Raw genomic sequence first — 56,099 nt, 5'->3', positions numbered from 1 at the left:
TCTGCGTATCAGGTTCTGGGCGTACGGATTAGGCCGGTAGTTCATCTTTTCGGCCATTTCGAGCACCAGCCGTTTGGTCTCCGGCTTGACGTCGGAGTGATCGGCCAAAGCGCGTGAAACAGTGGATTTGGATATGCCCAGAGCTTGGGCGAGATCCTTTATCGTGGCATGTTTTATCATTTCCAGCTTTTTCACGCAAAATAGTATTTTTTTTACAGTTTACAAAAAATAAAAGATTCCCGCTTCCCGGAAGATTATTCGAGCACGACGATAAATCCCCCGTTCTCCGGCAACTGCATGACGAGGGGTTCCGGCGCCGGCAGTGCGACTTCGGCCGTCTGCAGCGAACCGTCCGCCGCGTCGCGGACGATCTGCGCCTTTCGGGCCGTCGCGGGGATCAATCCGGCGGGAATCGTCACCGCGGCGGGAGCGGTGTTCACACCGGCTATGTACCACGTGCCGCCCTTGCGGCGGGCGATGACGGCCAGCCGCCCGATTTCGCTTTGCGGCAGTACGACCGTTTCGTCCCATACCGTCGGCAGGCGGCGGATGATGTCGAGCGCCGGGCGGTAACGCTCGTCGCCGGAGAGGACGAACGGATTTTCGGCGATCGTCAGCAGCGGTGAGTCGAGCAGCAGCGCGAACGCCAGCTGGTGGGCGGCCGTCGTGCCGCCGGGCATGGTGAACGCGACCGGAGTGTAGTCCGCGGCGCCCAGTACGCCGCGCGTGAAGGGCAGGGCCGCATTGTGGCTGGCCGGAATGTTCTGGTTTTCGTCGCCGGGGACGTAGCGGTCCGGATCGGGGGTGCGGCCTTCGTCCCGCATCCGCTTTTCGTAGTTGGCCGTGATGCGGTTGAGTTCGATGCCCCGCACGCCCTCGCGGGTGATTTCGTTGGGGTAGGTGCGGATTTCGCCCGTCGGCTTCTGGCAGCCGTGGAGATTGACCATCAGCCTGCGCCGCGCCGCGTTTTTGAGCAGGTGGGTGTTGAAGTCGATCTGGCGTATGCCTTCGCCGTTCATGAAGTCCACCTTGACGCCCTTTATGCCTATCGCCGCGACCGAGTCCAGAAAGCCGCGCATCTGGCGGTAGTCGTCCGCCGGATCGTTGAGTTTCTCCCAATGGCGCCATACGAACAGCCCCACGCCGCGGGATTGGGCGTATCCGGCCAGCTCGTGCAGGAATTTCCATTTGTCGGGACGCTCTTCCCACCCGTCGTCGACGGTGCTGTACTCGATGCCCAGCGATGCTGCGGTGTCGATCACCCGCTTTTCGCCTTCGAGGGTCATGAAGCCGCCGTCGATGCCGCTCCACCAGCTCCACAGCGAGCGTCCGGGGACGATCCACGACGTGTCGGCGAACAGTTCCGGGTCGGGAGCCGGGTTGAGACTGGTGATGATGTCGGTATTTACCAGTGCGTCGAGGTCGCGGGCGATGATCGTGACGCGCCACGGGGTGACGATGTCGCCTGACAGCTCGAATCCCTCCTGTTCGGTGAAGTCGGCCCGCAGGCTGGCTCCGGGTTCCGCGCGCAAACGCATGCCGCTGTAGTCGTACAGCGCGGCTTCGGCGATCATCACGTATTCGTCGGGGGTTCGGTAGAGCAGCGGCATGGTCTGCACCGGTCCCTGCCGGGAGACGATGTGCAGGCTGTCGGCCGTCGTGGATATCCACTCTCCGGCATAGGTGAGCAGTTTCCACCCGGAATTCCGCTCGGCGAACCAGACCCTGCTCTGGTGGGGCGGCCGCCATTGGGCCGCTTCCCCGTTGACGGTCCGCGTGCCGTCTCCCGGCAGGACGAACCGGTAGGCGAAGCCGTCGTCGTAGAGACGCGTCTGGAGCCGGTATTTATAGCCCGAAGGACGGTGCGTCACGTCGAAGAGGTATTCGTTGCACCGCCCCTCCGATACGGCTTTGCGTCCCGTGACGGAGTAGGTCTCGTCGATTTTCCGTGTGCCTGCCGGGCGCAGGGCCGCATCGCGGAACAGCTCTGTGCCGTCGATGGTTATGCCCAAGGCCGAGGTGTCGATGACCGTGCGGCCGTCGTGGGTTACGGTGTAGTACAACCCCTCCTTGCCGGCGAATACCTCTGCCCGGATGTTGCCCGAAGGGCTTTTTTGTGCGGTGCCGCCGCAGCCTGCGGACAGAAGGGCCATGAAGGCGAAAAATGCTGTTGTTCTCACGTTGCGTTATTTTTTAAGTTCCAGAGTTTCCCATTCGATGATTCGGCCCTGCCGGGTGAGGGCTTTTACCGTTATTTCCGTCCGCTCCCCGTCGATGGGTGCCGTATGTTCGAACGGATAGTCGGTGTCTTCGGTCGTTCGTCCGTCTACGGTGAACCAGACTTTCCGCAACTGCGTGTCGTCTTGGGTGAGATAGACGAATACGTTGTTTGCGGCCCGGCCGAAACCGACCCGCATGCAGCGTACGGCGTCGTCCTGCGTTGCGGCGTAAGGGGTTTGCCAGCGCGTCTCTGCGGTGAAGAGTGCGGCGAGCTGCGGCCGGACCGGGGTCGGGGTTTCGATCCTGACCGCGGCGATTCCGTTTCCGGCGACGCGGACCGTGAAACGTCCGTCGGCGAGCTGGCCCGATGCGCCGCTGCCGCCTATGACCTGCGTCCTGTAGTGCCCTCCGTCGGAATGTCCGCTCAGGGCGTAGTCCAGCGCGACGTCCGTTTCGACGGTTTCAGCAGACTGGTTCATGAAAACGATATACAGCGCGTCGTCGTCGACGGCCGAAATGTAGTTGAGCTGCCGGTCGGCCGGCGTCGCCAGCCCCGTCGGCATCCACAACCGGGCTTCGCGGCCGTAGATTGTGCCGGGGAGGTGACCGTAGAACTTGCTTTGCAGGTAGGCGTATCCTTCGATGAATTCACCCGGAAAATCCACCTTCCCGCCGCTCCGGAAGAGGGCCTGCGTGACGAGAAAATCGTAAAGCAGCGATATGTGCGGCATGATGTGGTTGTAGTGGAAGGAGTTGGCGCCCAGTTCCATGTGGCCCCGGAGCGGATAGTCCGCCTTTTCGTATACGGTCGTGCGGGCCGTGTTGATGTGGTAGCCCGGAAAATTGCGGTAGCGGCCTATGACGGCGTGGTCCGCCGTGCGTGCCAGAAACCCGTCGCCCGTGTAATGCGCCAGCCGCAGCATCCACGCAGCGTAGTTGGCCATGAAGATACCCCGGTGTCCGGTGCTCGTGCCGGAAGATTCCGGGGTGAGTCCGATTTCCGAAAGCCGCCATGCCGGGACCCGTTCGGCGGGAGCGTCCATCTGCGCATGTCCTTTCGACTTGAGGTATTGGTAGTGCGGGGCTTTCCCGTCGGGATTGACCAAAATATCCCGGTCCGGGACGGCGGGGGAGTACCAGACGTACTGCGTGTAGAGTTTCGCCCCGCGGCAGCCGGCGTGTCGATGCGCCGACGGATGTAAAGGTCGGCCCCCGCGACGGCTTTTTTCAGGTATCCGGGCTCTCCGGTGGCCCGGTAAAGGTGCATGGCGTTTCTCCATGTGCCGCCCTGCTCGACGACGTCCAGATTGCGGACGCGCGTGGAGTGGTACTCTTTTCCGGCGAAGGAGAGCAGGTAAGGCGCATTGTCCTTGAGGATGCTGTTGAGCGCCGTCAGTTCCGAGACCGGGCAGCAGGGGCCGTTCATGCGCCGCGAAGGGTACTGGATGTCCTGCGTCGAATCGGCGCAGAAGAGCAGCTTCTCGCGCGAAAGCACGTATTCGTATACCGGAAGCGCCCTTTCGAGAAGCATCGTCCGGTTGTCGTTCAGGACGGCGATTTCCAGCGGATTGAGACTCGAAACGTTTTTCACCGCGCCCGGAACGTCCGTCGCATAGGTGCAGCCCTTTTCCTTGTCCAGAAAACGGCTGTAGGGGCCGAGTATGTAGGAGATCATGTTTTCGATCGTCCCGTTGAGCGAACCGAGCGCATTGTTCCGGTTGCCTGTGAAGCCGAACAGACTCTCTGCGACATTTTGGAGCGCATCCGTGGTGTCGCCCCGCTCTCCGCAGAGCAGGGCGGAAAAGACGAGTTCCCCGCCCGGAGCCGTTTCGGAACCGATGCCGCCCGGAACCGGGGCGAACAGCATCGGCGAGGCCAATCCCTGCCGGTCGCGCACGGCGACGCCGAAACGGCTGTTGGCGGCCGTCGGCAGCGGATCGAACGGGAATTCGGCGGGGTGGGCCAGAATGCCGTATGTCGCGTTGCGGTAGGTGACGAACGCCGAAGGGACGGGACACCGGAACGCGAGCGTGAGGTAACTTTTGTCGGGGAACCGTTTCTCCTGCCAGATCAGCGGCTGCCAGATTTCGTCGGTTCGTTTCGGGTCTCTCCCCGCAAAACCGGTGAATCCGACCGAATACCAGCCCCCGGTCTTCGCCGTGAGGCGGTAGGTGAGCAGGGGCCGGCCCGTCGCGGTGTCGGCCGTCAGCTCCGCCGCGATGCTGAAAAGGTCGTTTTCGGGGTAGCCGAAAGTGACCTTGTCCGTTTCTTCCGCACGGTGGGAGACGGGGCGGACGACGATGATGCGCCCTGCGTTGAAGAGGTCGGCTGTCCGCGATTCGACGGAACCTTCGAGAATTTCATCGTCGAAGCCGTCGCCCGACTGATCGGCCCTGCGGTCCGTACGGTTCAGTTCCGGGCGGTCGCTGAGCCATGTAGCCACGTTGTACTGAACGTCGGGGATGCCCGCCGGACGCATTCTCAGCTGCGGGTCCGCAGCCGAAAAGAGGACGGTGAATTCCGGCAGGTAGTCGGGCAGGAGGTGCTGCCCGCCGAACACGACCGTATGGTCGGGTTTCACCCTGAATTCCTGCGCCTGCGCCGGGCGGCACGCTCCCGCCGCGGCCAGTATGATCAGCAGTATGCGGCCGGCTCTTGTCATGGTTCGAGGTCGAGTTTCAGGGTTTGTATTCCGTAGCCCGGCAGGGTGATGCCGAACGCTCCGTCGTCGCCGGGCGTGATTTTGCGTCCGGTTGCGGGATCGGCGGCCGAAGCGGTGTCGATGCGCCTGCCGGGAATGGCCGCGGGATGCACCGTCAGCGTCGCATGCAGCTTCCGGGGCGTGCTGTTCATCAGGATCAGGCAGAGCCTGTTCCGGTCCGTCGTCAGGGCCGACAGAATTTCGATGTCGGTGTTGTCGGCGTCGAACAGCCCTTTGACCATGATTGGATTCGCCTGCTCGCCGTATACGGTTCCCGGTTCGAAGCCGAAGATGCGCTGCGGACCGACTTTCGGGGTCATGAAACCGCGGGGGAACGAGATTCGGCGACCGCTCCGCATTTCGGCTTCGGCGAAGACGTAATCGGCGATCCACCCCAGCTGCCACCACGCATGATGCGGGAAGGGACCGGGACCCCGGTCGAACTGGCTCCAGTAATAGGTCGCCATGTGCGTGTCCGGTGCGAGGTGCGCTTCGCGCGCCGTAGCCGCGGCCCGTGCGAGGTCGAGGAAGAGCCGGTCTGCGGTCTCTTCGTACAGCCTTACGAACATGCCGCAGTGGCTGGTGAGCAGGATCGGGCCGCTCTTGACCGCCGACCCGGCGCAGCCGCCGTGCTCGAAGCAGAGACCGACCTGACTGATCTGCCACTCCTGCATCTTCCGCCCTTTGTACTCGATTTCTCGGTCGCCCGGCGTCGGATGCGTGTAGATCGACGTGGCGTACATCCGGGCCGTGCGGAGCGCGGCGTCGCGGTATCGGGCCTCTCCGGTCAGGCCGTGCATGTCGAGCAGGGCCTGCACGGCCTGTCCCGTGGCGAAGTCGTTGATGAAGCGCGCGTCGCCGCAGACCCCGGTGAAGGCTCCTTTGTCCACGGCATTGCGGACGAACCAGTCGGCGCCCCGCACCGCGGCGTCGAGGTATTTGTGTTCGCCGAGCAGCTTATAGGCGACGACGAAGCCGTAAAACGTGGGCCGGAGGTCTTTCAGGTCGGTGAACAGCGGTTCCCCGTCGTGTTTGCCGTAGGCCACGGCAAAACCGCCGTCGGCCTGCTGCAACGACAGCAGCCGTTCGGCTCCGGCCCGGAAACTGCTGCGCAGCAGCGAGTCGTTCCGTTCGAAGAGCAGGATGTTGCCCAAGTCCATGAGCGTATAGTACGTGATGCCGATCGGTTCGATATGGTCGCCCCACTCTTCGACGAATTTTTGCTTTTTCCACAGGTAATACTGTCCCATGGCCGCGCCGTGGTTGGGATCGCCGGCCGGGGCCTGCTGCATCAGTTTGAAGTTGCGCATGTAGGGAAGCCGCTCCTCGGTAAGCCGCGGATCGCCGGTCATCGAGGCGAGCATCCACGATGCGCCGATGTCGGAATTCTTCATGGCGTCGCGGTCGGCTTCGACGACTCCGCCCAGATAGTCCTGCGCTCCGATGGTCAGCCCCTTGTAGCCGGCGGTCCGCCAGAAGGAGAGCGAGTCGTCGAGAATGTAGTCCCAGATCGCTTCCATGCGCTTGTAGAGCGGAAGGGTCGTATGTTTGAGCGCGAGGGAGTTGCCCAGACCGTAAATGTCGTAAACGGCGTGTTTGTGCGCTTCGTACCACCCCTTGTCCGTCATGCTGACGCGGAATCCGAACCGGACGGAGTCTCCCGCCTGCTTTTCGGACCCCTCCTGTCCGAGCACCGGATAGTAGAGCGTCGGGGAGAGTTCTCCCTGCCGGTTCATGTGCGAAAGGCCGCACCGCCACGAGATGCCGTGCGTGCGCTTGCCGCCGCTGTATTCGGAGCGGGAGTAGCCGCTGTCGGGGATCAGCGCCAGTGTATTGCCCGCTTTTTCGGTCATGGACGTGATCATCGTGGTGACCGTATTGTCGTTGCATATGACCGGCAGGTGGGGCAGTCCCTGTCCGTACATGTAGGCGAGGTGGAATACGGGCTGGATGTAGTCGCCTTGGAAAAAGCCCGGCACGACGCTCCAGCCGAGCCGCTCTTCGGGGAGTACGGCCAGCGTGGGCGTGCTTACCGAATAGTAGCCCTTGCGCGCCGGGTAGAACACGCTTTCGATGCGTATGTCCGCCGGATAATCCGGGTCGGGACTCCATGTCGTGCGCAGGCGGCCCAGTTCGTTTCGGGCTTCGAAGCAGACGGCGCGCCCCTCTTTCCAGCCTTTTTCGGGGTAGAAGCGCAGCGCTTCGCCCGCGCGGTTCATCGGCACGGAAGAGACCGCCCTGTTGAAATCCTTGGCGATGTAGTGGAACCGCGCGATGTCGAAGTTCATGGTGTCGCCGCCGCGGTTGGTGATCGTTTCCGGCTCCGCCGAGGGCTTTTCGCTGCTGAAGAGTATCGTATACGCCCCATCGGGCACTCCCCAGCAGCGGCCTTTGCGGTCGGCGATACGTGAGATTTTCCATCCTTCCGCGGTCTGCTCCCAGCGGATTTCCAGCCCTTTGTTTCTGACGGCCAGTTCGTCGGAGGGCGTGCAGGCGGCCGACAGCAGCAGGACGAATGCGGAGAATATTTTGAAGTGCGGTTTCATGGTTGCGGTTTCCGGTTCGAAGTTATGCAATTTATTCGACAATGATCCCCATCAGGGCCTTGTGCCTTCCGGGTTCGGAGTCTTCCGGCCAGAAGCGTATCGAGCGCAGCGTGTGCGGGGCGTCCAATGCAATCGTATTGCAGCTCTGGTGGTTGCCTTCCGTGCGGAACAGGAGGTTCCCGTCGCCGTCGGTAATGCGGTAGTTGCGGATGCACTGGGGCATCACCGAATCGAAATGCTCCATTTGCACGTTCTCCAGTGCGTGGTCGAAATCGGTGTCGAAGAACAGCCTGATTTGCCGGACGGTCCGCTCTTCGCCCAAGTCGATGCGGACCGACGGCGTTCGGTCGTCGGGGGCAGGGATCCAGCCGTTGGGCTGTATGTAGGGCCGGAAGTAGCCGTTGAGGAGGTTTTCGGCTCCGAAGCAGGTCAGCGGCGCGGAGAATTCGAGCGCGATGTTTTTCCCTTCGGGACGGCGCTTTGGGCACCAGAATTCGAACGCATCGACTCCGATGTCTTCCGGCGGAGTCTGCCTGCCGAAGTTGGAGACCGCGGGATTGACGGTGTTGAATACCGAAGTCAGGCCGGAAACGATCTCCGAACTCATCGGAATGCTTACGTCGGGATTGGCCATGAAGCAGATGAAGACGTACTGCGGCGCGTCGTAGCGCATTCCGAAATCGACGGTCAGTCTGTTTTCTCCCTTCCGGAGGTCGAAAACGAGCCGCTTGTCGGTCGTGTCAGGAGTGTAGTTGCCCCTGCGCGACGAACTGCGCAGTTCGACCGTCAGCCGGGTCGCCTTGTCCGCTTGCACGGTGAGACCGACGGCCGGAACCGGGCCGCCGACCGGGATAAGCTCGGCGGCGGAGCAGTCCAGCCGGAAGCGGGTGCCGTCGGGGTGCAGCCGTTCGAGCGCAAATTCGCTGGATGCGCTGATCCGGGCCTTCGGGGGCAGCATGCCGCGACCGAACCGTTCGCCCGGCAGGAAGTGTCCGGTGCGGAGCAGTGCGGACTGCAGCTGGCCGATACGCTCCCGGCCGATAAGGTCGGCCGGTTTGAGGTGGTCGCGCAGGGCGATTGCGGCCGCCGTGCCGATCGCCTGCCCGCCGTGTGCGGCGGTGCACATGACGCGCGTGGAGCCGTTGGCCACATGGCTGACGCTGATGATACGGCCTCCGATGAAGAGGTTGTCCGCATCGGGCGTCACCAGACAGCGGTAGGGAATCTGGTAGATGCCCTTGCTGTGCCACTGGTTGCAGGCGCGCCCTGCGCCGTAAACGCCGTCGGCGGGGTGCAGGTCGATCGACCAGCCGCCGAACGAAACGGCGTCGTAGTGCTCGTGCTGTTCGATGATGTCCTGTTGGGTCAGCATGTAGTAGCCCTTGAACCGCCGGCTTTCGCGTTTGCCGGGGAAAAGCCCGACCCATTCGAGCGTGTAGTTCTCCATTTCCGGGTACTTGCCCGAATTTTTGATGTGATTCCAGACGCCGTAGACGATTTTCCAGAGTTCGAATTTGATTTTTTCGGTATCCCGGATCGTGTCCAGCCGTCCGCCGTACTCCAGCCACCAGTATTTGCAGCCGTGCTGCGAGGTGCTGAAATACTCCGGATTCCGGAGCCGGGGGATCAGCTCCTCGACCTCCTTCAAGGCGAATTCGGGAGCTTCGAAGCGTACGGGACGCCCCGTGTCCTTGATGTAGAACAGGATGCTGTGCCCCAGCAGTTCGCCGTATCGGGTCTTGTCGGGCGCGAACTTCTCGCCGTATTCTTCGCGGTCCTCGGCGCCCATGCGGTATTCGGCTCCCGCCATGTAGGCGAGCGCGCCGTCGCCCGAACAGTCGGCGAAAAGATCGCCTTCGATCGTGTGGTGCGTTCCGGTCTGTGGATTGAACGCCGTGACCGATCTGACGGTGCGGCCGGACATTTCGGCGTCATATACGCACGTGTTGAGGTAAAGCGTGATGTTCGGTTCGGAGAGCACCTTGTCGATGAGCACCATGTCGAACAGCACGGGATTGCCTTCCCTGTTGCGGAAGGTGTTCTCGACCAGTATTTCGTCGATGACGCCCCCTTCGCGCGACCAGCGGTTGTTGTTGCCCATGTGCGAGGTCGCTCCCAGCGCCCACAGGCGGACTTCGCTCGAAGCGTTGCCGCCCAGCACGGGACGGTCCTGAATCAGCGCGACGTCGGCGCCCGCACGGGCCGCGGCAATGGCGCAGCATACGCCGGTAAGCCCGCCGCCGCCGATCACCAGACTGTGACGGCTGTGTACTTCTGCCGGTTTGCGGCTTTTTTCGAATTCACCGATAAACATATGTTATTTGTTTTTTGTCGTGAGGAAAATCAGGCCGCCCAATACCGTCAGGACGATACCCGTCGTGAGGAGAACGAGGGTCTCCCCGCCGGACAGGAGCGCGATCAGGGAGATGAAGCAGCCCGAAATCGCCGCTCCGGCGCCGATGATGCGGATGCTGTTGTTGTTATCCGTGCCGGCGTCCTCGGCGGCGGGCGCCGCTGCGTTCTCTGCCGCAGGCATCGGAACGCAGACGCGCGAGCCGGAGAGTTTGTGATAGATTTCATAGCCGGTCAGCAGCAGCGCGGGGAAGAGCACCCCGACCAGCATCTCTTCGGCCCGGCTGAGCGGGAAGCCGACGGCCGCAGGCGTGATGAATTTGAGAACGGCGTTGACGGTCAGACTGGTGACGGTCGTGCTGAGATCGCCCTGCCGTTCAGGTTCTTGGAGAAGAGGCTCCAGATCAGCGGCAGGTAGAGGGGCACTCCGGTGAGTGCCGCCACGCTGATGACGACGTTGACGATGCCGCCCATGTTGGGGATGAGCAGCGCCACGGCGATGGCCAGCACCCCGAAGCCGAGCGTGGAGATGCGGGCGACTTTCATCAGCGTCGTCTCTCCGGCGGCGGGGCGGAGGCGTTTGAAGATATCGTTGGTGAAGACGCCTGCCGAGATGTTCAGCGTAGCGTTCAGCGAACTTGCGGTCGCGAAGATCATGCCGCCGAGCATGAGTCCGAGCATGCCGGCGGGCCTCGTCTGCTTGCACATCAGCAGGTAGGCGTTTTCGTTTTCAAGCCCCGAAAGTCCGGGTTCGAAGACGCGGTAGATCATCGGCGGCAGCATCCACAGGATCGGACTGAAGGTATACAGCACGCCGAACAGCACGCCGACCTTTTTCGCGTCTCTGGGCGTGCGCACGCTCGTATATCGCTGGACGTAAGCCTAGTTTCCGCCCAGAAAGAAGAGGTTGTAGAGCATGAACGCGACGATGAACACCCAGTTGTATTCTCCCGCGAAGAGCGTGAAGAATCCCTCCGGAACCCGTGCGAGGAACTCCGGGACGCCGCCCACTTCGCCGAATGCGAGCGGAGTGACGATGATGACCGCGGCGAAGAGGATGATGAATTGCAGCACGTCGGTCACGACCACGGCGCGAAGGCCGCCGAGCGAGACGTATATCATGCAGAACACGCCGATTATCAGGATGCTGGACGAGAGCGGAATTCCGGCGGCCACTTCGATGATTTTGGCGATCGGATAGAGGAAGGAGCCGGTGGTGAAGATCGAGATGAAAAGGAAAATGTAGGTGTAAAGCTTCTGCGTCGAGGCTCCGTAGCGGCGTGTGATGTATTCCGCGGCGGTGAGACAGCCCGTTTTGTTCCAGCGCGGGGCGATAAGCAGGCCGACGGCGAATCCGGCTGCGGCCATCGTGAGCTGTATGGTGACGGCGACGAAGCCCATCGAGTAGGCGATCGCCCCCCCATACCACGAACGTTCCGGCCGAGAAGAAGCCCATGAACAGCGACAGTCCGCTGATCCACCAAGGGACGTTGCCGCCTCCGGCGAAAAAACTCTTCATGTTTTTGCCGGTCGAGGAGAACAGCGAACCGACGAACATGATGCCCGCCGCAAAGACGGCGATGGTTATGTAGTCCAGAATTTCCATAGCTCAGGTTGTAGTTTACGAACAAAAATAGAATTTGCCGGAAGATATTCCGCACGATCGGCGAATAAAATCTTCGGGAACGATTGCGATTGACGGGAGCGGTTGCGGAGTTGCCGGATGCGGGAGCCGGGCGGGGTTTCGGTTCGCAGGCGGAGCCATTGCGCCGAACCGAATTATTGCTATCTTTGCAGGGCGGCCGGACGTCTCAGGCGGACTGCGGCGGCGGATTGCATTATAAATATATATGGTAAGCATCATTGTAGCCGTCGCCGAAAACGGCGTGATCGGCGATAAGAACGCCCTGTTGTGGCATATTTCCGAAGACCTGAAATACTTCAAGTCCGTTACGTCGGGCCATCCCGTCGTCATGGGGCGCAAGACCTACGAGTCGCTCGGACGGCCGCTGCCCAACCGGACCAATGTGGTCGTCACGCGGCAGGAGATGGAGATTCCGGGATGCAGGGTGGCCCATTCGCTCGAAGAGGCGGTGGCGCTGTTCCCGGCCGAAGAGGAGGTCTTCGTCATCGGCGGCGCGCAGATTTATGCGCAGGCCCTTCCGCTGGCCGGCCGCTTCTACCTGACGCGGGTTTTCCATGCCTACGAGGGCGATACGCATTTTCCCGCATGGAACGACGCCGAGTGGCGGCTCGTGTCGTCCGAGTCGTTCGCTTCGGGCGCGAATTATCCCTATCCCTTTGCGTTCGAGACCTACGAACGGCGGCGAAATTAGGTATTTATACCACTGCGCGGCTCGGCCGTAATCCCTACCTTTGCAGACGCAAAGGTTTTTTTATGCACATGCCGGACGCTTTTTTTCGCACTGCGCGGCGGATGCAGGCGACTGCCGGACCGGATGCGGGAAGCGGTGCAAATCCGTCGGGCAGTCCGGACCGCATGCGGCGATTCGGTGCCGGCGGAAGGGCGAACGAACAAAGAAAAGAGAAAAATGGCAAAATATTTCGACATGCTGATGGAAGACGTGCGGATGAAGGAGGGCCTTCAGTCGTGCATGAACTGCGGCGTCTGCACGGGCGTCTGTCCGGCTGCCGAGTTCTACAATTACGATCCCCGTCAGATCGTGAACATCGTGCAGACACGCGACGACGACGCCATCGAGGAGCTTCTGAAGAGCGATACGATCTGGTACTGCGGCGAGTGCATGTCGTGCCGTCCGCGCTGTCCGCGCGGCAACACGCCGGGTTATGTGATTCAGGCGCTGCGGACCCTTTCGCAGAAGCTGGGGTTCTTCGTCGAGAGCGAAAAGGGCCGTCAGCAGCTGGCGCTCAAGCGTATCATTGGCGAGAATATCCTCCGCACGGGTTACTGCATCGTCCCGCGGCTCGTCAAACCCGAACTGCACCCCGAACAAGGAACCGTTTGGCAGTGGATTTACGATAACGACAAGGAGATTTACGGTCAGTTCACGCCGGTCTACATGCGCCACGGCGCGGGCGCGCTGCGCCGTCTGGACGAGAAGTCGCTCGACGAGATTCACCGGATTTTCGAGGTCAGCGGCGGCAAGGAGATGTTCGACGCCATCGAGGAGCACTCCGACCGCAAGGCCCGCGAACTGGGTTACGAAGAGGGAGCCGATCAGAAGTACATGATGGACGTCTTCCTCAATAACAGCAACGAACACTATTAGCAGATGATAAAACGAAAGAGTTGGCAGGATTACCAGAAGGAGATTGCCGATGACCACTACTATTACGCCCGCAGCTGTATCCGCCAGAATTTCTTTCCCGGCAGCGAGAAGCTGTTCATCGACATGCTGCGCAACGATCTGGGCAAGGACCTGACGGACGATCCGCTGCACTCGTCCTGCACGGGCATCGGCTACCACTCGGACATCGTGCCGCTCGAAACGATCATGACGGTCGTGGCGCGGCAGTTCGCGCTGATGACCGAAGCCGGGTATGAAAACCTCGTTTCGTCGTGCATCACTTCGTTCGGCGTCTACACGGAGATTCTGGCCACATGGCACGAGTTCCCGGAGACCGAGGCGAAGACCCGCGAGAACCTTTACAAGGCCACGGGGCGCGAATTCAAAAAGCCTGCGAGTCTGGCCCACACGTCGGACGTCGTCTTCCACTTCCGCGAGCAGATCGCCGCACGGGCCAAACACCGGCTGGTCAATGCCCAGACGGGCGAACCGCTGAAGGTCGTGGAGCATATCGGCTGCCACTATGCCAAAATATTCCCCAAATCGGGTATCGGCGGATCGGAATTTCCCTACGTGCTGGCCGGCATGGTCGAGTCGTGGGGCGGCGAGTGCGTGGACTATCCCGAACGGCGGCATTGCTGCGGCTTCGGGTTCCGCAACTATCTGGTGCAGGCCAACCGCGGCTATTCGATCGCCAATTCGCACAAGAAACTGGAGAGCATGGCCCCTTACAAGCCCGATTTCATCGTGGCCAACTGTCCGGGGTGCGCGATGTTCCTCGACAAGTGGCAGTACACGATCGCCGAGATGGAGGGGACGACTTACGGCCAGAACGGCCACGGGATTCCCGTCCTGACCTACGAGGAGATGGCCGGGCTGGTGCTCGGTTACGATCCTTGGGTGCTGGGCATGCAGATGCATCAGGTCGACGTCGAACCCCTGCTGGACAAGATGGGCGTCGAGTACGACCCCGCGGCCAAATACCTCGGCCGCAACGGAAAATATATCGGTAAACCTGCGTCGGCGGTGGTGAACTGCTGCCCGACGGACACAATATACGACATCAGAGAGTAATGAAACGAGTGGCAGTCATAGGCGGCGGCGTTGCGGGCATGCAAACGGCCCTGCGTCTGGCAGAACAGGGCATCGAACCTGTAATCATCGAAAAGGAGGCCGAACTGGGCGGCAAACTCCGGGGCTGGCACGTGCTGTTCCCGTCGTTTACCCCGGCGTCGGAGATTCTCACCGAACTGCGCCGCCGCGTCGCGGAGCGCGGTATCGAGGTGCTGACGCAGACCGAAGCCGCCGGGTTTACCCGCGAGGGCGTGCGGCTGACCGACGGGCGTACGATCGCGTGCGACTCGGTCGTGATGTGTTCGGGATTCACGCTGTTCGACGCGTCGATCAAGGAGGAGTACGGCTACGGCATCTACGACAACGTCTTTACGACGGTGGACATCGAGCGGATGCTCAACGAAGGCCGTGTGGCCAAGGCCGACGGCTCGCGTCCCAAGCGCATCGCTTTCCTGCACTGCGTAGGTTCGCGCGACGAAAAGGTCTGCCAGCAGCACTGTTCCAAGGTGTGCTGCATTACGGGCGTGAAGCAGGCGATGGAGATGAAACAGCTGTTTCCCGACGCCGACGTCTTCAATTTCTACATGGACATCCGCATGTTCGGCCCCGGATACGAAGAGATGTACCGTGAGGCGCAGCAGAAATACAACATCCACTTTATCCGGGGACGTATTTCGGAAGCCAGCCCGACGATTGACGGCCGCGTGCAGATCAAGGCCGAGGATACGCTGACGGGACGTCCGCTGCGCATGAGCGTCGACATGCTGATTCTGATTGTCGGCATGCGGGCCAACGACGACAACGCCGTGCTGGCCGAAGGCGCGGGTCTGCACCGTGCGCCGAGCGGTTTCATGGCGCCGCGCGACATGTTCTTGGGCAACGTGAAGAGCAACGTGGAGGGCATTTTTTACGCCGGAACCGTCACGGCGCCGAAGAATATCGGCGAATCGTTGAACGAAGCAACGGCCGCTGCCGACGCCGCGGCCCGATATCTGGGGGCATAGCGTATGGCGGCGATCAATTTCGGATATACCATCTCCAAGCCGCGGGCGATCGACATCGACCGCAACAACCTGCGCAAGAGCGACGAGATCCTGCACGAAATGCCGGAGCTGCAGGCCTGCATCGGATGCGGGGCCTGCACGGCGGTCTGCACGGCCGGAAACCTCACGGAGTTCAATTTCCGCAAGGTCCACACGCTCGTCCGCCGGGGCGAATATCAGGGGGCTTACGAGGAGATGAACAAGTGCATGCTCTGCGGCAAATGCCGGCTGGTGTGTCCGCGCGGTATCAACACGCGCGGCGTGGTCATGCTTATCAAACGTAAACTGGGAGACTTCTGACGATGACTTTTTTCGCACCATTCTGCATACCGTTCATGGTCGGCGCGGCCGTGATGTTCGTCGTACTGCTCTGGAAGTGGGGTTCGTGGCTCTACCTGCTGCCCCGCGCCGACAAGAAACGGATTCTGTTCGGACTGCCGACGCGCCGTACGCTGGCGGCCGTGTGGGAGGTGATCAGCGAATCGCTGCTGCACCGCCGCATCTTCAAGGTCAATCCGCTGCTGGGCTACATGCACATGAGTCTGGCTTTCGGCTGGTTTCTGCTGATTGCCGTGGGGTGGATCGAGACCATCGCCTACCTCGGATTCCGTTATGTGCCGCTGCAGGGACACGTCTTTTTCAAATATTTCGCCACGGGGCTGGAACATAAGCCCGTGTTCGACTTCCTGATGGACCTGCTGCTGCTCTTCGTCCTTTCGGGCGTGGCGCTGGCTTGGGGCAAGCGCGTTTACTCGCGGGCGATGGGCATGCGGCGTACGACCAAGCACTTGCTGGGCGACCGCGTGGCCCTCTCGGCGTTGTGGTTCGTCTTCCCGGTGCGCCTGATCGCCGAGAGCACGACCTGCGCCCTTTACGGCGGCGGAGGATTCCTGACGGGGGCGGTCGGCGCGTGGATGGCGGAGCACGTCAGCACGCTCGCGCTGATGAATCTCGAAAGCGCGGCATGGTGGGCCTATTCCGCATGCCTCGGTATTTTCTTCGTGGCGTTGCCGTTCTCGCGGTATATGCATATCTTTACCGAGATTCCCCTGATCTTCCTGCGGCATTACGAACTCCGCTCGACCGAAAAGGAGGGGGCGTTCGATCATTTTCAGGTCGAAGCATGCTCGCGCTGCGGTATCTGCATCGATCCCTGTCAGTTGCAGAGCGTGCTGGGAATCAATGACGTGCAGTCGGTCTATTTCCTGCGCGACCGCCGTTACCGGATGCTGCGGCTGGCGACGGCCGACAACTGCCTGATGTGCGGCCGCTGCGCCGAGAAGTGCCCCGTGGACATAGACCTCAATACGCTGCGGCTCAACTCGCGCGATACGATGCGCAACGTGCCCGACGAGAAGCGCTACGACTATTTCAAAGGGTTGGACCGCTCTTCGGGAGAGGGCAAGGTGGGCTATTTCGCGGGGTGCATGACCCTGCTTACGCCCCGTACGATGTCGGCGATGGACAAGGTGTTCCGCGCCGCGGGCGAAGAGGTGTGGTGGGCCGACCGCGAAGGGGGCGTCTGCTGCGGCCGGCCGCTGAAGCTGGCCGGCGAGACCGATTCGGCGCGCAGGATGATGCGCTACAATACCGATCTGTTCCGCAAACACGGCATCACGACGCTCGTGACCTCGTGTCCGATCTGCCTGAAGGTTTTCCGCGAGGATTACGAACTGGCCGGAATCGAGGTGCTGCACCATTCGGAATATATCCTGCGTCTGATCCGGGCCGGACGGTTGGATGTCGTGCACGGCCCGACGCGCTTCACCTACCACGATCCCTGCGAACTGGGGCGCGGAAGCGGCATTTACGACGAGCCGCGCGCCGTGATCGAAGCGGTGGGCGAACTGCTCGAACCCGCGCAGACGCGCGAAAACGCACCCTGCTGCGGTTCCTCGGTCGCCAATACGGCCATTTCCGACAGCCAGCAGGTGCGCCTTGCGCAGGCGGTGGCCGAAGAGCTGGAAGCCACGGGCGCCGAGGTGATCGTGACGGCCTGCCCGCTCTGCAAGAAGGCCATCGGCCGCGGCACGAGGGGCGAGGTGCGCGACTTGGCGGAGATCGTCGCCGCCGGGCTGAAATAAGACTGAGTTAGGTTAGTGAGTATAAGATGAAAGCAAAGAAAACGATTTTGGATACCATCGGTTCTACGCCGATGGTTCGGATCAATGCGTTGTCGCCCAATCCGAAAGTGAAGATATTCGCCAAGCTCGAAGGGTTCAATCCGACGGGCAGCATCAAGGACCGCATTGCGGTCAAGATGATTGAAACCGCCGAGCGCGAAGGCCGTCTGACCAAAGGGAAGACGATCATCGAACCTACGTCGGGAAATACCGGCATCGGACTGGCTATCGTCGGCATCGTCAAAGGCTATCCCGTGGAGATCGTGATGAGCGAGGCCGTGTCGATCGAACGCCGCAAGATCATCCGCGCATACGGCGGCACGGTGCGTCTGACGCCTGCCGCCGAAGGGACGGACGGCGCGATCCGTCTGGCCCGCAAACTCGTCGCGGAGAATCCCGACAAATATTTTATGCCCGACCAGTTCGCCAATGCCGCCAATTACTTGGCGCATTACGAAAACACGGCGCTGGAGATCTGGCAGCAGACGGGCGGACAGATCGACTATCTTGTCTGCGCGATCGGAACGTCGGGGACCCTGATGGGGCTGTCGCGCTTTCTGAAAGTGATGAATCCCGCGATCAAGGTGGTTTGCGCCCAGCCGACCAAGGGGCACTATATTCAGGGTCTCAAGAATATGGAGGAGGCGATCGTGCCCGATATTTACGACCCTTCGAAGATCGACGTGCAGGAATTGGTCGAGAGCGAGGAGGCGATCGACATGGCCCGCAGGATCATCTCCGCCGAGGGTATCTTCGCCGGGATGAGCAGCGGCGCCGCCATGCTGGCCGCCGTACGTACCGCAGCGCGTATCGAGTCGGGGAATATCGTCGTCGTATTTCCCGACCGTGCCGAAAAGTACCTCAGCACGACGATGTTCCGGGAGTTTGAGGATTGAGGCCCGGCAAGCGCGGGCTTGGGGCCGGTAGATTCGGATTCCGGGAGCTGTTGGAGAACTTCCGGGTTGTGCTGGATGCCGAGAAGCGAAAAAATAATTGTTAGCGGCTGATAAATAGCATGATAGATCGTAATTGCCGCATTGTATGCGAAAAAATTTGTAGAATCCGAATTTTTGTCTTATCTTTGCACACGCAAAAGCGATAGTACATCACTAAAGACATATCGCGGGATGGAGCAGTTGGCAGCTCGTCGGGCTCATAACCCGAAGGTCGGAGGTTCGAGTCCTCCTCCCGCTACTTAAAGGCCGATAACAAACTGAAATATAGTTAGTTACGGCCTTTTTTCTAAAATAGCCGGGACAATTCCGGGACAAAATATTTGTCTGAATTGTTCTGAAAATCAACATTCTACATTTTTGCGTCGGGTCGCTGACAGCGAAAATGTAAAAAAAATGTTGTCTGTAAAAACTGCGCGAAATTCTGCGTTAAACGAGATTCTCTCGTACACTTATCCCCGTTTGCATACGGGCGCTTGCTGGTTTATCAGTTTTTACGCCTTCGACCCAGCAAAAGGCGAAATGCGTCGAAAGCGGATAAAAATCAATTCCGTCGGGACGGCCTCCCAGAAACGGCAATATGCCGCGCAGGTATGTCACCGGCTGTCTGCAAAGCTGGAAGCTGGCTGGAATCCTTGGATAGAGGCTGATGCCGACCGCTCCTACAAACTATTTTCCGACACGCTGATACATTATCGAAATTACATCACCAAACTCTTGAATGACGGAGTACACCGGGCATCAACGCACCACGATTATATCTGTTTTGCTCGCATAATGGAAGAATGGAATGATAATCAGCGGGTGTCTATACGGTATGTTTATCAATTCGACCGGGCTTTCTGTGTTCGTTTTCTGGACTATGTCTATATTGAACGGGAGAATTCTCCACGCACACGCAATAATTATTTGGCTTTCCTTCGGTCGTTCAGCGCCTTTTTGGTGCAACATCTGTATATCAAAGAAAAACCGACGGATGGGTTGGTCAGTATTGGCAAGGCTTTGCTCAAGAAAGAACGCAAGGTTATTGCTGTGGATGATATGCAACGCCTGCATGATTGGCTTCAGGAGAATAACCGCTACTTCCTTTTGGTTTGCTACTTTCTGCACTACATGCTTATCCGTCCGAAGGAGATTGCCAAACTCCGGCTGTGTGATATATCCGTCAGTAAACAGACGGTCTATATTGACGATACAATCTCGAAAAACAAGCGTTCGGCATGTGTTACTATACCCCAGAAAATTATTGAGTTGATGGCCGAACTTGGGTATTTTGACGCTCCGAGTACCTACTATATTTTTTCCAAGGATTTCAGACCGGGGCCGGAATGGGTAAACGAAAAGACTTACCGCGACTTTTGGAGCAGGAAAATCCGCCCTGCTCTCCACTTTCCCAAAGAGTACAAATTTTATAGTCTGAAGGATACCGGAATTACCGCGATGCTCCGTGCTGGGTATGATACCCTTTCGGTTAAAGAACAGGCGCGGCACTCGTCGTTATTGATGACCGATGTGTATACGCCGCAGGATATTCGGGATGCAAATCCGCTTTTATTGAATTATCAGGGCGTTTTATAATGTGAATTTCTGGAATGTATTTTTGTTATCTTTGCCTAACCAACAGTAATAAATAATTTGGCGTATGCATACGGATGATTTTGATGGCTTTGTTGTTACTATAAATGGTACAACACACTATGTCGACGGGACTGTACCTGATAAAACATTGAATACAGTTTCTGACTATAACAGTTTGTTAAGGGATATGATAAATATTCCGACCATTCACGAGCATTATTATTCGAATCTGTCTCGCGAACATTGGGCGCAATTATGTGCTGCGATGGATGTTATTAGGGACAGCCAAAGAGCCATAGATAAATATCAGGAAATAGACCAAATCGATTACATTCATGGGGATGCACTTTACATTTATGGGCTTCTTAATGCATTTTACTTACAACAAGATGCGGCAACAACTATTTTTAAAATAATTTTAAAAAAGAAAGAACTAAATTATTTCGATGACTACCCAGAGATCAATAAGATTAGGAGAATCCGGGATGATGTGTGTCATGCCACAGATAGGAATATTATAAAAGGGAAAATAATAGCCCAAATATTTATAAGTCCATCAACCGTGACAAAAAACGGTTTTTGCTATCTAAAATACACCACGTCAGATGGAAATCGGAAAGTTGTCACAATTCATGTCGATATAGATGATTGCATTGCCAAGCAAGCCAATGACATTAAAGATATACTTTGTACGATCTGTAAAAAAATATTGTCATCCATTTCGCCTGATGTTCAAAAGGAGTATTTGGAGTCGTGGTCGCAAGCAATGAAGGCATTGTGATTTCTCACTCAATAGAGTACCAGACAATAAATCCCCCGCCAATGGCGAGGGATTTTGTCATTTGAAATATTTGTCCTTGAGTTCGACCAGCTTGTCCCAATAGGTGACGATCAAGCCGTCCATGTGGTAGTGGTATTCCCCGGCATAGTTGGGCACGCCTCCGAGCCGATTTGCCGACCTCTCCGTGTAAAAGTGGTAGTAGTTCGCCGCGCGGCAGAAAAGGCTATGCAGGCCGCTCGGAATCGCGAATACGGGCAACCATAGCCAGCCCCAGCGCCGCGACTGTCGGACGTGGCCGAACTCATGGTCGTATACCGGTTCCCGGTCGATGTTCCCCGGCGCGATAAAGACGTACCGCCCAAGCGTCATGCCGCCCCGGACATGCTTCGTCGCATAGAACACGGCCCCGCGTTGCTCGGTGATTTTCACGCGGTCGAAACAGAATGCCAAGTACGTAAGGCCGAGCAGGTTCTGCGGGAGCTGCCACAAGTAGAGTAGTACCGCCCATGTTGTTTTCAGAAATTTCTTCATCGGTTCCGTTTTTTAAGTTCGATATAATCGGTGTATACGATTCGCGTGTGCGGGTTCGACGACATGACCTCCTGCCGTATCGCTTTGGTTCCCCAGCGGATGAAGAGGAAGCGCCGCGGCACCCGATGCACGACCTGCCGAAGGGTGTCGATGCTCTCCACGCGGCACGCGACCGAGTCGCGCTCGATCAACCCTTCGACAGTCACCCACGGATCTCGCCAGCGGAATGTCCGCATCGAGTCGATAATGACTGCCCCGGCCGAAGTTTCCCGGACGACGGCCGTGTCCCGGAGCTTCGCCCGCAGCTCTACGACGGTCGCTGTCGCCGTCTTGGCCGTTGATTCCACCCGCTTGAGTTTAATGCCGAGGTCGCGGATGCTCTCGGCATCCGCCGCCCGGAGCCGCTCCAGCTCCGAGACGCGGAGATTCAGCACCATGTTCGACGCGGCGGCCTTGCCTGCCTTTGTCCGGTAGATTTCGACATCTGACATCAGCGCGGTCTGGTTCGACTCCAACCGACGGCGTTCGCGTTTTTCCGAGCGGAGCCGCGCACTCTGCACCCACAACAGGCCGCCCGCTATAATCAGGGCTATGAGCAGGAAGCGTTTCATGCCTTTTCGAGCGTTTTGGAGATTTTGAGAATCAGACCCGCATAATCCGCCGGCTTGGCTGTACAGTAGCCGCAGGCTGCAACCCGGTAGGCGAACTGGTACACGTCGTCCTTGTACGGCATCGCGGGGGCATAGCGTTCGGTCAGCAGAATTCGGGAGTGGTCGGTCAGACACTCCCTGACAGACGTATAATCTCGGAAGGCGCGATCCACGACATATTTGTAGCGCCCGTCCGGCATCCGCGTAATGGAGTGTACTTTGGGGAATCGGTGGCCCTGCTTGTCGTCGTCGAAATACTCGAACGTCCGCACGTATTTCACCGCCCCGCGCCACTTCTTCGTGGCGGTTATGCCGAACAGGTTGTGCCCGATGGCGGACTTCCCCCAGCCGGTTTCGAGCGCGGCCTGCGCGGCCACGAAGAGCGGGTTCAGCCCGGTTTCCTCGCAGGAGGCTGCGATGTCCGGCCAGTAGGTTTTCTTAAATTCTTTCGGTGTCATGATCTTGGTCGCCTTTATAATTTTATATGCCGCGGTCTTCCTATTCGTCCTTTTACATTGATCACGAGCGCCTCGCGGCCACCAGCTGCCGAGATAATTTTCGCTCCTTTTACAATATCCGGGATATTGATTGCCGAGCCGACCTGATAGCCGTCGCACATCAGGAGATAAGTGGCGGCAAAACCGTCTTCTGTTTCCACTTTCTCAAGGGTGTAATTTGCTTTCATGGTAGTATGGTGTTTGAGTGGTTTTTACTCTTCGTCGTAAATATCCGGGTTCGGCATGAATTCGGGGCCGGGGGCTTGCTCGCTTCTGGCCGGGCCGCGGGGGCTGCCGGACTGCCGACCTGCCCTCTCCATGTACTCCAGCACCGCGGCCACGATGCCCTGCGTCTCCCGGTTCTTCAACGCCGAACCCAGCGCAGCCGCCGCATCCGCAATCTTGGCCTTTTCTTTATCCTCGGACTTCTCATATACGCTCTTCAGCTCGATGAAGCCGATGAACATGGCCCCCAATACCGTCAGAATCGGAATCAGCGGCAGGCGGCTCCCGGTCTGCTCGTTGATCTGCCATACGGTCAGCATCTGCACCGCGTCGATGGCCGTTACCACGAAAATCAGGTTGAAATACTTGGCGATCTTCTCGACGGTCTTGCGGTAGCCGAGCGATGAACGCAGCTCCCCGCGTTTGCGGGCTTTCCGGATGCCTGCCCATAGGTCGAGGAAAATCACGAACAGTACGAGCAGGTAAACGATCGTGAGAATGATGAGCTGCGGACGTATCGCCGCGAAAATATGGTCTATCATAGTTCAGAAATTTCAAAAAAATGACGAGTAAGGTTAAGTAAATCCCCAGTGAATGAGTCATAATACAACCATCTCCCGCAAAGGAATATTTGTTATCGGTCACACCCCGTCAAAAAAGTTATACATGTACTATCGTTGCCGTTTCATCGTAGTTTCGGGCTATTACTCTGAAATAGGCGCGTGCCCCCTCGGTTCGGTATTGAGGATTACCCGTAAACAATACTACTCCTCCGTAAAATGAAACCTGCATCCTGCGCTTCCCGGAATCCTCCATCTTTCCGCCGCGGTCGCCTATATTGGTGCCGCGATGCAGCTCGAATTTCCCCCCCCCCCACGAAACCGCGGTCGGCAATGCACACGACCCACCTTTCCAAGAGGTCTGCAACGGAAATTATCGGCATCCAGCCCGCGGCGTTTACCTTCGTTGCGTCGAACGGTACGGGATTGATCCGTACTGACGTCCAGTTTACCTCATCCCGCGAGAAGGAGTCCTGTACGAGCTTGAACCCCGCATTCAGAGGACGGTTTTGTGTCTGCCCGGTTTGAGGATTCCGGCGGTATCGCTTCTTCGCGTTTTTGTAGTGCAGGATGCCCACGAAACATTGCTTCAGAATCGGATTTTTCAAGTCCGTGGCAGGCTTTACGCAGAGCATTCCGCCCTGTACTTTCCACGTAACCGCCGGGACGGCTTCGGCATTCATGGGATAGGGTAATTCCGTCCACTTATTCACTCCGTCCCCGATCTTATGACGACCCGTGTCTGATTCGTAGACGACCTCGCCATCGAGTAGTAAGGGATTGGCCGCTTTGAGCGCCGCTGCCGTATATTTCGGGTGTTGTATTCTTCCAATCATAATTGCATCTGCTTTTTTGCCTGCGCTTTGCATTGCTCGGCGTATTCGTAATAGGCCGCGAACTCGTCCGGCTTGGTGTCCCGCTGGCGGAGTATCGCCAGTTCGTCGTCGACCGAATACCGCTCTCGGATGCTTTGCTGCACCCGCTGTTCGTAGGTCGGCACCGGGACGCTATTGACATATTCCGTTAAAACAGGGCTGCCCTGCTCATCCTCGGTAATCAGCATACCTGCTGCCTGCCCGTCGATCAGTTCCAACCACCTCTCGTCGGTGATCTCTACACCGCCCTCGACGGGTTCGTCATAAAATCCTTGCTTCCAGTATTTCATAGCTTCCTGTATTTTATTTCCAGCGTCCGATCACCAGCCAATGGACGGTTTCGGTAGAGGATGCGAGACCTCCGTTCTTGTCGGTGAGGTTCGCCCAGCGCGATTGGTAGCGTAAATATTGGGCGGTCAGTTCCACATACGACGCGGCTGTGATAACGTTGCCGTTGCCGTAATAAGCCGTCAGAAAGCATCCGAACGGCTTTGCGATGAATGCAGGACTGAAATAGTACTGATACGCCCCGCCGGGGGATATCCCCCATTGAAACATCAGCCCGTCCGGTGCTTTGTAGTAACCGTTGGATGAGAGCGCTTTTGTCAGCGTTACGTTCGACAGGTCTTTGGCGGCCTTATCGCCCCACGTCTTTTTCTCGCTGTCGGTCACGAAACGGTGCGTTGCGTCCGTAGTGATCTGTGAAGCGTGAATACTGCCTGCCATTTCACCATCCGACTCGTAGGGGAGAGACTTCCATGCGGTAACACCGTCGCCGATTTTCCGCCTGCGTGTGTCGGATTCGTACACGACTTCGCCTTTGAGAAGCACCGGATTTGCGGCGGCCAGTGCGGCCGCCGTAAACATCGGGAATTGAACCCGCCCGGTTATCTTTTCAGTAGCTGCCATAGCGTCAGTTCATTCCGGGGATGGTACACTGAATGACGAACGTACTCGCCTTGAACTCGTCGATGGCCGCTTTTGCCGCTGCCTCTCCGGCACCCTTCGGGTCGTAAAAGTTGTCGTATGACTTCTTCAAGTCGGCCGCCAGTTTCAACGACAGCACGGAGTAGTTGAGCTTGATTACGTTCGACTCCGTCACTTGGATATACTGGTCGTCGCCCGTGTAGACATCGACGAGATCCTGCACGGGCAGGTACTGCGGGGTGTTGTTGTTCTGGAAGAGGAACTCGATGTACTTGTCGCCGACCTTGGCCCCGGAGTAAGGCGAATTGGCCGTCACCACGGTCTTGATGGATGATCCGCGCAGCACCTGATCGAGCGGGATGTTGATCGGCACGCCGATACGGCTGCCGTTCCGCGTGAGGTAGTAGGTCGCGGCGAACCCGCTAACCGTCGGAGCTTTCTCCGTGCTGTATTCGGGCAGGGCATCTTCCATGACGATACGCCCGGTGTAAGGGACTGCCGCCGTCGTCACGGTGCCGTCGGACTTGAACGTGATGGAAGCAGTAGCGAGGAATACCGTGCGACCGCTGTCGTCCGAGGCCATGCGGATAGTATCGATCAATCCGGTAACGGCCGATGCGGAAACCTCGGTGATGGAAACGAAACCGCTTATAGAATCTTCGATCTCCTGCACGGTGACATTTTGTGCGACCACAACGCATTTTTTATTCGCATTGATCGCCGCGACGATGTTTTTTGCGACTTGTCCCTGCGGGTTGAGTCCTCCGGTCGGCGGGTTCAGGTAGCCTTCGTAGTTGAATGTAAACACGTCCGCTTTCTCATTCCACCCTGTTTTTTCGGCATCGGTCACGAGCCGATGCGTTGCGTCGGCCGTGAGCTGGGCAAGAGAGGTGACATTGCCCCAGCCGAGCGCCGACCATGTCTTCGTGCCGTCGCCGACCTTGTATTTCAGTGGCGAACTACCCCGGATAAGTCCGTACTCGCCGTCGAGCAGGACGGGATTCGCTGCCGTCCATTCGGCTTCGGTGCCCGTTACGAATTTGATGCGGGATTTGAGCAGGATTTCCTGCAATACCGCTAAAGTTTGATTTTCTGCCATGATATTGTGTATTTAACTGTTGCTCTTCAGGTCGGCCGGGCTGTATCCGCCGAGGATCAGGCGGTCGTTTTTTTTGATGTAGTCGCCCGCGGATGCCACTGCGGGGAATCTATCGTATCGTTTCCTTGTTACAACGCCGTCGGTTCTATTTACCAGATAGTAGATTTGGTAAATTTTGATTGTTCCGTCTTCCTCCGATGTTTCGAATATTCCTGTAAATAATTGATAGCCCCCGTCTGCTTTTTGAACTTGAATAATAGATTGTTGGGGGAGTTCCGCCCTTTCTTTTATGTAGATATTCGCCGTAATGCCTTTTTCGAGCTTTTCCATAATCTTGAGGCAGGTGGCAGGATATGCAGAACTCGTGAGGTCGATAATATCGTATGAGGCATTGATTATCGTGGCAATTATCGCCTCTCCGTAGGCTGTCTGCTTAAAATTGTCTGATGGGCCAAACCAAAGGAATAGCCCTGTTTTGGCGGGGAAGCATATGCTTTTTATCTGATTTAAAAAATTATCATCGGGGATTGTCAAGGTGAGTTCCCGGCGAAGCTCTCCTTTGCACATGCGCCTGCGCGATAACGGGATGAATACTTCGAGCGAGTATTCATCAACCTGACGGCAGTCTTTGTAAACTCCGTCAATGCGGGACGCTTTGAAGTGGGTTGCTCCATCTGTAAAATAGTCGATGGTGAAATCGATTCCCGCGTCCGGAATTGCCGCTTTTACAAGAGTACCGTCACTTTGCCGTTCATAGAATGTTTCTATGTAGGTAAGGTCGGTAAGTATGTTCCAGCGTCTATACGATGTCATGGTTCTTGTTTTATGCAAAAATATTTGATTGCTGTCGCTGCGGAAAGGACAACTTTATTCCCGCCGTATTGATGGAATTTGCCAGAAATCGGTCGGGAGTTCAGGTTCCGGAAGTTCTGCCCGGTCATAATAATTGGCTTCATCTTTTTCTGACAAATGGTATTTGAAGGTGTAGCTGTTTAGGGCGGCCTCTTTGTGTTTGACTTCGTACTCCGTGACGATTATTTGTTTCCACTCCCCGTCTGCGTATAGGTAGCGATTGCTGGAGTGCAGAAACTCCTGCCATTGCCGGGCTATGCTGCTCGAACTGATGTAACCTGTGTTTTGCTGCCAGATTGATGTGTAATCGTTGCTTAATTCCGCTTCGCGGCCTTGATTGATGAACGTGTCGACCTCGCCTTCTGGAAGTAATGTCGAAAGTCCGGATGCGATTATCGTGTCGAATCCGCCGAGCGAGTTTTGGAATAAGAAACAGCGGTCTCGAAAGTTGCCCGACCGCAAAATATATCGCTGGGCGAAAGGGTAGTTCTTTGCACCTGCCGTATCGGGTTCAGAGACGGAGTTCGCTCCCAATCCGTAGATGTCGTATGCAATCGGTGTCAGTTCTTCCGAAACGCAGATATTACGCCAGAGTAGCTCGAACGAAACGTTGATCCGGACGATGCCTTCTTCGGATGCTGTGAAAATGTCCTGTGTGCGCTCGATTCCTTCGGCTGTATATAGGCGCGACTTGATTCGCAGAAATTGTGGATCTCGATTGAGTTTTACCACCGATAACCATTGCGGTTGCCATGCCGGCATGGTGACGATTTGCCCTTGCCAAGTCAGAAAGTTTCTGGCCCACCAATCCAGCCCTACTTTGCGAGGAGCTGCAACCCCGCCGGCAATGACCTGAAAACGATATGTTTTGGTTGTCGCCGTGTCGGTCAGCGTTATATACAAATATGTAAAGTCGGTAACGCCGGTTTGTCGTGGAAATTCACATTCCAGCAGGGTATGGACGATGTCCCGCAGGTTGATCGTTATCAAACTCTCTGCATCGTAATAAAGCGTCAGTTTGTCACATATAGTTGCATCATCAAGTCTTACTGTCATGTAAACACAAGTCAGGCTTGAATTTTTGTTCCTGATGATCATTTTCCCCAAATTCTCAGAAAACTGACAAATTTCGGGCTTCTCGATTATTTCGAAGGTATCTACCATTGGCTCGGCTTCTATTCTCGGACAAAAATATCTACATGACGCGCGGACTGAAAGGACATTACACTTCGACCAACTCCGCATTCGAGTGAAGGATATCGTGAGTGGTATTACCGGTTATTTCAAGGGTTTTTATCAAATAACGCACGTTGAAGACCAACACTTTGACCCAGAGGCGTAGGTTTGCAATATCTGATGCGGTCAGGTTGAGATCGACTTTAAGCATTTCTTTGTCCCGTGCCAGCCACTCCGCGTAGGGTTTATGGAATCTGTTGTACAAACCATTTTCCCCTCCAATTGCAAGGGAGTACTCGCTTCGGTCTTCGCTGCCAGCAGAAAGATCGGGAATACCGCCCTCGAAATAATATCCTTTATCCGAAAAATTATTTTTGATCAGCAAGCCGATATACACTTCTGACGGGCGATTGCCGCCTGCGGTGGGAAAATCTACAATAGGAGTTATGGCGTTCAGTCCAATTGCTTCTTCGATCGATCCGTCAGCATGTATTTGCTTTGACGGGTATACGGCCAAAGGAACGCATTTCGGACATGTGAAGTCGATCGAACAGTCGTAGTTCTGATCTTCCGAGTCGGCAGCCGGTTCCATTTTCGTAAACCCGGCTTGATGTACGATATCCAGAGTGGCTATTGGTGTCGTATATTTGTTCCATGCGGCACCGCGTCCTGAATAATAGAGCAGAGCGTCGATTTTCTTACCTGAATAGATATCCCCGGTTTGGGCCAGTCTGATATTTTTATAGTCGGGAGACACCCTGTATTTGTTGATGATGTCCTGCAGAGAATAGCTTTCGATAATCTCATCAGTTGGCTCTTGGCCCAAATCCTCTTCGTAGGACTTGGTGTAGTTGTCATCCTCGTTACGGAATGCGAGGGTATAGCCTTTCTTTTCATAGGCGGGGAGCGAATAATTGTCGCTGACTTTGGCCGTCCAGTCTACAAATTTATTGCTTGCGAGAATCGACTTGTTACTCATCAGGAAATACTTTTTCCCGGAAAAAAACAACGTGCAGCAAGGTATTTTGAGTAGACTGATAAGAAAATCGCTCAAGTCCATGTCCGGCATCGAGTCGGCAAGATCGAGCGTACATTGGGTAGGATATAACCCCGGCCGGGCACCGGGCGATGTATCTTTTACCCCGTATCGGTTGTCGTATTCGGAACTTTTGTAAAGTCCGAGGATCGCTAACATATTGAGGAGTTTTTCGAGTTCCGGTTCCCCCAGCTCTAACTCCGGAAGGATTTTATCGAGGATATAACGTACTTTGATCGCTGGGACAACATAAGGCCGGGTGGTGTAAAGCCAGTTCGCATATTTATCGACCGTTGAGCATTCTGCTTTCGTCGGCCCCGACGTCACATACTCGATCGAGGCGCTCATTGCCTTGCGCATAATCTGGGGCAGGCCGAACTCGTCATATAGTCCTTTACGGGCGTTTTCTACCATCGTTGAGAATTTGATGTCCTCAAATCCGGAGAATGGGATGTCGGTCAGCTTTCCTGTGACGATGTGGTCGAATTCAGCCCCGACGAATGAGTATTGTAAGGACTTATCGGAGTAGTCGTCATATTTCAGTTCACCCTGAAATGCGACTATGCCATTGAATAACGCCTCGCAGGCGGCAGTCTTGCGTGACGGCCGCCGCCGGATGCCGGGTGTGAATCCGAAAAATTTGCAGTTTTTAGGCGACAGTTTGAATTCAACATTCGTGGAAACGGCCACTGGCACCCTGTCATCTTCAAAGATTGGATTGTCCAGTGTAAATGTCACATCCTGATCAGGCTGTACATCGAGGATTATGCCCTCGGATCGGAATTGTATCATCGTTTTTTGCCTCCAATTTGCCCACGTTCCCGCGTGCGGTTGTACTCTTTCATTTTCGCAACGATTCCGTTCTCGCCCAGCATTGTCACGTAGGCAAGAATCGGATTCTTCAGCACGTCGCATAGACGATCGACGGCCGCGATGAATTTGCCGGCCGTGCCTGCGTCCAAAGAGGAAAGCCCCGTGTCTGTTGTGTCGAATGACGGGATATCTCCTGTTGGGCCACCGGATACGAATCCGGGTACCGGTGTATTTTGCCGGTATACGGCATTGAAATCGAAGCTGCCGAGTGTCCCCTGTCGGCGGGCCGCTTCGATCGTGTTCAGTACGGGAATCAACGAGGGGTTATCCATTGCGGCCGCTGGAACGACATACTCCTTCCCGTTTTCCGATACCAGCACCGTCGGCGATGAGATGAAGCCTCGTTTATCCGGAGAATAACGGGCGTTGAATTTTTTGCCGTCCTGCATCCGCTCGATGACCTGACCACCCTCTTCGGCGCCAGTCGTTATTGGGGTTGATGCAATCATAGCGATTTGTGCGGCTCCCATAGCACCGACGATAGCGGCAAAGATCGCACCCAGAGGCCATCCCCATTCAGCCAGTGTTTTCGTGACACCAGTTGCCGTATTGATGATGGCGGAGGTGATGTTCATGGCCTTCTGGCGCTTCGCCTGTTTGATTTGCATCTCTTCTTGTTTGGCTTCGAGATCTGCGGCCATTCGCTCCTCCTCTGCTTGTGCTTGCTCTTCGGTCATCAGTCCTGCTTTGACACGCTTCTCGTTGGCTTTTTTCTTCTTATCCTGATTTTTCTGATATTTCTTTAATTCTGCGTTTTCCTTTTTGGTCATCATATTGTCGTAGGTAGTATATACCTGCAGCGCCGTTTCCGTAGCTGCGCCAATCGCTGTCATGGCGGCATGTACTGCTTGCAACGCTTCTTCGGTAGAAGCAGCCCCGTTCTTCAGCACGTCAAAAAATTGCATCCAGTCCGATTGTGGTAGGCCCATGAACGTTGGGTCGTTGCCGGCAAAAGAGAATGTTTTCTGCTGCCCGTCGCCGAGAACTTCCAATACGCCGATGATCGCTGTCCTGACATCTTCGAAACGATTGACGAGATTCTGCTTCTCTTGAGCCGAGAGAAGTTGTGTGTCGAGTTGGATGCCGTCGAACATTCCGGACTCGATAAGCGTTTTAAGTTGCGCAGAGAGTTGAGTCAGGTGTTCGAGTTCCAATCGGGACTCTTCTTCCGCTTGGGCTTTCCGTAGCTGTTTGCGTTCAGCGGCCGAGCCGTGGAAGTCGAGGAGTTCCTGCTTGTGACGGTTCTTGAGCTGTTTCTTTTGCAGCTCATAGGTCTCCTCTTCCCGCTTTAGTCGATCGTCGATCTCGTCGAGCCGAATTTTGGTGATGTTGCGCTGGTGGGCTTTCTCCAGAGCTTCCAATGCCGCGGCGTTGCCTGCGTACCTCTTTTTCTTCAGTTCGTAGTCGGCGTTCTCCCGCTTGATCCGATCGGTTTCCGATTGCTGGAGAAGTTTGTTTATCTCCTCTTCTTTGGCTGCGGCCGCCTTCTTCTGCTCAAGTCGTTTGTCTGCGAGTTGGTTCTGGATTTTGAGCCGCGTAGCCCCTTCATCGATATTTTTCGCAAGGCGTTTTTCCAATGCCGCAATTTCCAGTTTCAGCAGCTCTTCGTTGAATTGGGACGCGGATACGATTTCCCCGTTCTGATATTTCTCCTTGAGTTTCAGTTTCGCGGTCAGGAACTCTTTGTCTTTTTCGAGCGACCATTTGCCTGTATCGTCCGGGGCGGTGGGCGTTGTATTTGTGGTCGTGGTGGTGTTCAGATTGAGAGGGGTGGCGAACTTACCGTAGAGAGTGTCCAGCATCGAGAGAGCCTGCTGGCCTTCGGTCACGGTATTGCGTAATTCTGTGGTGATTTCTTGTAAGGCGATATTTCGGCCTGCAGGATTCCATGCCGATCCGGTGAGGTTCAGCCCCAGATTTCGTAATTCCATATTGAGGTCGGAAACTGCCTGACTTTGTTTTGCAGAATCGTTTCCGGCCGCTTTTATCTTACCCGTGAAATCGACAACTGCGGCGGCGATCAATCTCTGCTTATCGGCGGTGAGCGACGATTCGTCGCCCCATTCTTTATACTTGGTCGTGATTTCGGCGATCGCCTTTTTCATGGCTGTCATCTCATCTCCGGCGATGCGTTCCGCTTCCTGCTGCCGGAATTTGAGCTTGATGTTCTTTTCCAATTCGGTGTTTACCGACTGAAGCGCGATGGCGATATCCTCGTTGGTGCTTTTCTCGGTGAGCAGCTTCGGAAGGTACTTGCCGTACCTCTCGTTGATGATCATGATCGCTTCGGCCCGTTCGCGGCTCCCGGAGGCTGCGCGGGTCGCTGCGTCCTGCAATTCGTTGAGCTTCCGTTTCTCGTTGTCGATTTCGACCGCGGCTTCGGCGGCCATGTTCCTGACCTGCTCGTGGGTTTTGAAAATCTTGTCGCTGAACAGAGTTACCGCACCGATGGCGACTGAAATTGCTGTCGCAATCCAACCCCACGGCCCGGCCTTGACGACGCTGTTGAATACCTGTGTTACCAGCGTTGCCTGCTTCGTAATGGCGATATACGCAATATGAGCTGCTCGGTAAATCACCATCGCCTTGTGTGCAGCAAACATTATGGTTTTGTAGGCTGCGACGGCCGCAACGATTGGGATAATCGCTCCTTTTGTCTGGTATAAGAATTTCACAAGACCCGTCAGCGCCTTCAGAAAGGTTACGGTGATCGAGGTTGTCGAGGTGAATGCCGGATTCAGTGTTTCGCCGAGGAGTACGGCCTGTTCATGGAGCGCTTTCTTTTGCTTTTCGTATTGGGCCGTGGCACTTTCGTTTTTGGTGTTGAACTCTTCGATGACAGATGTGCCGGTTTCGAATGCATGATTGGCGATTTCCTGCTGCCGACGCAGCTCGTCGGTATTGGCCGCCAGAACGCCCAAGACCTGCACGCTACGTTGCCCGTCGAGTTTCATCGAGTTCAGGGCGTTTACGATCGACTGCATGCCTTGTCCAGACTTGCCCATACCCTCCAAAACGCGGATAAATGCCTCGTTCATATCTTCGCCCATGAGCTTCTGAAATTCGCCGAGGCTCATCTTGGCAATTTTGGCAAAGACCTCTGTCCGCTTGTACATGGCGGTAATCACCTGCCCGTAGGAGGTGCCTGCCGTTTCGGCCTGCTGCCCCAATTTGTCAAGGGTGCCGGCGAGACCGAGGACGGACTGAATCGAGATATTTACGTTCGGCGCCGTACCGGCCGCCCTTTTTGCGAAGTCAACGACAAAACCCTCGGCCGCCGTGGAGGCCATGCCGATTTCGTTGATTGCCGAGCCGACCTTGAGCATACTCTGCTCGATGCCGTATTGTTCTCGGAGGTGGAAAATATCGACGAGTTTTCCGATCTGCTGGATGGCGGCTTCGGCATTGCCGCCGAGGTCTCGGCCGAGGGCGACCCCGATTTTATCTCCGGCACGGGCGAATTCGATCAGATTTTGCTTTCCTTCGATACCGAGTTTACCCGCCACGCGTACTATGTCGAGCAGTGAGTTTAGGGGTGTGCGGGTGTCTATCTTCTTCAGTTCTTCCGATACTTCGCGGATCTCCGTTTTTGTTGTTGAAGTGGTCTTCTGGGCATCGGTCAGAGCTTCGTCATACTCCAGAAAGGCGGCACGGGCTTTCTTGGTGCCCATGACTGCAAACGACATTGAGGCGAATCCGGCCGTGATCGCGCCGAAGAACTTGCTGAACCCGCCGGCCATCCGTTGCACGACGTTCCCCGTGTCGCGTGCTGATCCTTTGAGCGTCTTGATGCGGGCATCGACCTGCTTTAATTCAGCCCGATATTTTTCCCATTCCGTTGTGCCCGGAATCGCATTGTTGAAAACAGCGCGTAGACGCCTTTGTTCTTGTGTCAGATCAGAGATGGTCAGAGTGTCCAGCTTCATCTCGGAGCGAAGCTGCTGCATTTGCTCTTTGTTGGACTTGATGATCGCAGCATTTTTCTTGATTTCAGCTGCATTTTGCCGATATAATTCGGTATTCTCTTTCCCTTCGGCTTTAAGTCGACGCTGTTCCTGCCGAAGCTCGAAATTTGCGTTCGCGAGATCTCTTGTTTGTCGGCTTAAATCTCCGATCCGTTTTTGGGATTCGTCACCATTTACAATGATGTTGAGTCTTAAATCTTCATCCCGAATTGCTTTTCCCATATTCCTAATCCGTCAGTTGTTGCTTGATTTCTGCAACAACATCGTCGGTCAGGCCGTACATCAACCGGGAAGCAATCGACTCGTAGTGTCCGTAAGCGAAACGGGTGTGAATCTTGCGGGCACGCCGGACGAGCTTGGAACCATAGCGCAGAACCCGCATGTCGAGGAACCGTTCTTCGATCGTGTGCTGGTAGGTCATTGTCGCCGACATCTCGCCCTGTTCGGAAACAGACATAGAACGCTCATTGACCAGTCGGCCGGTGCGGGAGTGGAGCTTCGTTGCCAGCACTGTATTCTGGTTCTTCAGCCAGCGGTTCGATTCATCGAGCAAAGTGCGCCGTATGTACTCTCCTTTGACAGTCATTTGTTGCAGTTTGCAACAAAAGTAGCCGCCCGAAGGCGGCTACAAAGGACAGGTTGAATAAGGGCTATCTGTCGGTCGGTAGGCGGAAAACTTCTTGCCGCCGTCGGTCGGCTTGCATCTTTCTTCTCTGTAGTTCGGCCCGTTCTGCGGTCAGTCGGGCAATCATTTCGCTTTGGGATTTGACCGTTTCGATCAGCTTTGAGAGAAATTCGCTCTCGATACGGGATACAGCAAGGCAGGTCTCGCCGATTTTCGTGTTTTTCATAGAGGTTTTAGCATTAAACCGTTAAACAAAATGTGGCTTCGTCTTTCCCGCTGCTAAACACCTCTACGGCTCGCCGGGGCATTAACCGCACGGCACGGGGGTACGAAACCACATAAAATTTTATACGCACAAAAAATGCCCGTATATTTCGACGGACATCATCTGCCGTAGAGATTGTTTAGCATTGCAAATATAAATAATATTTTGGAAAAAATGATTTTTAATGCAATAATTCATTGCTTGTATGTCTATACATCGCTACTGCATGCATGGGGCTGTTTCTGTTTCGTATTGCCCCCGTGTTTTAAAGCCATTCGTTCCTGATTCGTTTTCTCCGATATATTTGCTCAATAGCCAATGATAGACGTTTTGACCGCCACCCATTCCGGGCATAGTAACAACATAAGCCTGCTCGAATTCCCAGCCGAGCGATCCCATGTAATTCATTGCGTCAACCATCGAGTTAAAAGAAAGAGGCTTTCCGTCATCACCTACGAGCTTATTTCGTGAGGCCACACCACCCAGCGCATTGGTGCGCATGGCATCCTCTTGCCCAAAATCAATCCCCACGGTTACTTGAGATTTCGCAAATTTTTGCGTTCCCACGATTTCGCAGTAAACTTTCTGCTGTGCGATGACGTAGTTGCAGGCCAATACGGCCATAAACAAGAATAACAGTTTTTTCATAATTCAAGTAGGTTTAAGGTTTGCTTTACAAAGATACCCCCCCCCGCAATATTTGCAAGCGAATTATGAAAAATATGAATGCGCAACGATAAAATCTCCGATCTTCTGGACGTACTACTTTGCATGATCTACTTTTTCACCTTTGGCGAAGATGAAAGATAGCTGGCCAGCAGCCACGCGAAAAGTAAACCTATGCCTATTGCTCCGAACATATCAGATCGAGATTTGTGTTAATTTATGTCCGAGGTCGTGCAGCGCGGCCTCGATCTCCTTCGCACGTTTTTCCGAGGGCTTGGAGTACCCGCATATATACTTTGCAAGCAAGGTTTCATTGATACCCATGCGCCGAGCCATCTGGCGGACATTGATTTCCGGGAACTGGGCGAAAGCCATTGCGACCCGGTTGTCCGACGTTTCCGCCGGCTGGTCAAAAAAGCCCTCGAAACTTAAATCTTCGTCCAGTTCGGGCCAATGAATACCCGACCGGGATAATTCGTATTTCATGCGCTGCTCATCGCTTGCCCGTGCCAGACGGGGGAAAGCGCGGAGAAGCAGACTGCCCGTCCGGCCGTCGTCGGTCGTCAGGAAAATCCGACCATTTTCGAACCATATCTTTTGCGCTTTCATATTCGTATTATTTATCGAAAAACTCCTTCCACCGTTCAATAATCACCTCTTTGTTCTCTTCTATCCCCATGAGGGCGTGTTTTAACTCTCGTGGCTTCAGACCGAAATTTTCTATCAATTTTGTCTCTGGTTCGATCATGAATTTTGCGTCACATTCTCCGTTGCTGACATGTACGTGAACCGGTTCGTGATCGTTCGAGTAAAAAAAGAACTTCAGTCCTAAATAGTAAAAAAGTATGGGCATTGTGCAGTCATTTGGTTTCTGGTACAAATGTAGGAATAAAATTATTCCCTTGCAAATAAAAAAGGAATATTTTTATTCCTGCAATTATTTTGCCGGAGTTCAGAATTCGATCTCGATCATCCAGCCGACCCAGCTCCCGAATACTTTGTATACCGGAACCGTGTTTGCAACCTTGATTGTCATGCCGGCCAAACGGGGACAGGCGTTATATCCCAGAGTGTCCGCCCGTAACGTTTTCAAAATCATATCGACCGTAGCGAGCATCGACAGATATTGTTCGAGTTCATCTTTATCGGTACGCTGTCCGGCCATTGCTTTTTCGAGGACGAATATGGCGGCCGGGAGTTGATCCTGATAGGAGTTCGATGTTTCTCCTGTTTGCCGTAGTGATGGATAGGAAACCACGACCTGACGGCCGTCTGCGCTCTTGAGCCGCTCGGTTCCGTGCGTGTCATCGACAACGGGGATTACCTCGTTCTCCGTTACACGCATATTGACCAGATATCGTAGTAGGTTAATGAGTTTTTGCATTGCGTTTTGCTTGCTTTACGTTGTGGTGTAGAATCTGGAATATAGTATATAGGCCCTCTTCGTCGATGTCGTTCAGCGTGCCGAGTGCCCGATCCCGTGCCAGTTCGTAGGCTACATCTGTCAATGTGAACTTCGGGCCGGTATCGTGGGCAGTTTCCTCGCTGCTGAAGATCGTGCGCATGTCGATCTGTTCCCCAGCCACAACTATCGTCCCGGTCTGGAGAAATTTGACGCAGGCGGAGAACCACATGAGAATCGTCTGTTTCTGCCACGGAGCTATCCGGCGGGCATGGCATACGTCCCGCTCAAAGGTCTCGTGACGGATGGGGACGATACACCGGCCGGCCCGGTTGGCTTGCTTCGAAGGCTGTCGATACAGGAAAGCGATCATCCGGTCGAGGGCCGCGGGTTGCCGGGTGTTCAAGAATTCGTCGCGGGCGATCAGGGCATTCCGAAATTCCACGAGAATCAGGTCTTGCAGAGCGTCGGCCGGCCCACGCAAACGATGGCTGCCGATATGGATTTCGGGCAGCGGATTCTGTATGGTGTCGAATGTCGGGAGCAGACCGTCCTCGGTGTCGGTAAACAGCCAGCCGAGGAGATTTTCGCAAAGCAAAAAAATGTTGGCATTCTTCTGCTCGGCAGCGGCTCGATTGAGTTTTTCCCACATTACCGAACGCCATGTCCGTTTGATACCGAGGAGAAGATAGAGGACGCGCACATGAAACTCAAGCGGAGAGATGTGGCCGGATTCCATATCCCAAAGCAGGCGCATCGTAACGCGGGCCTGTTCCGGTGTCATCTCGCTCCATTTCGAGGGGATTTCCCTGCATACGCCGATAGCGGGTATTTCGATCGTATTCATTATTGAACAGAAAAGAATTTGTTTCGGGGATCGTTGTCCGGTAGAAGAGAGTATTTTTCCACAGTAGCCGATAAAGCCTCGTGAAACTCTTCGAGGGCGGTTGCCGCCTGATGATCGAGGGCTGAAAGGTAGAATTTCAACGCATCAGTGGAGGGGGTCTTTCCGGCTCCTTTACCCTGAAATGAATCTGTAAACCGCTGCGAGATCCCAATCGGGAATACGGACACCGAAAGTCTCTGGACGGCTATCACCATCGCCTTCAAAGCTACAAAACGCCGCGCTGCAAGAGCCGTGTCTGAATCTATGTCTGACAGGAGCGACATATAACGATCTCCGGCAATCGGCCTCACAAAGCGCTGCTGCACTTCGAGGATGAAGGGTATAAGCGTATAGAAGGTGTAGAACGAGCCATCGAGCGGGTAGATGCTTTCGAATTGGTCGAGGGTACGGAGAATCGACTGTTGTTGCTGGGTGCGCAGCGGCGAGTCCTTCCACTCTTTGATGTCCGTTTGCTCAAGGAAGAGATACAATTCGTCGAGCGTTCGGAAGAATGTATCGCGCAGAACCGCATCGTCCTTCTCGATCTGCCATGCCCACGGCAGTTTTTCGTTTTCGCTGATTTTTACCTTTCTGCCGCTGTCCTCATGGCTCACGAGGTTTCGCTGGTAGAAGTGATGCATGGCTTTATACGCCACCGGCAACTGAACCCGCCGTACGAGCATGTCTTCCGGATCATCGGATGACACTTCCGGATCATATTCGTCCGTCATATACCGGGAGTGTGCCCGGTCGAATGTAGCTTTCCCGATCAGTTTGATAACTTCGTTTTGGGCCAGCACGATATCCTCGCTGATCCCGGTGAAGTCATTCGCCTTGTACCATGTGCCGGTGAGATTGTATAGCTCTGCGGAGCCTTTTTTCGTTTTATTGAAAATCATGGCGTCAGTTTTTTATGCGGTCATTGGGGGATGTCTCGCTTTCGGTCAAAGGTTTGCTGTGATAGAAGTCGAGTTGTAAATCAGTGTCGGGGAAATTAAAGCGGATGGCTTGGTTGATGGGTTCCAAAATGTCGTATGTGGGTTTGGCGGTGTTCGACATCATGAAGAGTTTGTAGGCGTAAAGCATTTCGGAACCGGATGCGAGCTTCCCGGCAACCATGATGTTCGACAGAGATGCATGCAGACCGAGGCCGGATGTGATTGCCGAGCTGGCCGCCTCCATGACTTTGAGTTGCGATTCGATGAAGTCTTTAATTTTCTGGTCTATCGCCTCTACCTTCCAGATGTTGGTTTGTTGCGAGAGCGGGTCGAAAACATCCACTGTGTGGAAGAATTTTCCGGCATTCTTGGCCCCAGATAACACTTCGGTCAGCTTGGTAAGCATGGTTGCCGTGAGTTTGCCGATCTCCTCTTCTACCTGTTTATCACTCCATGCCGGATTGTTCTTGCGGATGTACGTGCGCTTCTTCTCCCAATATCCGTCTGGAGAATGAACATGATACGCAGCGTTGAACCCGTTGTCGGTAACGTATTTGAATATGGCCGGAACTTCGGAGCCTCGCATGATCCAGCGCAGAGTTCCCCAATATTCCGGAATCGAATAGAAATCCCGTGCGAACGAGTAAGACGAGTTGTAAGCTGCCGAAGCGGGGTATCTGGCCGGGTTGCTGCTGTCGAATACCGGGTAGGTTTGGATGCCGGTGTCGATGCAATCGTTCTCGAAGTTCCCGACGAAAATGTGCCTTACGTCCTCAAGACGACGGGTGGCGGCCCATTCGAGGCGGGCATTTTTCGCAGACACAAACTCCAGAGCTGCGATTCGCGGCCTTTGGCCGGAGATCCGTCCGCGGCGTTCGAGCAGCTTGATGTCAAAAAATCCTTTGAGATACAAGTAGTCGGTCATCGCCGCGTCGATGTACTTCAGGTAGTCCCAATCTTTCAACCATGCCATTATCTCCCTATCATCCTTGAACTCCTTCGTTATCTCGCCATTCTCGAAACGCAGGCTGCGTAGAAAGGGGCCTTCGCCGTACAGCAATCCCTTCTGACGAGCAAGAATACCGGGGGCGAGATTGTTTTCGTCCATAAGGTCACGGATTTGCACTGGCAGGCGGTTGTTGTTTCCGTAGGGTACGATCTTTTGTCCACCGACATACTGCGGCATATATTCCCAATTCTCCCGTTCTGCTTGCCATAGCAGAGTGTCGAGGTTGTTCGCTTGAGCCGTTGAGATCGTATAGACACAGTCATCGACCGGCAGGGCATATGAAAAATCCGAAATCTGGGTGGCTTTTCCTGTTTTATTCATTGCAAAACTACTTTTTGACCGTTAAAACTCATCAGCAATGGCTGATAAAAGCGCCGAGCTTGGCAGGTGTCGAGGTCAAGATATGCCTCGACGAATTCGGCATCTCGATGGTTCTCCTGTTTTTCACGTTTCAGCAGACGGGCATGCCGAACTTCGATCACTCCTTTGCTTACGCGAGCCGTAGCGTCGTAGGACATGAACGTAAAGCCGAACGGAACCCCCTCGGCGGATAAGCGGCGCATCTCTTTTATTGCATCCCATAAATCCATAGCACAAAAATAGATTGTAGACCTGCGAAGCAAAGGACAAAGGCCCGGAGTGCCGGGCTGGAATGATATTGATTGCAGAAAGTTCGGAATGAAAGTCGAAACGGCTGATTGTAGATTGAAAATGCCCGATTTTTGCCTCTCTTTTCGGGGCGTTTTTATGATATTCGGTTGATATAGAGCACAGTTTGTCCGGTCGGATGAAAAACGATTTTTGTTGAGAGAAATTTAAGGCCGTCCCGCCCTCTCGACGAGTTGCGATTGCATGACCCTCGAAAAGGCGATATATGACAAAAGGCCTGCCGGGGTGGGGTTCGGGGCGGGGAATGGTTGCTTGCGGCTGGGCTGGGAGGTGTGGCTGGGGTACAGCCGATCGCAAACCATGTACGGCCGATAAGAGAAAGGCCGACCCTCTTTCGTAGGGCCGGCCTGATGTGTGTTGTAGAACTGTCAGCGTCGATAAATCATAATGTCCGTGTATCTGGAATTGTAATTCAACTGCGCTCCCATTTCTTTCCGCACTGCGTTAAGGAATGGATTCGCATTGACCTTTGCCTCGGAGATCCACTCGCATAGTTCAATGATCGAGGATTTGTTGGAGGTGAAATAGAAGTAGGATGTACTCGAAAGCAGGGTCAGCACGTCGAGATAGTCGGATAGCCGCCACCGGCATTTATATACCCCTACCTCGGTCGATAGGTAGGGTGGATCGACAAGGAATACGACACCGGGGATATCCTTGTATTGATTGAACAATTCCCGATAATCGGCGTGAACAACCTCGATCCCGTCGAGATATCCTTCACAGGTGTAGTCTGATGCCCGCAGGTTATTATATAACCCAGCATTTTGAAGTTCCGTATAGTCTGTCACGTATTTGGATGAGAACAGCAGCGAAGACGAAAGTGTTATATAATCGACATAGCCGGTCTTTTCGGCCGACCGTACTGTGTCGAGTATCGTTGTTCGCATTTGAGGCGTCAGTCTCTTGGCCGTAGGGTAATCACCTACGATCGAACGGATATCATGGAGTAGTGCGTTTGTGCGTTTGATGTTCTCCAGACGTACATGGTAGTCGTCGAAGTCGTTGTAGATAACGCGGGCATCAGGTCGCTCCCGTTTGGTGACATGCGAGAGTAGGCCGCTGCCGCCGAAGAGATCCACGAATACCGTAGCGTGATCGAACTCCCGGAGTGCCTTGCGGAATTCGCGGATAAAGCGTTTCTTTTGGCCCATGAACGGCAGAGGGGCCGATGTGTAGTTTTTCATAGCTGAGTGAATTTTCAAGCCGCGAAGATCGCATGCAGAATTCATCCCGCAGCCGAAAATGCTGGGATCACACTGAAATATCCGTACAGTCCTTTTCAAACCGGGCGATGATCAGGTATACTTGCCGTTCGCACACTCCGTATTTTTCAGCCAGAACGGCCGCTATGTAGGTCATTTTACCCCCCCCCTCGCGGAGCTTACGATAGTCTTCATAAAGATCAATGTATTTGCAATCGTCCAGTCGGATACCGACGGACGATAGGCGTCGCAGGAGTTCGCGGTTGAACGATATAACCTCATAAAGTTTCATTGCACTCTGTTTTTTATTACCTTTGTCGTCTCACCTGCATACTGAAAGCAAATGCGTCATAAACGCGACAGAAGACTATCCAGCCCTCGGTCGTGCGTTTGTGGCGCATGCTTGCGTAAGTATGTAGGTGAGATGACTACTTGCGGCCGGGGGCTTTATTTGTACCCCCGAAACAGTTTGCAGGTTTGAATATAATGGCTACCTTTGCCATTGCATAGGATTGAGAAATGAGAATTTCTCTATTCCGGCGGAGGCGGAGACGTCTCCGCTTTTTTTATCCGAAAGTCGGTTCGTAGATAATATCGCTCCTCGGTGATCCTTTGACGATTTGGATCAACGGCGGCGTCATCATCAGGTACTTGAAAGAGTCAGACGGGTTGGTAGACCGCATCGGCAGCTCGGCGACCGGGAGATGCTCCGACCGTTTATCTTTACAGATTTTACCTTTCGAGACCCGTGTCCGAGCATTTTCGAGCGAAGCCTTGAGCGGTTTGCACTGGTAAGCATCGATGAGCACCTGCGGCAGATATTTATTGTGTCCGGCCAGCAATTCCTGCATGAAGATGTACTCGTCGCCCTGCCCGATATTCCCTTGGCCTATGGACATCAACTGTACACTCCAACCCGTAGGATGCTCGTTGCTGTCGAATTCGATCGCGTGTTTGAGCTGCGACGCGGTGTCGGCACCCATTTTCCGGTAGTTGTTGCCTGCGCGATCGTAATACAGCATCACGTATTTGTTCCTGTGGTGCGCGAAATAGGTGACGAATTTGTCTGCCAATTGTCGAATCGACTCTGGGGAAAGGGTATAAATAAACTTCAATACGCGCAGTATCCTCGGTTCTTCTTGGGCGACACACATCGAACACATATTACCGAAGTCCACGCCGAGCGATAGCGTCCGCTGTGGATTGCAATATCGCAAGACTCGGCTGTCCTCTTGCTCCAGCAGTCCGAATCGCTCGTATGCTTCTTCATCGATTCCATCGTAGTAAAAGTGCCGTTCTCCGAGGTTGGCATAAAATCGCTCTCCGCCCTCCAGAGTCGGTTTCATCGAAAGAATCGCGGCCTTATAGTCGCTGAACTGCTCGGCGAAGGCATCGTCGAACCACTCGGCAGTCAGGATATCGACGTTGATATAGCTCGATGCAAGCATAAAGAAGGTCGCGGTTTCCGGAAGTCGGCGCAGCTCTACCCAGCGGCTCCGCCAAAGACGTGCCGTGCGTAGTTTGTTTTTGTACTCACGTTCGGCTTCCGGTGTCCGGGTTCGTTGCCATTCCAATTTTGCGGCGACATATTCATGAAGGGCTTGATTGTATACCAACCCAGCCTGCATGACCAGTGTCAGCCGCTCGGTATTCATTGCCGAGGCTCCTTTCAGTATCCAGTCATATTCCCCGATGTGGGATACATCGGGCATATCCGTGGTGAAGGAGTAGCCACGGTAAAACGGAGAGTTTCCATATTGCACGCTGTACCCGCGGACGGCTTTCATCAGGTTGGCGATCTTCTCTTCTTTGAAATACTTTACCTCGTCTCCAAACACATAGACATACGAGCTGCCGGCCAGTGTCGAAGGTCGATCGAGGGAGCCGAATCGGATATTTGTACCGGTATGAAAAATGATTGTACGCTTGTAGGATACGAGACGGTTGAATGGCTTCCAGAAATGCGGTTTGAGCCATGTGGGCAGGTGTTCTTTCTCTTTTTCCGTGTATGTCGGCGGTTCCTTTTCGATTACGTAGTGGACGCCTTCATGCAGTCCTTTGCGTTCGAGGCCCTCAAGCACACCGGGCAGGATATTAGAGGTGAGGTTCGAGAAGGTATCGGCCACCCATACCAAAGGGGCACCCGGCATGTCGAAGATAATCTCCGCGAGTCGTTCGGCTTGAAAGTCCGTCGTCTTGGCCGAGCCGCGGCCCAAGACAGCGCGGAGCTTTCGCGGCATCAGCAACGATGCTACTTGGGCGTACAGGTTCTGATATTGTACGTCGATGCAGGGGCTGTCCCCGGCGTTAATTCTCTTCCTGTGCGACATTGATAATTTCGATAAAATCCACATCTTCGATCCCCGCTTCCATGCGCAGACGTTTTTTTACGGCATCCGGTGCCAGTACGGAATCGATCTGGCGCGATAGCGCGTCTCTGTTTGCCGGCGGGAGGCTGACATCCGAAGAGTCGAGGGATAGAAGACGAATCGGTTTGATATATTGTGAGGATGGGAGTTGTTCCGGGTCGGGTTGATCGAGACGGAGGATTTTTGCGGCCTTTGCCCGCATGTCTGCCGCCACGGCATAGTCGGCGGCACAGGTCGCTCTTTGGGCGACGATGCTCGACCATGCTTCGAGGTCGTCGGCGTATTTTTGCCGAAGCGCCTCTTTCGTTACGCGCCGGTTCGAGTAGAAGAGATTCACGGCTTCGTCATAAATATCGACGGCACGTGCATAGGAGAGTTTGAAGGGCGGCTTTGTCAGGAACTTGATGACATTTCGGCGGTCATGTTGTTTGGAGAGGGAGAATACGAGATTCAACAAGTCGATATATAACTGTTCCTTTGCCGAGAGATCGTCTTCGCAACCTTTGTCGATGTAGTCCATGATGCGCTGGTAGGATTGCTCGTCGGTGAATCCTCCGAACACATCCAGCTTCGTCATTTCAAACGAACGGTCTCGTTGTACTTTGTAGAGTTGTGTCGTCGCCGGAATGTTTCCGCCGAGAGCCTCATCCATGAGCCTTATTTCGAGTAGTGCGCGTTTCTGCAAGAGACCACGGGCTATCAGCACGGCAACGCGGCTGTTCGGGTCGTTGTACTCCTGCGTAAACTGCTCGACGTTCGCGTTGATGCTGCGGGCGATATCTTCCGGCGGCCAGCCGAGCGCACCGAGATCGACCAACCTCTGCTCCTCTTCAGGCGCGAGGTTTTCACCGATGCTCTTATGGTCGGATAGTTCGTTCATATTCTTCGATCATTTTATTGACGGCTGCAAGCTCGCGTTCTTTCGCCTTCAGACGGTTTCTTCGCTCGATATCCAGATGGGGCTTGCTGCCGCGGGTTATCTCGTGTTTGATCCGCCAGATGCTTCCTTTGAGATTCTTCTGTCTGGCGACAAGGGCAACAGGCCCCATTTTACGCAGGGTCGCCAGTTCCTGCATCTCCCTGAAGATCGAGTGCCGGCCGAGCAGCGCATGATGCTCGGCGTAGTATGTGAATTCGTAGAGAATTTTTCGATTTTCGGAAAAAGATTTTATAAGATTTTCGGCCGTCGCAAAACATTCGTCCAGTGTGGTACAATCGAATAGCCGCCGGTGCGCATCTACGTAATCTCGATAGGCTGTAATTTTGTCGGCTGCCAGAATTTTCAATTCGGGCGGACAATCCGGTTCAGAGAGAAACGCCCATTGCTCCCGGAAGGCCGGGCGGGAGCTGGGCGGGGGCGTCGTGAGCGGAGAAGTCCCCGCTGTCTTGCACAGCGTGTCGATAAGCAACGATTTGTACCGATCGGGACGCGCTGTTACGAGCTGGGCGAGATGCTCGTTCTTGGCGTAAAGAGAGAGGAGCCGAAGCCCTGCTTGGACTTCGGCTCCGGACTCTAACCACTTTTGAACGGCATCTCGCATTACGACCGGATTTTGGTGAGCAAGGGGGATACCGCATTCCAGCCTTCGGCAGATGCTGCAATGAACTTACGCTGACAGAGTCCGGCGATCACGACGTTCTCGCAGGGATTGCTCCGCAGGACGAGTGTAACGAAGTTGCCGAAATCGTGCGAAACTTCCGTAGCACGGACACCGCGGCGATACTCTTTTGCATAATCCGCGACGAGGGTTTCGTTGTCGGCATCCTCTTGCATCGTTCCGCAAAGTTCGACCAGAGCCACTTTGTTCAGGAGCATCGGCAGACGTTCTGCGTAGTGTCGGGAACCGTCTTTGCGAACGTATACCTTGAGTTGTGCCAGATCTGCAAAATCCACCGGAGCGACCGGAGCGCAGTTGGCCGGGACAAACACGAATTCGTCGGGGATAGAGGCATCCGCAATCAGAGCGGGGAATTGCTTTGCGAAGGGGGCATCATCAACGAATACAAGCGTACAGTGTCCGGGAGCCGCCTTCTGCCACAGAGCCTGCAACAGGTCTTTCGTGCCGGGGTAGGCCGCGATAACGATAACGGAATCGTCAGCCGGTACTCCTTCAGCATCCGAAGAGGCCGGTGCGGGGGCGGCATCCTTTTCCGGAAGGGGCGAAAGAGGTGCCGGTTCCGGAATGGGGGTTTCTTCTGGAGTGTTCCTATCGGGGCTTACGACTCCCGCATCTGCGGCTCGTTTTTCAACTTCGGCCGTAGGTGTGGCCGAAACAGCCGGAGCGCCTTTGGCCCCGGTCTGTCTTGCGGTGTTATTATTTCCCATACTATGCCCCCTCTTCCTCTGTCGGTGCCGATGTAGCCTCGTCGGCGAGTTCCGGCATCTTGCCTTTGTAGATGCTTGCCCCGATCAGGTCTCGCTGCTCCTGCTTGAACGTGAGCTTCCGCTTGCGGGCATCCTTGTTGTTGGTGTACTCCGTCGTCAGGAAGAGCGGATTGCACTTCGAACCGCGATATTCCGCCGTATTGCCGTTGGCGCAATCACGGTTCAATGCGATGAACCCACGGTTGCGTGCGTACTCAGTGAAACCGGCAATCTCGGCCGAATCGCCCGGATGCTCGAAGGCGATGCCGACTTTGACGCCGCGGGCGTCGGGATCTCCTTCAGACTCTTCGGTACATTCGATCGTACTCGGCGTAGCGTAGATGCCGATTGCTTTCTTTTCTGCGATCAGTTCCAGATCGCTTTTCATGACGATGTCTCCGATTTCCCGCGTCGGTTCCGCAGCGACGAATTCGACAGGGACGAGGATTATTGTCGGGTTTTTGGGACGAGGGCAGCCTGCGCCCTCGTCCGTTTTCAGAATTGATACAGGGTTATACATGATAATCGGTGTTAAGGTTTGATACTATGCGCCCTCGTGGGTGTCTTCCACTTCAGCGGCAGCGTTGGTCTTTTTCCAGAAGTCGGTCGAGCCGTCATCCGAGATTGCGGCCTGCGGGTCGTAGTCGGCCGGAACGGAAGCGAAGAGCATTTCGCCGAACGCGAAGCCGACACCGAGCCAAAATTCGCCGTAGTAGCGGACTTCGTAATCGACCTTCTGGATGTCGGTGATCACCTGCGGCTGGTTCAGGTTCTGCAGCATGATGAAGTTCGACTTCGGCGTGCAGAAGATGATCGGCGAGCCGTACAGGCAGTCGAGTACCTGAAGCGAGAAGTTCGTGAAATCGACACGGTCTTTGCCAAAATCGGGATTCTCCGTGCCGCTGCCGGCTCCCCACTTGTCTTTGTAACCTCGTTTGTATTTCACGTAGAGATCGGCAGACAGGAAGATATTCATCTTCAGGGACTGATACTTCGCCAGAATCTTGTGGGCGAAGTCATCGATGTACTCGACGACTTCGGCATCTGTTGCTGTGCGCAGATCCTTTGCGTTCGGGTAGAAATTGATACCCTTATCGCCCGACTTGGCCGCTTCGACGAGCAGCGTTTCGATGCCGTTCATCGACTCTTCCGGCTTGCCGGCATCGGTCGGGTTCTCCTTGGCCTTGTACTTGCCTTTGCCGATCATCTTCATCTCGATGTCCTGAAGGATCGACGGCAGCAGAATTTTCTGCACGATGTAGCGTGTGATCGGCATCTGATCGGGGGACAGACGCTCGTTGTAGAGCGACAGCAGCCACGAGTTGGCGACGTCGGCCGGGACGATCGCAAAGTTGATCTTGTGTCGGTAATTCTGGATTTTGATGGCAGTGAACCGTGCATCGCCAGACGGAGTCCACTTGGCCGAGAACTCCTGTACGACGGACGTATAGTCCGAGCGGACGGCTTTGTAGGTTTCGATCGCACGCTTCGGCGTCATGAACTTCGCCGAGGTGAACCCCCGGTAGATGTCCTGCATGAGTTCCAGACTGTTCCCCTGCGACGAATAGGTGCCCAGCTCCTTTTTCAAATCATCCACGTCAATCGTGGCTGCGGAGAAAGTCGGAAGCTGGCCCGTGGCCAGAGCTTCGAGTGCGAGGCGATTGTGGGATGCCTTCGCGTCGATCGTGAAGGTACGGCCTTCGCTTCTCCCGAATACTTCTGTTGCGGCAGGCTTATCTTCGCGGGCTTTGGCGAGTTTCTCCTTCTCCTGCTGTAAGATCGTCATCAGGGCAGACATCGACGCGATTTTTTCTTCTGCTTTTGCCAGTTCCTGCCGTAACTTGTCTTTGTCGTCGCCGCCGGAGCGACCGATGGCATCGAGGAAGTTCAGCAAAAGCTGTTCTTGCTGTGCGTCGTCATTTGCATCGCTGGCGGCGTATGCGTCGTAGTGCTGCAAGGCTTCCGGGCCAAATTTCTGTTCGAGAATCTTACGCTGATCAGCAGAGAGTACCTCATGCCCTTCTGCATCACGCGAAAGATTTTCCACCCCGACAGTTCGGGCGAAGATTTTCGAAATAAAGTTCCAGTTCAATTTCATGTTCGATATAATTATGAGTGAATACTTGCGCGGATAAAGGCGTGATCGACGCATTCCTGTAAAGTGGCGATGCCGTCGGCAAGGCCGTTTTCGATAGCCTTGTCTGCGAAGAAAGTCGCGCCGGTCAGTACTCCCGGCGCGTCGGCCCGGAGGGCTTGCCGGCCCGCTTTGACGTCGGCATGGAACGCGGCGACCAAATGAGACAGGCGCATGCGGATCAGCGTGTACTCTCCGGTGAGTGCTTGGCGGTATGCGAGGTTTTTGTCGGATGACTCTTCCGCGTATATCTCGTGAACCTTTTGTCCGGACTTCTCCAATGCCTCTCGGTCATCGATGAAATATGTATATGCGCCGATTGACCCTACTTCCGATGTGATGGCGTTGTCGCAATAGACTGCGTCGCATTGTGCGGCGATCCAATAAGCTGCTGACGCGCAAAAATCGGCATGTGCGAGCAGAGGCTTCCCTGTGGCTTTGAATTTGCGGATCGCATCCAACATCAAGGGAATAGCCGTCGAATTCCCGCCGCCGGAGTCAATGTCGAGAACGCAGGCAACGACGTTTGTGTCAGCCGCAGCAGCGAGAAGGGCCTGTGCATATGTGGCAGTTCCGATCGTTCCGCAGGAGTCGTATTTGGTAATCGTGCCGGATATTGGGATCACAGCAACGCAGGGGTCGCCGCTTCTGGCGGCATTCGCGGAAACGGCGCGGGCATCTACATCGTAAAGTATGATGTCGAATTCTCGCTCGGCAGCTTGGAGTAGAATGTCCTGCTGCTGAAGCAGCGAAATGGCCGTTGGTATGAGAGTGGAAATATCGTGAACGAGCCAACGACCGCGGCGCAGTTCGAGGGCCAGCTTGACGTTGTTCTCCGGGGTGATCAGGCGTTTCATTTCTTTTTTATGCAAATCTACTTGGTCGCAGGCCGCATAAAAAGGACGGCATTACCCCTTTACCGCTTCGATTGATGTCTGGTATTTGCAGGTGGCAACGAGGGTTTCTTCCTCGGTCAGTGTTAGCAGGGCCGGGATGTCCTTGCTGCCGAAAACAAGGGAGCCGCCGCGCCATTTGACGCGGACGATTGCAGGCTCATGCAGGAAAGCATCGTCAGAACGGAGTGTTGCTGTCAGAGTAATCGTCAGGAGTTCTCCTGCATCTTCACGGGTCGTTGCCGTTTTGAGATTGCCGAACGGACTGATCAAGGGAACCCGCCGAAACTCGGCGGCAGGGCATGCCGCCGGTTTTAAGGCGATAGAGGTGATAATTTTAAGCATATTATCAGTGAATTTGTAGAAATAATTACGATTTTCGGTTAAACTTTTTTCGGCTCATCGACGAGCGATTCGATGTAGTATGCACGGCGGGTCAGTTTCCGCTTCAAGGCTTCCAGCTCCTTCAGTTCCCGACGATAGGCCCGCTTGTGGAGGGATTCAAAGTATTCAGCCGAGAACAATTTACGGGAGAGGATGAACGCTTCGATAATCTCCTCTTTGCGTTGGCGGAGGGCTTTACGGCGCTGCACGAACTCCCAAAAGTCGAGTTCAAAGTAGGCGCGCAGGGAGATATTGAGCTGCTTGGTCGCTTGGGCCGAAAGGTAGATGAACTTATTTTGAAAGTTCTGGGTGGCCTCGTTGATAGGCAGTATAAAAGTCACTGCGAATTTTCCGCAGGCTTCTTTGGGCGGGAGGCTTGCAGCTTGAGTGTGCCCGATGATCAGTTTCCCGAAGCAATTTCGGGCTGTCACGATATAAGCGCCGGAGGTGTCCCGCTCGAAGAGATAGGCGAGATAATCCATGTGTATTCGGTCATCTACATCGAAGGTGAGTCTCATTTCCATATTCGTTTGTCAATTCCGGTTTTTAAGGTTCGTACATACATAGGATCGAGCCTGATCAGAGAATCGTCTTTTATGTCGATAAAGCAGCAACGGTTTCTGAAATCGTCTATCCAGTCGAACAGCCCGTCGTTACACATGGACTGCACGATTTCAATGAACTCTTCGGGATTGCCTGCGATAGCCGCAATCTGCTGCCAGCGGTAAGGTGGCAGGCGTGAGAGCTGCGCTACCAATAAACGAAGGTACCTCAAGAACTCTTCGTCGGAAAGGTCATAGTATGTTTTCATAAAAAGGATACCTATTTTGGGCAACTACACGAACTACAATAAACTACATGTTGAAAATCAGATGTTTACAAAACTACAAAAGTAGCTTTTCATAGTGATTGTAGTTTTTAGAGTTTGAAAGTGAATAAAATGTAGTTTTATGTAGTTTTTTTGTTGTTAAAGTAGTTATATTTATTTCGTTGATTATTAGCGTTGTAGTTCGTGTAGTTCATGTAGTTGGCATTTTTTCAATCCGTGGCGGTACTTGCGGCGAATACCTGCCAACTTGCGAAACGCCGGACTCCGGCGGTAATGCTCGACGGTTTCGATGATCCTGTTGATTTCAATACATGACGCAGCGGCAGCTTGGGCCGCGGCTGTCATAGACGAGGAGCAGGCCGCAAATGCATGGCCTGCTCTTGAAAGGGAACCCGATATGTCATATAGGTCATTCATACGGATCGCATTTTACGGCATGATTGCTGACGGCAAGCCCCTCGCCGATTAATCCCCGGTAATCGATCAGAAGCGAGTCGAGGTAGTCATAAAGTCGGTGATATGAATAGATAGGGTAGTGTTCGCCGTTCAAATAGCATGCGGAAAAATCCCCGGTTTCCGGCAGATACATCAACTTGATCGCTGGAATGTGCAACGGGCCGAGCCGATAGGCGACACCGATTTCCTTATCGAAGGCGACCTGATCCGGAGAACACTTGAATACGATCGCCGCACACCCAACCAATGGAACGAGTCGATGTCCCCCATGGGTGATCTCGTTACGAACATCATCACCCGGCCGAAGGATCGGTAACTGCTGGCCGATGATTGAGAAGCCGGTTTTGTCTCTTTTCTGCACTTCCATCTTCAATCCAAATGCCGAATATCGACTGATGTAGTTTGTGAGCATTTCTTTCATGATCAAATAATTTTATGCCTTGAGGCGGTTATTTGTGGGCGACCGGGGACTCGAACCCCTAATTTCCGAATGTTCTTCTTATACCAATTTTCCCATTTTATAAGATGCCTGTCGTCGCCCCACTGGTTTTACATTTTCATTGGCACACTCCTTTCTTTTTTCACTTTTCATAAATTCTTCGCTTAGTCCTTATTCGTGAATCTTCCGCCAGCCGATGATCTTATCATCTATCGGAGAACCACACCACGAATCCACCCAGTTCCCATCGTTATCAATATGCCCCAAATCATACGGTATGATAGAGCTTGGATTCCGCTTTACAAGCACAACCCGTCCCGGTTCGGGTGGTTCTTTCGGGTCGTGCCAGCGCGTCAGTAGTTCGTGTTCGCATTTGGCCCCAGAAATGTAGCTTTCGCGGGCAATCTCACACTCGTTTTTTCGGCGACCGTTATCGTCAAGTATTTCATAATTAGCAGCGAAATCTCCGCCTCTTTCCTCAATCTGTTTCATTCACTGTTAGTTAATCAATTATATATTACCAAAACCTACTCCGCCACTTTTGGCGAAAGCAATAGCCCATGCTTCGGCCGTGGTCTTTGGGAAGTCCTGCGAGAAGTGAATGTAACCATCACTCCCTACTTCGAATTTGCAATAACATTTGGCGCACCACTTCCCAATGTTAGACGTACTCACTTCCCAACCACACCAAGGGCACCGAACTATCTCCAGTACGCTGCCATTTCCGGGTACCTTTCGGCATCGGCTATGCTTCCTGCACTTCATCTTCCTTGTTCAGTTTCCGGATAAAATTCCTTCGGTGGTACTCGTAATCCGGTTCGAACTCTCCGTCCTCGCCGTTTTCGAACCACATATCGTCGAATGCACCGATTGCTTTCGCCCGCATCCGCTCCTCGGCCTCCTGCTCGGCAAGTTCGACGGCAGTATAGGCCGTGGAAGCATCGATCATGCGATCTCCGTTATTCATCTGTATTGCATCATTGTCAATGAATGACTTTGCTTTTTCGCTTTTCATAATTTTTGTTGTTTTATTTCGTTTGTTGTGTATATTACGCCGCAAACCGCTGCGGCACGATGTTCAACTCGTAAAGTTTCGCCACCAGCGCCTCGCAGAGAACCCGCGCCATGTTCACTTCGACGGCGTTGCCGATAAATTTTTTCTGCTCTTCCTGCGTGCCGATCAGTACGTAGTTCTCCGGGAAGCCCATGATCCGCTTCAATTCCGGGATACGCAGCATCCGCATCCGGATGTCCACCAGTCCGTACAGCGCCATGAATTCCTTTATCCGCACCAGCATCGGCGTATCTTCCGGGTAAATCTCGTAAACCAACGTTTCGTCCTCCAGCCTGATGAACGAGGGCAGCTCCTTGCCGTCCGCTACGGCCGTCACCAGCCGCGGAGGCCGCTTATCCATGCGGGCGATCAGCGTGAAACACGGCCGATCGGTAGCGGTACCCGCCGAGGCGAACTGCGGGTTCATCAGGTATTGCCATTTGCGGTTGGCAGTCACGGTCTGGGCCGGAGCATCGAGCGAACTGCCGACGTTGCTGAAGTTGGTGTTCATGATCCACGGCGTGACGAGCCGCTGCTTCGGGTTCGTCATGACGGCCGGAGCCGGGCCATCCGTTCCTGACGTCTGGCCGCCGCCGGAATAGTAGTTGGCGAAGAACGGACGCACCAACTGAAAGCGATCCTTTGTCGTAACCGTCGGTGACGGCCGCTCGATCGACGAGTTGAACCCGTTGCCGTAGTAGGCCGAGACGAAGGCGTGGTGATCGCGGCAGGTGATCGCGCCCGCGGGCGCATCGACGGCTGTGCATTTCCCCTCCGGAGATCCGCCGAAGTGCTTGCAGAGGTAGTACACCTTGGCTACGCCGAGACGGTTCTGCGTCGCCACGGTCGGGCACGGTTCGTCGATGCCGGGTGCGACATACTTCCCGGACTGGTTCATCGAGTTGTATTTGACGAGGAACGCTTCGCGCCCGCCGGCGACGAACTTCACCAGCCCCGCGTGGATGCGGGCAAGCGATGCCTCCACGAGCGACCGCTTCCGGTCGAAGATCGACTCGCCCTCGTCCTCAAGGTCGAGGACTTCCCGCACTGGCCGCCACTTGCGAAGCTGCTGGCCGAACAGGTCGCCCTGTGCCGGGTTCTTGGTGTGAGTCGGTTTCGGAAAGACGATCGGAAGGCCGCGGCGGGCGAAGATCCCGAAGAACCGCCGGCGGGAAGTGTACGCCCCGAAGTCGGCGGCGTTCAGGATGCGGTGGCCGAAGTCGTACCCGTAGCCCCGCACGTTGTCGATCCATTTCCGGTACAGTCGCCCGGCATCCCTGCTGACGGGCTTGCCCCTCTCGTCCAGATCGCCCCACGACATGAACTCCTCCACGTTCTCGATTTGGATGTAGTCGGGGTTCAGCGCCTCGATGTAGCGGAACAGGTGTTCGGCCAGCGTGCGGCTGTCGGCGTCGCGCGGAAGGCCGCCTTTGGCCCGCGAGAAGTTCGTACACTCCAGCGAGGCCCAGAGGACGACGAAGGCATCCGGATACTGGCGGCGCATCCGGGCCGCATGGGCCGCGAGCGGCCCCAACTCCAGCGTACGGATGTCCTCCGTGTAGTGTAGCGCGTCGGGGTGGTTGGCAGCGTGCGAAGCGATAGCATTCGCATCGTGGTTGACGCAGGCGATCACCTTGGCGCAAGGATCTCCGGCATGCCGCGCAAAGTGTACCCCGGTCGAGGTGCCGCCCGCACCGCAGAAAAGGTCGATGTATATAACTTTGATTGCCATTTTAGAATAGTTCGGGATGTTCGTCTGGTAGCTGCACGCCCATCCGCCGAAGGGCATAGCGTAGCGTGTAGCCGTTGTTGGTGTAGTTCATTGCCATTTGGTAGAGTTTCGGATGTAGAGTGTACAGTATGTGAAAGCGCCTCCCCCCCCCCTCCGAGGTGTGCGCCGAACCCGCAGAATACGCAGCCGGTTCGGGTAATGCCCGGTATGTCGTAAATCGGGCAATAGGGTATGTCGAATCTGTGAATGTAGTCCCGGCAGTCCGCGGCAGTCCAGATCGACAGCGGGGCGCTGTGAACCTTGCGGGGATTATCCGAAAAGACGTTGCACCCGCCGCGACGGACATACATGGTTTGCCGCAGTTTGCTTTCGTCGGCCATCGTGCCGACCATCCCAAGGCTCTGTGTTTGGGCGTTGAATTTGCGGAAAGGCCGCTTTTTCAGTATTTCGCAACACTTTTCCGAGGTCATATAAGGCTCACTTATCAGGTAGCGCCATTTTTCTGAGAGTACGCCGGCCCGGCGTACTCCGTCGCCGTAGAGCCTATATGTCCGTAATTTGTCGCTGTTGGTCGTCCGAATATTTCGGACAGCTTGCGCCTGCTCTTTGCTTACAAGAGGAAACCCATATCGGGCCATGACCTCGCGTGGGGGCATGGCCGGGTGGATGATCTCGATGTTATCCGTATGCCGCACGAACCGGACGATTTCCGGGTATTCGTTACCTGTTGAGCAGAACACGCCCTTCATGTTAGGATCGACGAACCGGCGAGCCAAGTCGAGCAGGACGGTTGAGTTTAGTCCGCCGGAAAATGATACGTAGGGCGTGCGGTCGTGCTCTTTGCAGTAGGCAACGAACGTTTCCATGGCGTAGCATGTGTGGTCGATCTTTTGATTGAGCGGCCACGCCTGACGAGTGCGAAGGTCAGATAGAGTAAGCGGTTTCATGTAAAAATAAATTTTGATTTCGAACCGGTATTTCATAGTTGCACCAAATACACTCCTGCATGAGCGTACCGCTGCCATTGACGATGTTAGAGCGGATGTTGTTACGTTTCATCGGGAATTTGATTTTATGCCAATCATCATAGAGATAATCCATAAGCAGGCAATCATATCCACTGACCATTGCGAATCCTTTTATTTGATGAAGTTTCCAAGCCAGCCGTTCGTGATCTGCATCCGTAAAGTCGAACAGGTAGTCTCCACCCTTATGTTTACTCCCGCGGCTTTCCAAAGGATACGGTGGGTCGCAATAAAAAAATGCCTCCGGAAAGTCGAGCTTGTCGATTGCGGCAGAGAAGTCGCTGTTGATGATCTGGAAGTTGCGGCGGATTTCCTGCGCTACTTCATGAAGTTTCTCAACTCCGTTTTTCCATCGGCTGACTGTTTCTCCTCCCTGTGCGTTCACGTGTTGTTTGGACATGTGCCACCCTTTATTTTGTCGTTGCACACCCAGTCCGAAGAACGACTGCCGCACACGGACATAGAACCGTCGAGCGCGTTCAAGGTCTGTGATTCCTTCAGCCCCCCCCCAGCATTTCCGGTATTCGAGTTCAGAGCATGGAGTCAGTTCTAACATCCGGATGAGTTCATCTTCATGTTCGCGGAGCTGCTCGAAGAAGTTGGTTATTTCGCCGTTTATTTCGTTGGCTGTCCGAATGACATTGCCTCGGTAGTTCAATGATACGACCATCGATCCCGCGAAGAGATCGACGAGGTGAGTGAACTTCGGTGGAAAATTCTCGTAGAGATATTCTATAAAAGAAAACTTGCCACCGAAGTAGTTGAAGGCTATCTTTTTGCTATTGTTGCCGCTCATTGTTTTGGAAGGTTGTAGTGCCGACGTTCGGCGGCTGTTAATTCGGTTGTAA

57 protein-coding genes, 1 tRNA gene and 1 pseudogene (1 of these 59 running past the window's edge) are annotated in these 56,099 nt (G+C 54.8%); 10 read left to right on the top strand and 49 right to left on the bottom strand.

Features of this window, described 5'->3' with window-relative positions:
* The 7 genes and pseudogenes from HMPREF9720_RS15555 to HMPREF9720_RS01455 form a co-directional block, all read right to left on the bottom strand.
* Positions 1-180, bottom strand: the start of a protein-coding gene (locus HMPREF9720_RS15555) for a LacI family DNA-binding transcriptional regulator (RefSeq protein WP_254654349.1). 243 nt of this gene lie to the left of the window's left edge; the window shows 180 of its 423 coding nt (coding positions 1-180); it begins with the start codon at positions 178-180; its stop codon lies beyond the left edge, outside the window.
* A gap of 74 nt (positions 181-254) precedes the next feature.
* Positions 255-2,180, bottom strand: a complete 1,926-nt coding sequence (locus HMPREF9720_RS01475) for a glycoside hydrolase family 97 protein (RefSeq protein ID WP_009596323.1) — start codon at positions 2,178-2,180, stop codon at positions 255-257.
* Positions 2,181-2,186: 6 nt separating this feature from the next.
* On the bottom strand, positions 2,187-3,164 hold the full coding sequence (locus tag HMPREF9720_RS15315; RefSeq protein WP_139022440.1) for a hypothetical protein: 978 nt from the start codon (positions 3,162-3,164) through the stop codon (positions 2,187-2,189).
* The gene (locus HMPREF9720_RS01470) at positions 3,077-4,882 is read right to left on the bottom strand and encodes a putative lipoprotein (RefSeq protein WP_009596517.1); all 1,806 of its coding nucleotides are present in this window, start codon (positions 4,880-4,882) and stop codon (positions 3,077-3,079) included. Before HMPREF9720_RS01470 ends, HMPREF9720_RS15315 begins: the two co-directional genes overlap by 88 nt.
* Entirely contained in the window at positions 4,879-7,467 is a 2,589-nt protein-coding gene (locus HMPREF9720_RS01465) for a beta-L-arabinofuranosidase domain-containing protein (RefSeq protein ID WP_009596423.1), read from the bottom strand. Before HMPREF9720_RS01465 ends, HMPREF9720_RS01470 begins: the two co-directional genes overlap by 4 nt.
* A 31-nt stretch (positions 7,468-7,498) precedes the next feature.
* Positions 7,499-9,781, bottom strand: a complete 2,283-nt coding sequence (locus HMPREF9720_RS01460) for an FAD-dependent oxidoreductase (RefSeq protein WP_009596450.1) — start codon at positions 9,779-9,781, stop codon at positions 7,499-7,501.
* A gap of 3 nt (positions 9,782-9,784) precedes the next feature.
* Positions 9,785-11,425: pseudogene (locus tag HMPREF9720_RS01455) on the bottom strand (sodium:solute symporter family protein).
* Between the two features lie 244 nt (positions 11,426-11,669).
* Between HMPREF9720_RS01455 and HMPREF9720_RS01450 the strand changes: the two are divergent.
* From HMPREF9720_RS01450 to HMPREF9720_RS01405, 10 genes are all read left to right on the top strand, one after another.
* Positions 11,670-12,155 (top strand): dihydrofolate reductase, encoded by a 486-nt coding sequence (locus tag HMPREF9720_RS01450; RefSeq protein ID WP_009596466.1) that lies wholly within the window; start codon positions 11,670-11,672, stop codon positions 12,153-12,155.
* Positions 12,156-12,371: 216 nt separating this feature from the next.
* The gene (locus tag HMPREF9720_RS01445) at positions 12,372-13,070 is read left to right on the top strand and encodes a 4Fe-4S dicluster domain-containing protein (RefSeq protein WP_009596362.1); all 699 of its coding nucleotides are present in this window, start codon (positions 12,372-12,374) and stop codon (positions 13,068-13,070) included.
* 3 nt (positions 13,071-13,073) lie between these two features.
* On the top strand, positions 13,074-14,162 hold the full coding sequence (locus HMPREF9720_RS01440; protein WP_009596468.1) for a CoB--CoM heterodisulfide reductase iron-sulfur subunit B family protein: 1,089 nt from the start codon (positions 13,074-13,076) through the stop codon (positions 14,160-14,162).
* On the top strand, positions 14,162-15,166 hold the full coding sequence (locus tag HMPREF9720_RS01435) for an FAD-dependent oxidoreductase (protein WP_009596372.1): 1,005 nt from the start codon (positions 14,162-14,164) through the stop codon (positions 15,164-15,166). Before HMPREF9720_RS01440 ends, HMPREF9720_RS01435 begins: the two co-directional genes overlap by 1 nt.
* A gap of 3 nt (positions 15,167-15,169) precedes the next feature.
* A complete protein-coding gene (locus HMPREF9720_RS01430; RefSeq protein WP_009596497.1) occupies positions 15,170-15,505 on the top strand; it encodes a 4Fe-4S dicluster domain-containing protein in 336 nt (111 codons plus the stop codon).
* A 2-nt stretch (positions 15,506-15,507) separates the two neighbouring features.
* Entirely contained in the window at positions 15,508-17,289 is a 1,782-nt protein-coding gene (locus HMPREF9720_RS01425; protein WP_009596321.1) for a (Fe-S)-binding protein, read from the top strand.
* 26 nt (positions 17,290-17,315) lie between these two features.
* A complete protein-coding gene (locus HMPREF9720_RS01420) occupies positions 17,316-18,224 on the top strand; it encodes a PLP-dependent cysteine synthase family protein (RefSeq protein ID WP_009596330.1) in 909 nt (302 codons plus the stop codon).
* 225 nt (positions 18,225-18,449) lie between these two features.
* A tRNA-Met gene (locus tag HMPREF9720_RS01415) sits at positions 18,450-18,522 on the top strand.
* A 119-nt stretch (positions 18,523-18,641) separates the two neighbouring features.
* Entirely contained in the window at positions 18,642-19,859 is a 1,218-nt protein-coding gene (locus tag HMPREF9720_RS01410) for a tyrosine-type recombinase/integrase (protein WP_230322142.1), read from the top strand.
* A 64-nt stretch (positions 19,860-19,923) separates the two neighbouring features.
* Complete coding sequence (locus HMPREF9720_RS01405) at positions 19,924-20,640, top strand: hypothetical protein (RefSeq protein ID WP_009596406.1); 717 nt, start codon at positions 19,924-19,926, stop codon at positions 20,638-20,640.
* A 57-nt stretch (positions 20,641-20,697) separates the two neighbouring features.
* On the opposite strand, the gene HMPREF9720_RS01400 is transcribed toward HMPREF9720_RS01405, so the two are convergent.
* The 42 genes from HMPREF9720_RS01400 to HMPREF9720_RS01200 form a co-directional block, all read right to left on the bottom strand.
* The gene (locus tag HMPREF9720_RS01400; RefSeq protein WP_018696657.1) at positions 20,698-21,171 is read right to left on the bottom strand and encodes a hypothetical protein; all 474 of its coding nucleotides are present in this window, start codon (positions 21,169-21,171) and stop codon (positions 20,698-20,700) included.
* Positions 21,168-21,782, bottom strand: a complete 615-nt coding sequence (locus tag HMPREF9720_RS01395) for a DUF6549 family protein (protein WP_009596453.1) — start codon at positions 21,780-21,782, stop codon at positions 21,168-21,170. Before HMPREF9720_RS01395 ends, HMPREF9720_RS01400 begins: the two co-directional genes overlap by 4 nt.
* A complete protein-coding gene (locus HMPREF9720_RS01390) occupies positions 21,779-22,279 on the bottom strand; it encodes a glycoside hydrolase family 73 protein (protein ID WP_009596492.1) in 501 nt (166 codons plus the stop codon). Before HMPREF9720_RS01390 ends, HMPREF9720_RS01395 begins: the two co-directional genes overlap by 4 nt.
* Before the next feature lie 14 nt (positions 22,280-22,293).
* The gene (locus HMPREF9720_RS01385) at positions 22,294-22,506 is read right to left on the bottom strand and encodes a hypothetical protein (RefSeq protein WP_009596374.1); all 213 of its coding nucleotides are present in this window, start codon (positions 22,504-22,506) and stop codon (positions 22,294-22,296) included.
* A gap of 24 nt (positions 22,507-22,530) precedes the next feature.
* Positions 22,531-23,085 carry a phage holin family protein gene (locus tag HMPREF9720_RS01380; RefSeq protein ID WP_009596322.1) on the bottom strand — a complete coding sequence of 185 codons (555 nt, stop codon included), beginning with the start codon at positions 23,083-23,085 and terminating at the stop codon, positions 22,531-22,533.
* Positions 23,086-23,291: 206 nt separating this feature from the next.
* Positions 23,292-23,939, bottom strand: a complete 648-nt coding sequence (locus HMPREF9720_RS01375) for a hypothetical protein (protein ID WP_139022438.1) — start codon at positions 23,937-23,939, stop codon at positions 23,292-23,294.
* Positions 23,936-24,268 (bottom strand): hypothetical protein, encoded by a 333-nt coding sequence (locus tag HMPREF9720_RS01370; protein WP_009596358.1) that lies wholly within the window; start codon positions 24,266-24,268, stop codon positions 23,936-23,938. Before HMPREF9720_RS01370 ends, HMPREF9720_RS01375 begins: the two co-directional genes overlap by 4 nt.
* A gap of 13 nt (positions 24,269-24,281) precedes the next feature.
* Complete coding sequence (locus tag HMPREF9720_RS01365) at positions 24,282-24,887, bottom strand: gp53-like domain-containing protein (protein ID WP_229100491.1); 606 nt, start codon at positions 24,885-24,887, stop codon at positions 24,282-24,284.
* Positions 24,888-24,891: 4 nt separating this feature from the next.
* Positions 24,892-26,004, bottom strand: coding sequence for a hypothetical protein (locus tag HMPREF9720_RS01360; protein WP_009596428.1), 1,113 nt, complete (start codon positions 26,002-26,004; stop codon positions 24,892-24,894).
* Positions 26,005-26,016: 12 nt separating this feature from the next.
* Positions 26,017-26,817, bottom strand: a complete 801-nt coding sequence (locus HMPREF9720_RS01355) for a hypothetical protein (protein WP_009596319.1) — start codon at positions 26,815-26,817, stop codon at positions 26,017-26,019.
* A gap of 54 nt (positions 26,818-26,871) precedes the next feature.
* Entirely contained in the window at positions 26,872-28,020 is a 1,149-nt protein-coding gene (locus HMPREF9720_RS01350; RefSeq protein WP_018696653.1) for a hypothetical protein, read from the bottom strand.
* Between the two features lie 58 nt (positions 28,021-28,078).
* Positions 28,079-29,860 (bottom strand): hypothetical protein, encoded by a 1,782-nt coding sequence (locus HMPREF9720_RS01345; protein WP_009596400.1) that lies wholly within the window; start codon positions 29,858-29,860, stop codon positions 28,079-28,081.
* Positions 29,857-34,128 (bottom strand): phage tail tape measure protein, encoded by a 4,272-nt coding sequence (locus HMPREF9720_RS01340; RefSeq protein ID WP_009596363.1) that lies wholly within the window; start codon positions 34,126-34,128, stop codon positions 29,857-29,859. The genes HMPREF9720_RS01345 and HMPREF9720_RS01340 overlap by 4 nt, the downstream gene beginning before the upstream one ends.
* Positions 34,129-34,132: 4 nt before the next feature.
* Positions 34,133-34,492, bottom strand: coding sequence for a hypothetical protein (locus tag HMPREF9720_RS01335; RefSeq protein ID WP_039939538.1), 360 nt, complete (start codon positions 34,490-34,492; stop codon positions 34,133-34,135).
* Between the two features lie 64 nt (positions 34,493-34,556).
* Positions 34,557-34,757, bottom strand: a complete 201-nt coding sequence (locus HMPREF9720_RS01330) for a hypothetical protein (RefSeq protein WP_039939537.1) — start codon at positions 34,755-34,757, stop codon at positions 34,557-34,559.
* 258 nt (positions 34,758-35,015) lie between these two features.
* On the bottom strand, positions 35,016-35,444 hold the full coding sequence (locus HMPREF9720_RS01325) for a hypothetical protein (protein ID WP_009596477.1): 429 nt from the start codon (positions 35,442-35,444) through the stop codon (positions 35,016-35,018).
* 213 nt (positions 35,445-35,657) lie between these two features.
* Complete coding sequence (locus HMPREF9720_RS01320; RefSeq protein WP_009596355.1) at positions 35,658-36,071, bottom strand: DUF2442 domain-containing protein; 414 nt, start codon at positions 36,069-36,071, stop codon at positions 35,658-35,660.
* 7 nt (positions 36,072-36,078) lie between these two features.
* Positions 36,079-36,315 carry a DUF4160 domain-containing protein gene (locus tag HMPREF9720_RS01315; RefSeq protein WP_039939534.1) on the bottom strand — a complete coding sequence of 79 codons (237 nt, stop codon included), beginning with the start codon at positions 36,313-36,315 and terminating at the stop codon, positions 36,079-36,081.
* Between the two features lie 99 nt (positions 36,316-36,414).
* Positions 36,415-36,846, bottom strand: a complete 432-nt coding sequence (locus HMPREF9720_RS01310; protein ID WP_039939531.1) for a hypothetical protein — start codon at positions 36,844-36,846, stop codon at positions 36,415-36,417.
* Entirely contained in the window at positions 36,830-37,711 is an 882-nt protein-coding gene (locus HMPREF9720_RS01305) for a hypothetical protein (protein ID WP_009596427.1), read from the bottom strand. The genes HMPREF9720_RS01310 and HMPREF9720_RS01305 overlap by 17 nt, the downstream gene beginning before the upstream one ends.
* Complete coding sequence (locus HMPREF9720_RS01300; protein ID WP_009596513.1) at positions 37,711-38,649, bottom strand: DUF6712 family protein; 939 nt, start codon at positions 38,647-38,649, stop codon at positions 37,711-37,713. The genes HMPREF9720_RS01305 and HMPREF9720_RS01300 overlap by 1 nt, the downstream gene beginning before the upstream one ends.
* A 4-nt stretch (positions 38,650-38,653) precedes the next feature.
* Positions 38,654-40,018, bottom strand: a complete 1,365-nt coding sequence (locus HMPREF9720_RS01295) for a hypothetical protein (RefSeq protein WP_009596359.1) — start codon at positions 40,016-40,018, stop codon at positions 38,654-38,656.
* Positions 40,015-40,287: a hypothetical protein gene (locus HMPREF9720_RS01290; protein WP_009596511.1), complete on the bottom strand. Its 273-nt coding sequence runs from the start codon at positions 40,285-40,287 to the stop codon at positions 40,015-40,017. Before HMPREF9720_RS01290 ends, HMPREF9720_RS01295 begins: the two co-directional genes overlap by 4 nt.
* A 447-nt stretch (positions 40,288-40,734) precedes the next feature.
* Positions 40,735-41,553, bottom strand: coding sequence for a DNA adenine methylase (locus HMPREF9720_RS01285; RefSeq protein WP_009596480.1), 819 nt, complete (start codon positions 41,551-41,553; stop codon positions 40,735-40,737).
* 67 nt (positions 41,554-41,620) lie between these two features.
* Positions 41,621-41,863, bottom strand: a complete 243-nt coding sequence (locus HMPREF9720_RS01280; RefSeq protein WP_009596350.1) for a hypothetical protein — start codon at positions 41,861-41,863, stop codon at positions 41,621-41,623.
* A gap of 274 nt (positions 41,864-42,137) precedes the next feature.
* Positions 42,138-43,901 (bottom strand): hypothetical protein, encoded by a 1,764-nt coding sequence (locus HMPREF9720_RS01275; protein WP_018696643.1) that lies wholly within the window; start codon positions 43,899-43,901, stop codon positions 42,138-42,140.
* The gene (locus tag HMPREF9720_RS01270) at positions 43,879-44,820 is read right to left on the bottom strand and encodes a hypothetical protein (RefSeq protein WP_009596354.1); all 942 of its coding nucleotides are present in this window, start codon (positions 44,818-44,820) and stop codon (positions 43,879-43,881) included. Before HMPREF9720_RS01270 ends, HMPREF9720_RS01275 begins: the two co-directional genes overlap by 23 nt.
* Positions 44,798-45,481 (bottom strand): hypothetical protein, encoded by a 684-nt coding sequence (locus tag HMPREF9720_RS14770; RefSeq protein ID WP_018696642.1) that lies wholly within the window; start codon positions 45,479-45,481, stop codon positions 44,798-44,800. The genes HMPREF9720_RS01270 and HMPREF9720_RS14770 overlap by 23 nt, the downstream gene beginning before the upstream one ends.
* Positions 45,481-46,266, bottom strand: coding sequence for a hypothetical protein (locus tag HMPREF9720_RS01260; RefSeq protein WP_018696641.1), 786 nt, complete (start codon positions 46,264-46,266; stop codon positions 45,481-45,483). Before HMPREF9720_RS01260 ends, HMPREF9720_RS14770 begins: the two co-directional genes overlap by 1 nt.
* Before the next feature lies 1 nt (position 46,267).
* Positions 46,268-46,825 carry a hypothetical protein gene (locus HMPREF9720_RS01255; RefSeq protein ID WP_139022437.1) on the bottom strand — a complete coding sequence of 186 codons (558 nt, stop codon included), beginning with the start codon at positions 46,823-46,825 and terminating at the stop codon, positions 46,268-46,270.
* Between the two features lie 24 nt (positions 46,826-46,849).
* Positions 46,850-48,403 (bottom strand): hypothetical protein, encoded by a 1,554-nt coding sequence (locus HMPREF9720_RS01250; protein WP_254654348.1) that lies wholly within the window; start codon positions 48,401-48,403, stop codon positions 46,850-46,852.
* An 11-nt stretch (positions 48,404-48,414) separates the two neighbouring features.
* A complete protein-coding gene (locus tag HMPREF9720_RS01245) occupies positions 48,415-49,296 on the bottom strand; it encodes a S49 family peptidase (protein WP_039939527.1) in 882 nt (293 codons plus the stop codon).
* Between the two features lie 51 nt (positions 49,297-49,347).
* Entirely contained in the window at positions 49,348-49,677 is a 330-nt protein-coding gene (locus tag HMPREF9720_RS01240; RefSeq protein WP_018696637.1) for a hypothetical protein, read from the bottom strand.
* Between the two features lie 38 nt (positions 49,678-49,715).
* Positions 49,716-50,234 carry a hypothetical protein gene (locus HMPREF9720_RS01235; RefSeq protein ID WP_039939525.1) on the bottom strand — a complete coding sequence of 173 codons (519 nt, stop codon included), beginning with the start codon at positions 50,232-50,234 and terminating at the stop codon, positions 49,716-49,718.
* Positions 50,231-50,527 (bottom strand): hypothetical protein, encoded by a 297-nt coding sequence (locus HMPREF9720_RS01230; RefSeq protein WP_139022436.1) that lies wholly within the window; start codon positions 50,525-50,527, stop codon positions 50,231-50,233. The genes HMPREF9720_RS01235 and HMPREF9720_RS01230 overlap by 4 nt, the downstream gene beginning before the upstream one ends.
* Positions 50,528-50,713: 186 nt before the next feature.
* On the bottom strand, positions 50,714-50,962 hold the full coding sequence (locus tag HMPREF9720_RS15310; protein WP_139022435.1) for a hypothetical protein: 249 nt from the start codon (positions 50,960-50,962) through the stop codon (positions 50,714-50,716).
* The gene (locus tag HMPREF9720_RS01225; RefSeq protein WP_018696634.1) at positions 50,955-51,422 is read right to left on the bottom strand and encodes a hypothetical protein; all 468 of its coding nucleotides are present in this window, start codon (positions 51,420-51,422) and stop codon (positions 50,955-50,957) included. Before HMPREF9720_RS01225 ends, HMPREF9720_RS15310 begins: the two co-directional genes overlap by 8 nt.
* Before the next feature lie 189 nt (positions 51,423-51,611).
* Positions 51,612-51,932, bottom strand: coding sequence for a hypothetical protein (locus tag HMPREF9720_RS01220; RefSeq protein WP_018696633.1), 321 nt, complete (start codon positions 51,930-51,932; stop codon positions 51,612-51,614).
* 253 nt (positions 51,933-52,185) lie between these two features.
* A complete protein-coding gene (locus HMPREF9720_RS01215; protein WP_026318515.1) occupies positions 52,186-52,455 on the bottom strand; it encodes a hypothetical protein in 270 nt (89 codons plus the stop codon).
* 34 nt (positions 52,456-52,489) lie between these two features.
* On the bottom strand, positions 52,490-54,226 hold the full coding sequence (locus tag HMPREF9720_RS01210) for a DNA cytosine methyltransferase (RefSeq protein WP_039939514.1): 1,737 nt from the start codon (positions 54,224-54,226) through the stop codon (positions 52,490-52,492).
* Positions 54,124-55,173 (bottom strand): phosphoadenosine phosphosulfate reductase family protein, encoded by a 1,050-nt coding sequence (locus tag HMPREF9720_RS01205; RefSeq protein ID WP_009596379.1) that lies wholly within the window; start codon positions 55,171-55,173, stop codon positions 54,124-54,126. The genes HMPREF9720_RS01210 and HMPREF9720_RS01205 overlap by 103 nt, the downstream gene beginning before the upstream one ends.
* Positions 55,151-56,099, bottom strand: a 949-nt coding sequence (locus HMPREF9720_RS01200; RefSeq protein WP_009596487.1) for a DNA adenine methylase, incomplete at its 5' end; no start/stop codon positions are given. The genes HMPREF9720_RS01200 and HMPREF9720_RS01205, both read right to left, overlap by 23 nt.

The sequence above is a fragment of the Alistipes sp. HGB5 genome (assembly GCF_000183485.2).
Taxonomy (GTDB): Bacteria; Bacteroidota; Bacteroidia; order Bacteroidales; family Rikenellaceae; genus Alistipes; species Alistipes finegoldii.
Note: the sequence above shows the minus strand (reverse complement) of the source record. Positions and strands in the feature narration are given on the sequence as shown.

Bases quoted from the DNA above. Each gene is read 5' to 3' on its own strand.
- HMPREF9720_RS15315 (WP_139022440.1), bottom strand. From the start codon at position 3,164: ATGGCCAACTACGCTGCGTGGATGCTGCGGCTGGCGCATTACACGGGC.
- HMPREF9720_RS01470 (WP_009596517.1), bottom strand. From the start codon at position 4,882: ATGACAAGAGCCGGCCGCATACTGCTGATCATACTGGCCGCGGCGGGA.
- HMPREF9720_RS01465 (WP_009596423.1), bottom strand. From the start codon at position 7,467: ATGAAACCGCACTTCAAAATATTCTCCGCATTCGTCCTGCTGCTGTCG.
- HMPREF9720_RS01460 (WP_009596450.1), bottom strand. From the start codon at position 9,781: ATGTTTATCGGTGAATTCGAAAAAAGCCGCAAACCGGCAGAAGTACAC.
- HMPREF9720_RS01450 (WP_009596466.1), top strand. From the start codon at position 11,670: ATGGTAAGCATCATTGTAGCCGTCGCCGAAAACGGCGTGATCGGCGAT.
- HMPREF9720_RS01445 (WP_009596362.1), top strand. From the start codon at position 12,372: ATGGCAAAATATTTCGACATGCTGATGGAAGACGTGCGGATGAAGGAG.
- HMPREF9720_RS01440 (WP_009596468.1), top strand. From the start codon at position 13,074: ATGATAAAACGAAAGAGTTGGCAGGATTACCAGAAGGAGATTGCCGAT.
- HMPREF9720_RS01435 (WP_009596372.1), top strand. From the start codon at position 14,162: ATGAAACGAGTGGCAGTCATAGGCGGCGGCGTTGCGGGCATGCAAACG.
- HMPREF9720_RS01430 (WP_009596497.1), top strand. From the start codon at position 15,170: ATGGCGGCGATCAATTTCGGATATACCATCTCCAAGCCGCGGGCGATC.
- HMPREF9720_RS01425 (WP_009596321.1), top strand. From the start codon at position 15,508: ATGACTTTTTTCGCACCATTCTGCATACCGTTCATGGTCGGCGCGGCC.
- HMPREF9720_RS01420 (WP_009596330.1), top strand. From the start codon at position 17,316: ATGAAAGCAAAGAAAACGATTTTGGATACCATCGGTTCTACGCCGATG.
- HMPREF9720_RS01405 (WP_009596406.1), top strand. From the start codon at position 19,924: ATGCATACGGATGATTTTGATGGCTTTGTTGTTACTATAAATGGTACA.
- HMPREF9720_RS01400 (WP_018696657.1), bottom strand. From the start codon at position 21,171: ATGAAGAAATTTCTGAAAACAACATGGGCGGTACTACTCTACTTGTGG.
- HMPREF9720_RS01395 (WP_009596453.1), bottom strand. From the start codon at position 21,782: ATGAAACGCTTCCTGCTCATAGCCCTGATTATAGCGGGCGGCCTGTTG.
- HMPREF9720_RS01390 (WP_009596492.1), bottom strand. From the start codon at position 22,279: ATGACACCGAAAGAATTTAAGAAAACCTACTGGCCGGACATCGCAGCC.
- HMPREF9720_RS01385 (WP_009596374.1), bottom strand. From the start codon at position 22,506: ATGAAAGCAAATTACACCCTTGAGAAAGTGGAAACAGAAGACGGTTTT.
- HMPREF9720_RS01380 (WP_009596322.1), bottom strand. From the start codon at position 23,085: ATGATAGACCATATTTTCGCGGCGATACGTCCGCAGCTCATCATTCTC.
- HMPREF9720_RS01375 (WP_139022438.1), bottom strand. From the start codon at position 23,939: ATGATTGGAAGAATACAACACCCGAAATATACGGCAGCGGCGCTCAAA.
- HMPREF9720_RS01370 (WP_009596358.1), bottom strand. From the start codon at position 24,268: ATGAAATACTGGAAGCAAGGATTTTATGACGAACCCGTCGAGGGCGGT.
- HMPREF9720_RS01365 (WP_229100491.1), bottom strand. From the start codon at position 24,887: ATGGCAGCTACTGAAAAGATAACCGGGCGGGTTCAATTCCCGATGTTT.
- HMPREF9720_RS01360 (WP_009596428.1), bottom strand. From the start codon at position 26,004: ATGGCAGAAAATCAAACTTTAGCGGTATTGCAGGAAATCCTGCTCAAA.
- HMPREF9720_RS01355 (WP_009596319.1), bottom strand. From the start codon at position 26,817: ATGACATCGTATAGACGCTGGAACATACTTACCGACCTTACCTACATA.
- HMPREF9720_RS01350 (WP_018696653.1), bottom strand. From the start codon at position 28,020: ATGGTAGATACCTTCGAAATAATCGAGAAGCCCGAAATTTGTCAGTTT.
- HMPREF9720_RS01345 (WP_009596400.1), bottom strand. From the start codon at position 29,860: ATGATACAATTCCGATCCGAGGGCATAATCCTCGATGTACAGCCTGAT.
- HMPREF9720_RS01340 (WP_009596363.1), bottom strand. From the start codon at position 34,128: ATGGGAAAAGCAATTCGGGATGAAGATTTAAGACTCAACATCATTGTA.
- HMPREF9720_RS01335 (WP_039939538.1), bottom strand. From the start codon at position 34,492: ATGACTGTCAAAGGAGAGTACATACGGCGCACTTTGCTCGATGAATCG.
- HMPREF9720_RS01330 (WP_039939537.1), bottom strand. From the start codon at position 34,757: ATGAAAAACACGAAAATCGGCGAGACCTGCCTTGCTGTATCCCGTATC.
- HMPREF9720_RS01325 (WP_009596477.1), bottom strand. From the start codon at position 35,444: ATGAAAAAACTGTTATTCTTGTTTATGGCCGTATTGGCCTGCAACTAC.
- HMPREF9720_RS01320 (WP_009596355.1), bottom strand. From the start codon at position 36,071: ATGAAAGCGCAAAAGATATGGTTCGAAAATGGTCGGATTTTCCTGACG.
- HMPREF9720_RS01315 (WP_039939534.1), bottom strand. From the start codon at position 36,315: ATGCCCATACTTTTTTACTATTTAGGACTGAAGTTCTTTTTTTACTCG.
- HMPREF9720_RS01310 (WP_039939531.1), bottom strand. From the start codon at position 36,846: ATGCAAAAACTCATTAACCTACTACGATATCTGGTCAATATGCGTGTA.
- HMPREF9720_RS01305 (WP_009596427.1), bottom strand. From the start codon at position 37,711: ATGAATACGATCGAAATACCCGCTATCGGCGTATGCAGGGAAATCCCC.
- HMPREF9720_RS01300 (WP_009596513.1), bottom strand. From the start codon at position 38,649: ATGATTTTCAATAAAACGAAAAAAGGCTCCGCAGAGCTATACAATCTC.
- HMPREF9720_RS01295 (WP_009596359.1), bottom strand. From the start codon at position 40,018: ATGAATAAAACAGGAAAAGCCACCCAGATTTCGGATTTTTCATATGCC.
- HMPREF9720_RS01290 (WP_009596511.1), bottom strand. From the start codon at position 40,287: ATGGATTTATGGGATGCAATAAAAGAGATGCGCCGCTTATCCGCCGAG.
- HMPREF9720_RS01285 (WP_009596480.1), bottom strand. From the start codon at position 41,553: ATGAAAAACTACACATCGGCCCCTCTGCCGTTCATGGGCCAAAAGAAA.
- HMPREF9720_RS01280 (WP_009596350.1), bottom strand. From the start codon at position 41,863: ATGAAACTTTATGAGGTTATATCGTTCAACCGCGAACTCCTGCGACGC.
- HMPREF9720_RS01275 (WP_018696643.1), bottom strand. From the start codon at position 43,901: ATGTCGCACAGGAAGAGAATTAACGCCGGGGACAGCCCCTGCATCGAC.
- HMPREF9720_RS01270 (WP_009596354.1), bottom strand. From the start codon at position 44,820: ATGAACGAACTATCCGACCATAAGAGCATCGGTGAAAACCTCGCGCCT.
- HMPREF9720_RS14770 (WP_018696642.1), bottom strand. From the start codon at position 45,481: ATGCGAGATGCCGTTCAAAAGTGGTTAGAGTCCGGAGCCGAAGTCCAA.
- HMPREF9720_RS01260 (WP_018696641.1), bottom strand. From the start codon at position 46,266: ATGGGAAATAATAACACCGCAAGACAGACCGGGGCCAAAGGCGCTCCG.
- HMPREF9720_RS01255 (WP_139022437.1), bottom strand. From the start codon at position 46,825: ATGTATAACCCTGTATCAATTCTGAAAACGGACGAGGGCGCAGGCTGC.
- HMPREF9720_RS01250 (WP_254654348.1), bottom strand. From the start codon at position 48,403: ATGAAATTGAACTGGAACTTTATTTCGAAAATCTTCGCCCGAACTGTC.
- HMPREF9720_RS01245 (WP_039939527.1), bottom strand. From the start codon at position 49,296: ATGAAACGCCTGATCACCCCGGAGAACAACGTCAAGCTGGCCCTCGAA.
- HMPREF9720_RS01240 (WP_018696637.1), bottom strand. From the start codon at position 49,677: ATGCTTAAAATTATCACCTCTATCGCCTTAAAACCGGCGGCATGCCCT.
- HMPREF9720_RS01235 (WP_039939525.1), bottom strand. From the start codon at position 50,234: ATGAGACTCACCTTCGATGTAGATGACCGAATACACATGGATTATCTC.
- HMPREF9720_RS01230 (WP_139022436.1), bottom strand. From the start codon at position 50,527: ATGAAAACATACTATGACCTTTCCGACGAAGAGTTCTTGAGGTACCTT.
- HMPREF9720_RS15310 (WP_139022435.1), bottom strand. From the start codon at position 50,962: ATGAATGACCTATATGACATATCGGGTTCCCTTTCAAGAGCAGGCCAT.
- HMPREF9720_RS01225 (WP_018696634.1), bottom strand. From the start codon at position 51,422: ATGAAAGAAATGCTCACAAACTACATCAGTCGATATTCGGCATTTGGA.
- HMPREF9720_RS01220 (WP_018696633.1), bottom strand. From the start codon at position 51,932: ATGAAACAGATTGAGGAAAGAGGCGGAGATTTCGCTGCTAATTATGAA.
- HMPREF9720_RS01215 (WP_026318515.1), bottom strand. From the start codon at position 52,455: ATGAAAAGCGAAAAAGCAAAGTCATTCATTGACAATGATGCAATACAG.
- HMPREF9720_RS01210 (WP_039939514.1), bottom strand. From the start codon at position 54,226: ATGGCAATCAAAGTTATATACATCGACCTTTTCTGCGGTGCGGGCGGC.
- HMPREF9720_RS01205 (WP_009596379.1), bottom strand. From the start codon at position 55,173: ATGAAACCGCTTACTCTATCTGACCTTCGCACTCGTCAGGCGTGGCCG.